We start from the raw sequence: 57671 nt of genomic DNA, 5'->3' as shown, positions 1-57671 counted from the left end.
AAGGCCAGCGCCGGGCCATAAAAGTGGAAACCGGCCAGCGCCAGCACACCGTGAGTTTGCGAGCCGTAGCCATCGCGCTTTTTGCGATCCTCGCCATTATTATTGTGACTCCCACGGTTTCGCGCTTCTCAGAACAGCAGCACGAATTGCGGGCGGTGCGTGCAGAGCTGGAAAACGTGCAGCAGCACACCCGGGAACTCGAAGTGGAAAAGGCCCTGTGGAACGACCCGGATTACGTGCGGGCCCAGGCTCGGGTGCGGCTCGGCTACGTTGTTCCCGGCCAGCGGCTCTTCGTGGGCGCGGACCCGAACGAGGGCACCGCCCAGGAGCAGCTGGAAGAACGGGTCGCCACCGTCAACCGCGAACGTCGCGCGAATACCCCGTGGTACATCACCGGCTGGGATTCCATCACCATCGCGGGTAATTCCGTGGACGGGCAGATCGATAACCCGGACGAAGCCCCGATGTACACGCCGCCCACGCCGCAACCGGATGGAGCCACGCAACCGGAAGTCGAAACCCCTGCGGACGGCTCGGATCCCGCGCCGGCAGAACAACCAGCAGAACCGCCCGCAGAACAACCAGCGCCGGAAGACGCCGCAAACCAGGCACCCGATACCGCGCCCGCCCAAGATACCGCGCCCGCCCCCGAAGGAGAATAAGCATGACCGATGTCCTCACCGAGCGCGATGTCACCCCCGAGCTTCTCACCCGTATCGCCGCGAATGCCACCCCGCTGCGCCCCACCGACCGCGCCGAGGTAGCCGCCCAACTCGGGCGCGTTCCGCGCGGCCTCGTCGGCATAGGGGCACGCTGCGCCTGCGGACGCCCCGCGGTCACCATCACCCTGCCGCGCCTCGGCCACGGCGAACCCTTCCCGACCCTCTTCTACCTGTGCCTTCCCTACCTGGTCAAAGAGATTTCTCGCCTGGAAGCGCGCGGGGAAATGGCCACCATGACCGCTGCTTTATCCGACGACGCCGCATTGCGCGCCGCCCACCAGGCAGCCCATGAATCGTATATAGCGCGCCGCTCCCTGCTCGGTGAGGTCCCGGAAATTGCCGGGGTATCCGCCGGGGGTATGCCCGAGCGGGTCAAATGCCTGCACGCGCTGGCCGGCTACGCGCTGAGCGCGGGGCGGGGAGTATGCCCGCTGGGAGATCGCGCCCTTGACCTCGTCGGTTGGGATGGCACTATCTGCCACTGCGAGGATGCACCCGCCGCGCCTACCGCGCCCGTCGCGCCCACCGAGCCCTCGCAACGGGTCGCCGGTATTGACTGCGGCACCAATTCCATCCGCCTGCTCATCGCTGATGTTCCCGGAACGGACGGCAGCGCCCTGAGTGACGTCACCCGCCAGATGGAAATTGTGTACCTGGGTCAGGGGGTGGATGCTACCGGGCACTTCGCCCCCGAAGCCCTCGAACGCACCCTCAACCAGATCGATATATACGCGCGCCTCTGCCGGGAAGCGGGGGTGACTTCCATTCGCTTCGCTGCCACCTCCGCTACGCGTGATGCCTCCAACCGGGCGGACTTCCTCGATGGGGTAGTGGCCCGGATCGGGGTGCGCCCCCAGGTGCTCACCGGCGCTCAAGAAGCCCAGACCTCTTTCTCCGGCGCAATTTCCGCGCTGAGTTCGCCCACCTCCCCGGTGCTCCTTATTGACCTGGGTGGTGGCTCCACCGAACTCGTGCTCGGGCGCGCGGACGGCAGCGTGATAGCCAGCCATTCCATGGATATTGGCTCGGTGCGGATGCGCGAACGCCACCTGCGTCACGATCCGCCCACCCCGAGCGAACTAGAAAACGCCCGCGCCGATATCCGCGCGGCCTTGGACGAAGCAGAGAAGCACGTTCCCCTCGGGAAGGCCGAACAGGTGGTCGGGGTGGCTGGTACCGTCACCTCGGTAACCGCCACCTGGCTGGGCCTGGACACCTACGATTCGGCGGCCGTGCACGGCACCGCGATGCGGCTGACCGATATTGAGAAGGTCACCGACTGGTTTATCCACGCGCCCCTAGAGGAGCGCGCCGCGCTCGGCTTTATGCACCCGGGGCGGGCCCCCGTGATCGGAGCCGGGGCGCTGGTCTGGCAAGAAGTGGTGCGCCGCATCGCCCAGCGCCGCGCCGCCGCGGGCCGCCCGCTCGCCACCATCACCACCTCGGAACACGACATCCTTGACGGCCTGGCCCTGTGGGCTGCCCGGGAACCCCAGCCTCCCGCCCGACCCGCCGCTTAGGAGGCAGAGTCCGGGCTGCTACTGGCGGCGTCGTCGTGCAAGGTACCGGCGGCGCGGTGATGCCGCACCCGCACCCGGGTAGCGAGTGCCCCGAGAACCACAGAGAGTAGTGTGCCGAGGAGTACGCCCACGCGCGCGTGAGCTTCGTGCGGGTCGGTGGGCGCGAAGGAGAGCTGCGCGATAAGTAGCGATACCGTGAAGCCGATGCCGGCCAAAATCGACATGGGGAAAATATCGCCCAGGTGCAGACCCTCGCCCAATTTAAGACGGAAAACTTTCACGAAAAGCCAGGTGCCGCAGAAAATGCCGAAGAATTTGCCCAGCGGGAGACCTAGGTAGATGCCGATGGCAACCGGGTCGGCGAGCAGCGCGGTGATCCCGCCGGCATCGGTAATATTCACACCCGCGGCGAAGAACGCGAAAATGGGTAGCGCAATCCCGGCCGACCAGAAAATAAGCCGTTCGCTATAGCGTTCCGTGAGCGGGGTATCATCCGCGTCGGTGGTGGACGTGGGGATCATGAAGCCGAGGACTACCGCGGAAATGGTGGCGTGTACTCCGGCGCGGAAGAAGCAGTACCAGCACACCAACGCGAGCGGCCACAGCAACCACCAGCGATTCCAACCTTTCCAGCACAGCAGCCCGAACACGGCCGCCACCAGCAAGCCGCCGCCCAGGAAGAGCACGTTGACCCCCTCCGAGAAGAAAATCGCGATGACGATAATTCCGCCCAGGTCGTCGGCCACCGCGAGCGTCATGAGGAAAATACCGGCGGCTTTCGGTAGCCCTTTACCCACCAGCGCCAGCACCCCGAGCGCGAAAGCGATATCGGTGGCAACAGGAATGGCCCACCCGTCATAAATATGGGCGCCGGAAATGGCCTGGGTGGCGCAATACACCGCGATCGGCCCGAGCATGCCGGTCACCGCAGCCAGCACCGGCAGGGCTGCTTTGCGCGGGTCGTTGAGGGAACCGATGGTGAATTCCTGCTTGAGTTCCATGCCCACCACGAAGAAGAAAAGTGCGAGCACGAAATCCGCTGCCCAGTGCGCCAGGTCCAGGTGGAGCCCTAAGCTTTCCGGACCGATTTTCGTGGCTGCCAGCGCGAAATAAGTATCGCGGCCCGGGGAATTGGCCCAGATGAGCGCCACGACCGCCGAAATGACCAAGACCAGCCCGGCAAAAGATTCATTACGCAGTGCCTCGCTGTAGCGTGTGACCGGCGCTGCGAGTTTCCCCACCCGGCGCAGGCCCGTGCGGAGCTTGCGCTGCCCGGTTTCCGCGGTGGATTCGGGTGTGGTGGCCGATTCGTGAGTGGTGTCGTGGTTCTCGCGCTGTGTCATTCCCTCTCGATTCTGTCTGCCCAGGTTTTGGTGGTACGACGGCGCAGCTAGCGGCCGGCGGCCCCTTCTCAGGTAAAAGCCGGTGAAGCGACGCGCTTAGGATCCCTCCTACTCTACAGGGTGGGGCAACAAGGTAGTATTCTAGGGATGTTCATACGGGCCGGCGTGCTCGCATGTTCAGCCCCCGTAGCCCAATTGGCAGAGGCACCCGACTTAAAATCGGTTCAGTGTCGGTTCGAGTCCGTCCGGGGGTACTGATTGGATATACCATGTTTCGGGAGCTGATGCTCGGGGGTAATCGCGGAGGTGGTTCCGGGTTTATTCCGGTTTATTCCCGGAAACAGTGATCTTAGGCTGATTGAGGAAAACCAAGAAGTCTTTCAGGAAAAATTCAGGCACGGGCTTGAGAATAACCCTGGAGACGATAGTGGACGAGTTATAACCAAGTTTCTACATAACCTGGATGCTAACCGGACGATGGTCGCGTCTGACAGTAGGCGGGCCGCCTATCCGGCGGTCCACCACAATACAGGAGGGTATTTTGTCGAATCCCGTGATGAGTAACAACCCGTATTTCCGCAAGGGTGCTGCCACACCGAACCAGCAGTTCCGCGGTGGCAATATTGCAACGGAACCGCGCCAGGGGTACCAGGCCGGCCCGGGTGTTTATGAACAGCCGAGCGGTTACGGTACGGAACAGCCCGGCTGGCACAACCAGTACAATTTTGCGCATCCGGACTACGGTCAGGCTTATCCGCAGCAGGACTATGACCAGTACGCGGGCGGCTACGGGCAGCCCGGTGCTTTCGGGGCTCCGGCTACCGCCACCATGACCTATGACGATGCCATGGTGAAAACCGCGATTCTGCTGGCGGTCTCCATCGTTGCCGGCGCGGCCACCATGCTTTTCGTGCCGCTGGACTACGCGATGATGCTCGCTATCCCGGCCTCCCTCATCGCTTTCGCGGTGGGCATGTTCGGGGCTTGGCGCCCGATGGTTGGCCCGGGTATCTCGATTGCCTACTCCCTTTTCCAGGGCGTGGCTCTCGGTGCGATCACCAATGCTTTTGACACTCTCTATCCGGGGGTCGCTTTCCAAGCGATTCTGGGTACCGCGATTGTGGTGGGTGTGGCGGTGTTCCTCCACATGTCCGGCAAGGTCCGCACCACGGCCAAGGGCCGGCGCGTGGTCCTTACCATCATGATCGCCTACATTATCTTCGGTTTCGTCAACCTCATTCTTATGCTGACCGGCGTGACCAACTCGCTGCGTAATATTACGGTGGGTGGCTTCCACCTCGGAATCATCCTCGGTCTGGTTATGATCGCGGTGGCAGGCTACGTGCTCATCTCAGATCTGGAAACCGCCAAGCTCGCGGTGGAACGCCACGCCCCGAAAGAATTCGCGTGGACGGCAGCTTTCGGCATCGTTATGACGGTCCTGTGGATCTACCTTGAAGTACTGCGCATCGTGGCCTACCTGGCCGCATCCTCGCGGAACTAAGGCTGATAGCTCAAACGAAGGCCGGGACGGAAAAACATCCGTCCCGGCCTTCGGTGGTTTCTGGTAATGGTCCGGGGCTAGCCGAGCGGGCCAGCACCCGGGAGCGGGCAGGCGATTCCAGTGCGCGCATGGCATTGGTAGCCGTGCGGAACCTTATGAAGATATCCCTGGTGCTCCTCTTCGGCCAGGTAGAAAGGCCCGGCAGCCAGGGCCGGTACCACTTCCGTCACTATAGCTCCCCGCCCGGCCGCCCGAAGAACATCCTCATAACCGGCAATCATGGCCCGAGCGGTGCGCTCCTGGATGTCCGTCGTCGTAAAAATAGCGCTGCGATACTGGGTGCCCACATCGTTTCCCTGCCGGTTAAGTGAGGTCGGATCATGGGACTCGAAGAAAAGCTGAAGTAACTTCTCCAGCGGAAGCACACGCGGATCAAAAACCACCCGCACCGTTTCCGCGTGCCCGGTGCGGCCCGTGCACACCTCCGCGTACGTGGGATTCGGCGTGGTGCCGCCCATATAGCCAACCGCGGTGCTCAGCGCTCCGGCCTCCCAAGCCAGCTTTTCCGCACCCCAAAAACACCCGGAGGCCAGGTAGATAAGCTCCTCACCCGGACCGGGTTCGGCAAGCACGGGCGTACCCAGAACCACGTGCGGCGCCGGATTCGGATTAATCGGATCGGGCCGGCCGGGCAGTGCGGGGGTAGCAGACAGATTCACGATCAGCTCCTTAGCTCTTACCTAAATGTTCGCCTTGCTTTCCGCTTTCCTTGGTGCCTTCGCGTGGCACCTTAGCCTTCTAGCTTCCTAGCCTTCGTAGGGCTTGATATCAAGGATTTCCACCTTGACGGGGCGGCCCAGGCGGTTCTTGAAGGTGGTTTTCTCCCCCTTCTTCAGGCCCAGGATTGCTTGCCCGAGCGGCGCGCTTTCCGGATACACTTCCATCCCCACAATATCCGCGGCCTCCCGCGAACCGAGGAGGAAGGTTTCTTCCATGCCGCCAATGGTGGCTGTCACAACCGTGCCGGAGGCCACCTCATCACCCGAGGGAGGCTCGGATACATGGGCGTTTTCCAGCAGAGCGGTCAGCTCTACGATCCGCCCCTCCAGTTTCGACTGCTCTTCGCGAGCCGCCTGATAGCCACCGTTCTCCCGCAGGTCACCTTCCGAGCGGGCCGCTTCGATCTTCTTGGCGATCTCCGCGCGCTGGACGGTAATCATGTCATTGAGTTCGGCCTTGAGGTGCTCATACGTTTCGGGGGAGAGCCACGCTCCCTTGGTGTTTTCAGACATCTCTTCTCTTTCTCGTCACGGGGTGGGTGCGAGATATGCACCTACCCGGTTGGTCATTCGGTTATGAGTCCGCGCTCGCGCGGCGCAGCTCGGCACGCCTTCGTGCGGCGATGCGGTTGCGGGGGCCCGAGCGCTGGGCGCGGGTGGGACGCCCCACTCGGATAAAAAAATTCATGCCCTGACAGGCATGTTTCTCCGGCTAAGCATACCAGCCTTCCGCGGCTTGCAACATTCCCGTGCGTATTCCAAGATTCCACCATGTCACGATCCCACGATTCCCTCCCGGCACCCAGCCGTGTTCCACTCCGTTATCGCCCCGCGGCAGTGCCCGGAGCATCTTGGTAGAGTAGCGCGGTGAATCGGCCCGGTGGCAGCCGCGCCCATGAGCGCACGTCCACAGGCCCGTATCACTAGCACAAAACCCGCGAGCTAAGCCCAAAAGCCAGCTGCGGAAGGAGAAGGATAATGGACGAACGCCGCCTCCTTAGCGTCCACGCCCACCCGGACGATGAATCATCAAAAGGCGCAGCTACGCTGGCTAAATACGCCCGCCTCGGCCGGGTCCGGGTGGTCACCTGCACGGGTGGAGAACGCGGAGATATCCTCAATCCTTTATTCGACGGCGCAGCTCTGGCCGGGCGCACCATGGCGCAGCTACGCCGGGAAGAAATGGCGGCAGCAGCCCGCATTCTCGGTATTGAGCACGTTTTCCTCGGCTTTGTGGATTCCGGACTCCCCGAGGGCTACCCGGATGTTAAGCTGCCCGCCGATAGTTTCGCTCGGGCCGCGGATACGGATGTACACCGCGCCCTCGTGGCCCAAATCCGCGAATTCCGGCCCCAGGTGGTGACCACCTATGACGAAAACGGCGGCTACCCGCATCCCGATCATGTGCGCACCCATACCGCGACCCTCGCGGCGGTGCGGCTGGCGGGAGAGCCGTGCTGGCCGGAGCTGGGTGAGCCCTGGAAGATCTCCAAACTTTATTACGACGCCAATCTTTCCTTCACCCGGCTGAGCGCTTTGCACGAAGCGATTCTCGCAGCCGGCCAGGTCAGCCCATTTACGGAGTGGCTCCAGGAGGCCGCGCAATTCCCGCGCCCGCGGCATGCCGCAAGCACCCGGGTCGGCGTCGTCGCATATTTCCCACTACGTGATGCGGCCATGCGTGCCCATGCTTCTCAAATCGACCCGAACGGGCTTTTCTTCGCTGCGCCGCGGGATCTGGAGGCGCAGGTGTGGCCGCACGAGGATTTCTACCTGGCGGCCTCCACCGTGGGTCCGGCCCCAACGGAGGGTGAAACGGACCTCTTCGCGCGGGTACCCGGACTGGAGAGCGAAGAACCGGCGGCAGCGCGTTACCGTTAGTTACTGCCCGTTCCCCACCCGTTCCCCGGCATCTTTGCGGGCGTCTTGCGTGATGAGCTTTTCCACGCCGTTGCGGTAATCCTCGGATTCAGCGGCGACATCCTCCGCCTCCGCACGGAGTTCTTCCACGGAGAGCTGCGCGGTGTGGCGGGGCATGGTGGCGAGCACCTGCGCGGCCTGGGTACGCGGATCCCAGCGGACCTCCGGCCAGCGCGGAGCCAGCCGGGCCAGCGCCTGGGCGAGGAGCTCGGTTACCGCGAGCCGCGCGAACCATTTACGATCTGCCGGCACCGCATACCACGGGGCATATTCCGTGGAGGTACGCTCGAACATCGCCTGGTAGGCATCCATATAGGCGGGCCACTGGGCGCGCGCGGCCACATCAGAAGGCGAATACTTCCAGTGTTTATCGCGGCGCGCCAGCCGGCGCAGCAGCCGGAAACCCTGTTCCTCATAGCCGATAAGCAGGGCCACCTTGACGAGCGTATATCCAGCATCCACGAGTTCACGTTCGAACTCATTGATTTTTTCGTACCGCTCCTCAATTTCCGCGGGAGTGGCCAGCTCATCTACCTTCCCGACCAGCACATCTTCATAATGCGAGCGATCAAAAACCCCGATCATCCCGGCCGGTGGTAGCGCACGCCGAATCCGCCACAGGAAATCGTGGGAGAGTTCCTCCGCGGTGGGTACCCCGAAAGACCGGAGATGCACGCCCTGCGGATCGACCATCCCGAGCACATGCCGGCAAATACCGCCCTTACCTGCGGTATCCATCCCCTGCACGATGAGCAGCACTCGCCGCTCGCCGCCCTGACGCGCTTCGGCATAGAGCCGTTCTTGCAGCTCCGCAAGGAGCTTCCCACGCTCCTTCATGGCGGCTTTCCCGGCCTTTTTATCCCCGTGCCAGCCAGGTGTGGATCCGGTAGCAACGGAGGCGATCTGAAAACCAGCCCGGATTTGCAGCGCAATACCGGGTGCCGTGGTCCAGCTACTTTCCCGGTCCCGCGCCTCCGCGTTTTTCTTTGTGCTCATTTTCGCTCCTGTGCCTGAGAAGTTTCGTGTGATGCTGCGCACCATTCTAGAGGAGGGGTACGACGTCGCCCGCGCCCTTGCGGGTCGCGGGGAGTAGGCGGGCGGCGGGCTGGCTAGCCGTTGGCGCTGAGGCGGCCGGCACCACTGCGCTGCCTGGGCTTATTAGGCGACAGAAAAGAGGGTAAGCCAGACCGCCACCGCGTGGCAGGCGTAACCCGCCACTGTTCCGGAATGGAAGAATTCGTGGAATCCCCAGGTGCGCGGCCAGGGATTGGGCCAGCGGAAAGCGTAGGCGAGCGCACCTACTGTGTAGCAGATCCCGCCGGCAATGATGAGCCAGACGATAGCCGGGCCACCGGCTTCCCACATATCGGGGAGGAACCAGATGGCCACCCATCCGAGCGCAATATAGAGGGGAACGTACAGCCAGCGCGGTGCCGCCGGCCAGAAATTGGAAAGCGCAATCCCGCCGAGCGCCCCGCTCCACACAATGGCCAGTACCAGCGCGGCGGTGCCGCCCGGTAGCAGGGCGAGGGAGAGCGGGGTGTAGGTTCCGGCGATGAGCAAGAAAATATTCGAGTGATCCAGGCGCCGTAAAATAGCGTGCACTTTCGGCCCCCACGAACCCAGGTGATATACCGCAGAGTGCCCGAATAGCACGACGGCGCTCAGCCCGAACACGATGACTCCGATGGTGAGGGCGGCAGTGGGCGCGAAAACTATTTGCACGATCATATTTGCCAGTGAGAGTGGGGCAATAATGGCGTGCTGCCAGCCGCGCAGAGCCGGTTTCGGGAGTAAGGATGCGGGTAGCGAAGGTAAATTGTGCGCTGCCCGGGGCCGCCCTGCTGCGGCACGAGAGTTCCGGTCTTTCTTTTCGCCATGTGGTGGCTGAGAGAGGGTATTCGCGTGGCGTTCGCTAGTGGCGTGACAAGGACGGGTCATGGTGCTCCCCACGTGGTCGGTGAATACCTCCGGGATGTCCGAAGATCAACAAACGCGGCGGTGGGCAAGGCGGGAGGTGTGGCTCCGGTTCGCCGCACCGCTTTGAGTCGCTGGCGCAAGTATACGCCGCTTCCCTGAATATTTTCCGGGTATCTTTTCCTGTTCCCCCAGGATGGGCGGGCTACAGTTAAACGGTTAGGCATCTGGTTGCGCGGCTCGGCTCCGGTTCTGACGGGGTGCGGCTCGGGTGCAGCCTTGCCGGGCGCGGCTCGTGCCACAGTGGCTAGAACGAGGGAGGGGAAGAGCGTGGGAATGTCATCATGGCTCTACGCAGCCTATGAGCGCCGCTTGGTGCGTGAGCTTTCCGGGAAGCGTATGCCGCAGCATGTGGCAATTATGCTGGACGGAAACCGCCGTTGGGCGCGGGAACTGGGTGAATCTGCTACCTTCGGTCACCGGGCGGGGGCTGAGCGTATCGCTGAAGTCCTCGGTTGGTGTGAAGACGCTGGAATTGAGGTGGTGACCCTGTGGTTGCTCTCCACGGATAATCTTTCCCGGGCAGCCGAAGAAGTGGGTCCGCTACTGAGCATCATCTGTGAAACTGTCGAAAATCTGGCGCGCTCTAGCCGTTTCCGCCTGGTGGCGGTGGGGAATCTCGATCTTCTTAGTGAGGAATATGCCCAGCGCCTGCGTGCCGCGGCCGCGAGTACCGAAGCCTGCACCGGTTTACATGTGAATATTGCGGTGGGCTACGGCGGGCGTCAAGAAATTACCGACGCGGTGCGTTCCTACCTGCGCGACCAAGCAGCAGCCGGGCGTAGCCTCGCGGAGGTTGCCGAAGATTTTTCCCTCGCGGATATTACCGATCATCTTTATACCCGTGGCCAACCGGATCCTGACCTGGTGATTCGCACGAGCGGGGAGCAGCGCATGAGCGGTTTTATGCTCTGGCAGTCCGTGCACACCGAACTCTATTTCTGTGAAACCTACTGGCCGGATTTCCGGCGCGTGGATTTCTTGCGGGCCCTGCGTGACTATACGCAGCGTGATCGACGCCGCGGGCGCTAGGCCGGGCGCTACAAAATCAAGCTCTTATAACACCGTGGCGCCTATGCCCGTTGAAGCGCGCTAAATTAGACCTTCGCGGCTCTGGTATTCGAAGAAGCCTTCGCTGAGTTCATTGCGGGTGAGCGGTTCCCAGCCGGCATGCGCGGTCATGAGGCTGCGCGCGGTGGTGGCGAAAGCGCCCACGGTGTACAGGTGGGACATGGACATGGTGGCGAGTCCGGGGCTGGCTTCCCGCCCGAGCAGACTCACCCGGTCCAGGGTATCGATGGTGGTGGCTATAAAAGCGCTGCGAGCTCCCGCAACATCCACAAAGGGGCGCGGGAGGGAAGCTACGTGGAGGCGGTCACCCGAGGCGGTAATCATGAGCGCGGCACCGTCCTCAAGAAGAATAGCTACGAGCCGAGGCCCGAAACTGAACCAGTGTTCGGCCACCGCGGCGAACTCATTTTCGGGGCCGCTGATACCGTAGAGAAGCCGGATGTCTTTTGAGGTTGCGACGACGACGTCACTCAGCTGCAAGAAACTTTCGGCTTGGATACGGACCCGATCCAGGTTGCGGGCCCGGGGGTGGCGCAGCGCCGGCGAGTAGATGATGGTGGAGGTGGATCGGCACACCCGCAGCCATTCGCGGACGGTGTGGGCTGCGGGCATGGCATGGCAGGCATCTCCACCGAAAATAGTGGCCGAGGGGCTGAAGAGATCAAAATCTAGTTTGCGGGCACCACGTTCCGGAGCCGGCAAAATATCCCAGCTTTCTTCCGGATCTCCGTGTCCCTCCCCGTAATGAGCTTCGGTGAAAGCAGCCGGGGGTGGGGTGGTCAAGCCGGAGGTGAGAGCGGCGCTGGCCGGAGGTGAAGCGGGGCGCAAGAGGAGCTCCACGCCGTGCTCGGCGGCGTAATCACGCACGACCTGCGGATCGGAGGCTTCGGAGATATCGGTGACCATCCGCACTTCGCGCGCCAGGTGGGCTAGATTAACCGCCACCTTAAACATGGTACCGGCACGAAAAGGGGTTTCCTGTTCGCGCTGGTTGGCGATGGCATCGCCAATGACAAGAACTGTCATGCGAAATCCTCGGGGTGGCGGGTGAGTGGGGTGGTATCAAGACCCGTTCCGTCCGCGAATTCTTCCGGGTCGAAATCGTCATCATCGCCCGCTGGTGGGTTCACAACGGAAGGCTGCTGGGGAGCGGTGGCGCCATCGGGCGCGCCGGCGGGAGCTGCCGCACCGCGTTGGGTAGCGGGCGCTGATGCGGCCTCGGGTACAGGTTGAGGAGCTGCCTGAATAGCCGGTACATCTTCGGCGCGTACTTCGCGCACCGCTTCCCGTAGGGCAGCCACCCGGTCTTCTTTAGATGCCTGCGGTGGGATAGCGGGCGCGGGTGCTTGATAGCCGCCTGCTTGTACCGCGGCCGACGGGGCTTGATGCGTGGGAGCGGTAGCCGGAGCAGGGGTTCCTGTGGTTCTTCCCGGCCCCGTGGCCTGGGCTGGAGCGGTAACCGAGCTAGTCGAGTCGGAGAGATCCGCGAGGCTTTCGCCGCGTTCGGCCGCATCAATACGGGCCGCAGCGCCATCAAGCCAGCTCTGGCAGTGGCGGGCCAGAGATTCGCCTACCTCCCACAGTCGCAGGGATTCTTCGAGAGGAATGGAGCCCTGCTCCAGGCGGGAAACAATATCGACAAGTCGGGCCCGGGCTTCTTCGTAGTTGAGGGTAGCCACGCGCGCTTCAATATCTTCGCGCGGGCGGGGTGCGGATGCGCCTGATGCGTGGGGTGAGTCTGGCGCTGGTGCCGGGGGTGCGAATCCCTCAGGAGTGGTTCCCTTAGCTACCATGCGCGCTCCCTTTCACTTCGAGATGGAGGGCCCCGGCGGCCAAAATGGCACGCAGGTGTTCTCCGATTCGGACGTCGTTTTCTTGTGAGACTACTCTGTTGTCCCCGCTTAGGATAACCGAATACCCGCGTTGCAGTGTTGCCTGGGGTGAGAGGGCCCGCAGCTGGGAAAGAAGTGAGGAGATATCTTGGGAGCTGGAAGCCATATCGCGCCGGATATGGGCCCGCAGCCAGGAGCGCAACGACTGGATATCCTGTTCGCGCACTTCCACCATAGTTCGGGGGCGGGCCAGGACGGGCCGGGCGCGTAATGCTTCGAGTTCTTTGGTGGCACGGTCGAGTCGATGGCGCATACCCTGGCGCAAGCGGCGCACGGCTGCCTGTACCCCTTCACGTTCAGCTTCCCGATCCGGAACGATGCGCTTGGCGGCATCCGTGGGCGTGGAAGCTCGTAGATCTGCCACGTAGTCACTGATGGGATTATCGCCTTCATGCCCGATAGCGGAGACCACCGGAGTGTTGGTAGCCGCAATAGCACGCACGAGGTGCTCATCGGAGAAGGGGAGGAGGTCTTCCACGGACCCGCCCCCGCGCGCCAGCACAATGACATCCACTCCCGGGTGGGCATCTAGCTCGCGCAGGGCCGGAATCATCTGGGCCACGGCATCCCGGCCCTGTACTGCTACTTCGCGCACCTCGAAACGTACCCCGGGCCAGCGCAGCGAGGCGTTAATAATGACATCCTCTTTCGCTTTAGTATTGCGCCCCACGATAAGACCCACCGTGCGGGGTAGGAAGGGGAGGGGCTTTTTACGTTCCGGTGCAAACAGTCCTTCGGAAGCGAGTTTGGCTTTCAGAGCCTCCAAACGCGCGAGAATATCACCCACGCCAACGGGGCGGATTTCCTGTGCCCACAGGGATAGCGAGCCATTACCGGTATAAAAATCGGGAACGGCCCACACCACCACCCGGCTTCCGGAAGTGACGGTTGCGGGAAGTAGGTGGCTGAGTATTTTAACCGTCATAGAGACGTTTTCTTCCAAATCCCGCAAGGTGAGGAACTGGACTTTTGCTCCGGGGCGGCGCTGGAGGGTAATGACTTCGCCTTCCACCCATAACCGCGACATTTTCGCCACATATTCCCGGATTTTTACCGAGAGCAGGCGTAGCGGCCACGGGTGATCCGGTGTTGTCTGCGCAGCCCGTTGCGGCAGGGTTGCGGGTACCGGAGTTGTTGAAGCCATATCAGTTATCGTGCCATGTTTTGCCTCGCACTGCTACGGGACAATCCGTGTTTCGTGATCATCTTCGCCGTCGAGCGCTTCGCGCAGCCCAGCATCGTGGAAGCGTTTGACCTGACCTTCTTCCGCAGCAATGGTTGGCGGGGTAGAAAAATCGGCATCTAGGCTTTCCAGGCGGCGCGCGGTGACCAGTACGCGCGAATCGAAAGAGGAGAGCGCGGAATTGTAGTTTTTGACCGCTGAGGTGAGAGAGTTCCCGAGCTTTTCCAAGTGGCCGGCCACCACCCGGAGCCGATCCGTCATTTCCCGCCCGAGCGTAATAATATGTCCGGCTTCTTCACTGATCTTGCTGGAGGCCCACAGTGTTGCCACGGTGCGCAGCAGCGCCAGGAGCGAGGCTGGGGAAGCGGGGACTACCCCGAGGGCCAAGGCATCTTCCAGGAGCGGGGGATCTTCCCGCAGCGCCTCCGCGAGCAGTGATTCTCCCGGAAGGAACATAATCGTGAGCCGGGGTGACCCTGGGAAAAGTGCGGGGTAATCCCTTTTAGCCAGCGCGTTTACGTGGGAACGCACCGCCTTGGCGTGCTGTTTGAGGAGATCGTGGCGCCGCGCGATTTCCTCCGCCGTGGTAGCCGGGGCGGCCTGTGCCTGGAGCATAGCGGTGAGGGGAACCTTGGCATCGAGAGGGAGATGTGCGCCGACGGGCAAGTGGATAACCATATCCGGGCGCGAAAGCCCGGTACCGCTACCGTGCCCGCTGCCTGCACGTGAAGCAACCTGCTCGGAAAAATCAACGTGGGGGAGCATCCCGGCGGCCTCCACCACCCGGCGTAATTCCACTTCACCCCACATTCCTCGCGCCGAGGTGGAGCTCAGCGCCCCGCGCAGCGCCTGGGTGGCCCGCGCGAGATCTTCCTGGGTGCGGGCCGCCGCGGTGAGCTGGGTGCGGATTTCGGTGCGCTGTTCCCCTTGGAGGACCTGCACATCACGGACCCGCTGCTCCATCACCGTGAGCTGTTGGGTAATAGGTGCCAGGGAACGCAAAATGTTGTTATCTGTTTTAGCCCTGGCGATGAGCCCGTTATTTTCCTCCTCTAAACGATCCGAGCGGGCCTGGGCGGCCGCCAAGTGCGCCCGCACCGCCCCGGCATCGCGCTGCGCCTCCTCTAGTTGGTGGCGCACCCGCGCTAGCTCCCGCGCCGAAACTGCGCCACCCAAGCGCACTCGCGCGCTCAAGAAACCCAAGGCGAAACACGCGCATCCCACCGCGATAAGAGCACCTATAACAATCGAGATATCCATAGCGGTATTCAAACACCCGCCTACGACAGAAAAATGGGAGGGAAGCGCGCTGGCGTCGTCGCCCCTTGTTCCACGTGACAGACTTTGATAGCTTTCAAGGTAGCGGAACACAGCACATCTCATCACAAAAAATTAGGGCTAACGTCACCGCTGGTGGTGCCGTGAAGAAGCGGCACCGGGAAGAAAGGAACACCATGTCTACTATCGTTGTGACCGGAATGGGCTCGGGTATCGGCGCTGCCTGCGGGAAGATCCTGGAAGAACGCGGGCATACGCCCGTCGGTGTTGATTTGCGCGGGGCGGAATTTGACGCGGATCTATCCAGCCCGGAGGGGATCGCGGATGCGGTCGCTCGGGTGGTGGAAAAGTACCCGCAGATTGACGGTGTGATCGCGAATGCGGGAACCCAGAGCAATTCACCTCTCGATCTCAAAGTGAATTTCTTCGGTGCGCGCGACACCGTCCGCGCTTTCCTTCCCTACCTGGAAAAAGCGGAAAACGGGCGCGCGGTAATTACTGCCTCCTGCGCCAGTTTGCAACCCAGCGATCCCAAGCTTGTACAGCTGCTTCTTGATGATCAGCGCGAAGAAGCTCTCGCTTACGGCAAGGAACTCGCCGCGCAGGGCCCGATGCAGGGCTACGCGAATTACGCGTGCTCCAAGCGCGCTATTGCCACGTGGGTGCGCCGCGCGGCCGTGAGCGAGGAATTCGCCGGGCGCGGCGTCGGGCTCAATGCGGTGGGCCCGGGGGTGGTTGCCACCCCCATGACGAAAGAACTCCTCTCTACCGAGGAAGGGCGCAAGCAGGCTTTCGGTGCGCTGCCCGCCCCGTACCACGGCGCTTCGGAAGCTCGCGATATTGCCGATGCGCTCGTCTTCTTCGTGACCGGACTCTCGCGGACCATCACGGGGCAGATCCTGTATATCGACGGCGGTGCGGACGCAATTTTGCGCGGCGAAGATATTTGGCACGCCCCGAAATCCATGGACGCGCCCGCGCAGTAGTGCAGCACCTCGGTAGCGCTCCGCGCCACTAGCGTACGTCCGGATAGCAGCCCGCCCTCCTTTCTCTTAGCTAGAATGGAGGGCGTGGCTTTAACAATTGGTATTGCAGGACTTCCCAACGTCGGAAAATCGACCCTTTTTAATGCGCTCACGCGCGCAACGGTGCTCGCGGCGAACTACCCCTTCGCGACGATTGAGCCGAATGTGGGTGTGGTGCCGCTCCCGGATGCGCGGCTGACTAAGCTCGCCGAAATTTTCGGATCTCAGAAAATCCTGCCGGCGACGGTCGATTTTGTGGACATCGCCGGAATCGTGCGCGGGGCATCCAAGGGGGAGGGCCTGGGCAACCAATTCCTCGCCAATATTCGCGAAGCGGATGCAATTTGCCTGGTCACCCGCGCTTTCGCCGACCCGGACGTCGTGCACGTGGAGGGCCGCGTGGACCCGAAAGATGATATCGAAACGGTCACCACCGAACTCATCCTCGCTGATATGCAAACTCTGGAGAAGGCTATCCCGCGCCTCGCCAAGGAAGTGACGGGGAAGAAAACCCCGAAGGAAACGCTCGATGCGGCGCAGCGGGCCTACGCGCTCCTTGAGGCGGGCGAAGTGCTCTCCAACCACGCCGCCGAATTTGACGCGGATATCCTGCGTTCCTTCCAACTCATGACCTCGAAGCCCTTCATCTACGTTTTTAATACCGACGACGACGGCCTCGCTGACACCGCCATGCAGCAGGAACTACGTGACTTTGTGAAACCTGCCCAAGCCATTTTCCTCGATGCCAAATTCGAAGCGGAACTGGTGGAACTCAGCGAAGAAGAAGCCCGGGAAATGCTGGAGGCCACCGGTCAAGAAGAATCCGGCCTGGACCAGCTGGCTCGGGTGGGCTTCGATACCCTCGGCCTGCAAACCTACCTCACGGCCGGCCCCAAAGAGGCCCGCGCCTGGACCATCCACAAGGGCGATACCGCCCCGCAGGCCGCCGGTGTCATCCATACCGATTTCCAGCGCGGCTTTATTAAAGCCGAGGTGGTGTCTTTCGATGACCTGGTGGAATACGGCTCTGTGGCCGCCGCTCGTGAACACGGGAAGCTGCGCCAAGAAGGCAAAGACTACGTGATGCAAGACGGCGACGTGGTCGAATTCCGTTTTAATGTATAGGTAGCTCTTGGTAACGAGCGTGGGAACGAAGGTTGATACTGTGCTGCGCGCGGTGCGTGAGGGCGACGCCGCAGCTATTGTGGCGGCCTTCGCCTCCCATCCCGATATGATCCGGCAGGGCAATATCACGGATATGGCCGGTGCTCGCCGCTATATCGCGCAGATCTTGGAAAATCCCGATTCGCAGCTGGCCTGGGTCATCGCCCGGGAAGATAGCGATGAACTCATCGGTATGGTTCGTATTCACGCGGATGGTGATGAGAAAAGCGGGTGGTTGTCCTACTGGTTGCACCGCGATTACTGGGGCCGTGGAATCATGTCTAGAGCGGCGGCAACCGTCGCGGATTGGGCGCTGTGCGAGCGCGGGCTGGAACGCTTGGAACTCGGACACCGGGTGAATAACCCGGCTTCGGGAGGGGTGGCCCGCGCGGCGGGATTCCTCAAGGAAGGAACCGAACGCGGGAAATTTCTGATTAATGGGTGGCGTATCGATGTTGATTTGTACGGAAGGTTGGCGAGCGATCCGCTGCCTCATTACCGCCCCGTTCCGTATCGTGGATAACCAGCTCAGAACCTCTTCCCCTAAAAGTGTTTTTCGTTACACTTAAAGAGTTATGGATACCACGACACCTGAAGAATTTTCGGTGACAACCACGCGGCTGCGATTGAGGCTGCACCGGCCCGATGATGCGCCGTGGCTGCATAGTATTTACAGCCGTGAAGATGTCACCAGATACCTCATGACCGATGCCTGGAATCCCGAACGGGCGGTCAACGAAGCTGCCCAGCGCGCCCAGGCGCGGGATTTGCGCGGCCCGCAGGCCGCGCTCGCCGTCGTCATCGAACTCGATGCGCAACCCATCGGGGACGTGCGCCTGTGGATGACCGATCCGCAGCACGGCGTCGCGGAGATTGCCACCGTGCTCCACCCGGATTTCCGCGGTCACGGCTACGCATCGGAGGCTATGCGGGCCATGATTCGCTACGCCTGCACCCGGTGCGGAGTGCATCGCGTTGCTGCACAAATGGATGCGCGGGATCGGGTCTGTGAGCTTATGCTCCAGCATGCGGGAATGCGTAAAGAAGCGCATATGCGCCAGGACTTCTGGCTCAAGGGGGAGTGGACCGACACCATCGTCTACGCGGTGCTCGCCAGTGATCTGCGTGAAGGTGGTGGCGATGCCGAAGCCGAAGCGGAGGGTGTTCGCACCGAGCTAAAAGGGGAGCACCCCACGTCCGATTGAATGGTAAATGAGAGATTGGTAATCTGGGTGTCGCTCACCTAAACGAAAGGACACGTTTATGAAGATCGCCATTATTTCCGGATCAATTCGCGAGGGCCAGGCCACCGAGGGTGTGGCCCGGTACGTCGCCCAGCTCGCAGCCCAGCGGGCGGGGGAGGTCGCTTACGAACTCGTCAATATCAAGGATTTCGATATTCCGCTCCTCACCAGCCCCGTGGTTCCGGCTGCGGCCAACGGTCGCTACGATAATCCGGCCATCCAGCGCTGGGCCGATAAAATCAGCGAATTCGACGCCTTTATTTTCGTGACCCCGGAATACAACCACGGGGTGCCCGGGGCCTTCAAGAACGCGGTGGACGCGCTGGGCGTTGAATGGATGAATAAGCCGGTTGCTTTCGTGGGGCACGGCTCCATCGGGGGCGTACGCGCTATCGAGCAATGGCGCCAGATTACGGCTAATTTCAATATGCCAGCTATCCGTTCCGAAGTGAATTTCATGATGTTTGAGGACTGGACGGACGGCGAATTCACTCCGCTGGAACGCCGTGCGAGTGAGGTGGAAGCCGTGCTGAGCGGCCTCGAACACCGCACCGCCCAGGTCGCGAAGTAAAGAAACCTCCCGTGACACGTGCCTGCGCCGCAGCGGTATGGCGGACGTGCGATTCCCCACTGGGGCAGTTCGCCGTTGCGGCGCAGGCGCATGCGGTGATCGCGGTGGTGCTTCCCGGGTGCCCGGGCCCGCAGGCGGTTATCGAGATTGAGAATGAGGCCGAGCGGCGCCGGGCGGAGGAGCTTGCCGCCCGGGCATGTGCCCAGCTCACCGAGTATTTCGCGGGCGAACGCACCCATTTCCGGCTCCCTACCGATCTGCTTCTCACCCGCGGCCCCTTCGCGGCCCGGGTGCAGCGTGCCCTCGAGGAAATTCCCTACGGGGAGACCCGCTCCTATGGCCAGCTTGCTGCAATGGTGGGCAACCCGCGGGCGGTTCGTGCGGTGGGATCGGCATGCGCGCGCAATCCGATACCCATTGTGCTGCCCTGTCACCGGGTTCTTGCCGCGCGTGGCGCCCCGGGCGGGTGCGCGGGTGGGCTTGATATGAAAAAAGCGTTGCTACGGCTAGAAAATTCTGTTGTGGCTGAAACTGGCCTTACGTCCTGACAAGTCTGGTTATGCCAGAAAAACTCCCGCGCCGGTACAAACTATCGGGTACAAACTATGCCGCTAGCTCATGAGCCGAGGAGCGGGAGAACCTCCGCAAGATCAGTGATGCGATAATCAGCATCCGCCTCCAGCTCAATACCGGGAGTTTCCAGGAGAGCACCGGCCACTCCAACTTTATGTGCGGTCGTGATATCAATCGGCCGATCCCCAATAGCGAGGGTGCGGGCCGGATCTAGGTGGTGCTTGCTGAGCATATGGGTGAACATCGCCGGGTCGGGTTTGCGTGGGAAACCGTCCTCGGGGCAAACCATATCGGTAACTTGGAGTCCCAAGCCCTCCAGGAGGGTGCGGGCGCTCGCGCGATCCCGGTGCGTGACCACCACATTGATCCCGGGAACCGCGGCAAGAACATCACGCACATGGGCCATCGCGGGCGGCGGTGTGATTTTCCACGAGTCTTTCAATTCCTGTTCGCGCGCCCGAAACTCGGCTTCCGGAATCCCGAAACGGCGTGAAAGCTCGGTGATGGCTAGGTTGGTGGAGTGCCGGGTCAGGCGGGCAACTTCCAGGAGGGAAACCTCCTGACCGGAATCAAGAACAACCGCCTGCAAGGTGGCATCCACATGCGGATAGGTATCCACCATGGTTCCGCCCATATCCCAAATGATGTTGTGGAACATAATCCTCCTCGCCCGGGCGCTGCCGCCGCGTGTACCGGCACCTTTTGGCTCCGCTTACCGGTACACCTCGCCTGCACACTCCCTCCAGCCTAGCCAGTCACCGCCCCGACCTGCCACGGACGTTCGGCGCGGCTGTCGATCCCGGCGCTAAAATAAACGAGGTGAGCGGACGCTTGCGCACTCTGCGCCACGGAGGCGCCCGCACCGCTAGCATCGGATGAGAGGGAACGCCGTGCAGTATCTTCCGGAGGAATTTCGCCTCAGCGCTTCGGACCGGGCCACCATGATCGGTGATTTCCAGTATTTCCACGCCAATCCCGAGCTCTCTTTCCAGGAAGTGGAGACCTCGCGGGCTCTCCGGGGACGCCTGGAAAACCTCGAACTTTCCGGTGCGATCACCCGTGAGATTATCCCCGTGACCGATACCGGTTTTGCCTGCGTGCTGCGCAACGGTTCCGGCCCGGTGGTGGGCTATCGCGCTGATATGGACGGCCTGCCCGTTGCCGAACGTACCGGCCTGAGCTATGCCTCGCGGGCCACCGGAATTGATGCGTCCAGGAAAAATGTTCCGGTTATGCACGCCTGCGGGCACGATTCCCACATGTCGATCGCGCTCGCCTTGGCCCGGGCCTTTGCGGCCCATGCGCAGCTGTGGCGCGGTACCATCGTTTTTGTTTTCCAGCCTTCGGAAGAAAACGGTCTGGGGGCACGCGCCCTGGTGGAGGCCGGTCTGTGGGAGAAAGCTCCGCGCCCGCAGGTCATGTACGGCGGGCACGTGGTGCCACGCCCGGCCGGCTGGGTCAATCTTCATCCGGGTGGAGTGCTGCCCGGCTCGGACGGTTTCGAAGTTATTGTGCACGGGGTGGGCGGGCACGGCTCGCAGCCCCATCGCGCCGTCGACCCTATTGTGATTGGTTCGGCCATTGTTACCCGCCTGCAAACAATCCGTTCCCGCATGACGGATCCGGACCGCAACGCGGTGGTGAGCGTCGGCGTTTTCCAGGCCGGCAGCCAGGACAATATCATTCCGGACACCGCGCGTCTGTGCATCAATACTCGGTTCCGGGATGAGGAAACCCGCGCAATAATCAATACCGGTATCGAGCGGATTATCCGGGCCGAAGCGCTCGCGGCCGGCGCCCCCGAACCTCTGATCCGCCAGATCCGCCAGGTAGATGCCACCGTGAACGACGACGCAGCTGTTGCGGCCTTGCGTGAGGTGATCGGTGCGGAACTGGGGGAGGAGAATGTGGCCAGCGAAACTTTCGGTTTCAGTGAGGATTTTGCGGTCCTCGGGCAGAGCGCCGGTGCGCCTTCGGTATTCTGGCTTTTCGGTGGTTTTTCGCCCGCGCAGCTCGACCCGGCGCACGGGGAGCCCGCCTCGAATCACTCCCCGGATTTCTACGCGGATCCGGAGCTTGCCCTGGAGCCTGCTTATCGGGTAGGTGCCTGCGCCCTCTATTCCCAGGTGCGTGTCGATTCCTGAACTGCCTCTACGGCAATATCCGGAGGTAGTTTCGGATGCGCGCTACTTCCAGCTGACCGCCTCGCCATCCCATTCCCCGAACTGTACCTCATCGGGGAAGCGGGTGCGCATCACCGCGATTGCTTCCGGATTGGCGTCAATGAGCAGGAACTGGCGGTCCAATTCATGCGCCGCGGCTCCGGTGGTACCTGATCCGGCAAAGAAATCAAGGACGCGGTCCCCCGGGCGAGAAGATGCGGTGATAATCCGGCGCAGAATCCCCAGTGGTTTTTGGGTGGGGTAGCCGGTTTTTTCTTTTCCGGTGGGGGAGACGATGGTATGCCACCACACGTCTGTAGGAAGTTTGCCGCGTGCTGCCTTTTCCTTGGTGACTAATCCGGGAGCCATATACGGTTCTCGATCTACATCTTCCGAATTGAAGTAGTAGCTGGCCGGGTTTTTCACGTACACCAAAATAGTGTCGTGTTTGGCGGGCCAGCGTTTTTTCGTGCGAGCGCCGTAATCGTAGGCCCAAATAATCTCGTTGAGGAAACATTCCCGCCCGAAAAGCGCATCGAGAAGCACTTTCGCGTAATGTGCCTCCCGGTAATCAAGATGGAGATAGAGCGTTCCCGAATCGGTGAGGAGCCGCCAGGCTTCTTCCAGGCGTGGTTCAAGAAAACCCCAATATTCGGCGAAGCTATCATCGTAGCCGAGTACCCGCTCCACGATCGTTTCGTAACGCTGGCCCTTGAAACCGATACGATTCCCGGTGCTGGAACGCCGGGTCACCACCGTGGAGCGGCGTTGGGTGCGGCCGGTATTAAAAGGCGGATCGAGGTAAATAAGCTGGAATGATTCAGCCGGTAAGCTCCGGAGAACCGGTAGGTTATCTCCGAACACCACAGCATCCGTATCCGCATTATTCCACATCTGCGTATCCTCACTTTCTTACCGCCGGCCGCCCGCGCGCGGGCCGGCCACTATTCCTGGAGCGCACGTCCCGCGCCCAGTTATCTGGAATTTCCGGACAACTGGGCACCGTGCGGGGTGTTCGGTTAGTGCAGCTCAGCACGCCCGGCTAACCCCGCCGCGGGGCGTTCCTGGCGCGCATAGTTAGCGCAGCCGCGTTCCATCCGCCAATTCAAAGAGCGTGCGCAGCACCGCCCCGTTACTGGAACGCAAACCGCTGTGCTCATGAGTGGAAGTTACGTACCGGTGGATCCCAGGAAGCAGTGCCCCCGTTTCCAACGAGAACTCCAGGGGCACATAGGCATCATTCACGTACACAGCAGCCGCACCGCGCGCGCCTGATTCCCGCAAAGCATCCGGGAAGTAGAGTTGAGGCCACTCCCAGGTGGCCAGCTTCTCAACTACATCCTTCCACGGTTGGAATGCCGGCACGGTATCCGCCCATTCCGCCCACACATGTTCACCGTAGAGAAGCGAAGTATCGGTGCGGAAATCCTCCGGTTGGGTACGCTCCGCGCTCCAATCGGTGACCACGCCGTCCGCGTAGGAGGATTCGTGCAGCACATAGTAGAGCGGGTTACGCCCATCAAACGGCATGGCCGCGGCCAGGTCATAACGGAAAGCGGTGGAAGCCGGATCCTTTTCCAGCAGGTAGTACAGTTCCCGCCACCCGTTATCCGAACCGAGAAGGTGCCCGAGGGAACGCAGCCGCGAAGGTGAGACAATTTCCCCGGTGGGTAATTCGATGGAGCCGCTACCGGCCAGATCCACCAGCTCCCGTACCCGATCCCGATGCGCGGGGAAGCGCCGGTAGTACTCTGCACTGTGCTCCCGCATCTTTTCCCACGTGAGGGAATAGACATCATCAGCGCTGTGGCGCACCGCGGTGAGCCCGCCGGTGAGGAAAGCCTGATCGATATGTTCGGGCGCGACCGAGAGGTAATGCACGGTAGTGAAACCACCGAAGGACTGCCCGAGCAGGTTGATTTTCTCCACGCCGAGCTCGCGGCGCAGCGCTTCGCAATCGCGCACAATGCCGTCAGCGCGCAGGTGGCTGAGATATTCGGCCACTTCCGCGGCGCTTCCCGTGCTCAGGATATCTTCCCCAACGGGTGTGGAGCGCCCTGTACCGCGTTCATCCACAAAAACAACCCGGTAGCGTTCCAGGGCCACATTTAGCCAGGAGGGTTCCAGCGGGGACAGGCTGGGCCGCCAGGCTTCATAACCGGGCCCGCCCTGCAGGTAGAAGAGATAAGGGAGGGATTCCCCGCCCGGGCGGGTGGCGATGCGAGCAAATATATCAATGGTGCGCGCATCTTCCCGATCCGCGGTGAGCGGCACCGTGAGGCTGAGTTCATCGAGGCGAAGCTGCTCGAGGTAGTGCGTTGTTGTCGTCATACTAGGAACGCTACCAGGCGCTTCGACATTAGTAGCTACACGATGACCTCGCGGGAAATCTCCACGGTGCGATCCGCCGGGAGACTCCTCACCCAGGCCGGCGATGCGGAATGGCGCGCGATCCGCGCAAAAAGCCAGGCTTGCCAGCGAGCCAATTGCGGAAAATCACCGGTGGCGGCAGAGCTCGTGGTGCCCGGAGCTGCGTCGTCGTTCTTCCCACGCGAGCGTACCCCCAGGTGGCTGAGCACCCACTGGGCCTCGCTCAGCTTCCAGGAACCCCACCCGTATTCGTGTTGCGCCCATTCCAGATCAGCCGGAATATTGCGGATATCCATGAAGCCGTAACGCATCGTGAGGTGTACAACGCCTTCCACGCGCGGGCTCACCTGCGTGCGGGTAATGCGTTCGGCGCGCTCGATATGGGCCTGCGGGGCCGTTTTAATGGAGAGAATAATAACGTGGTCGCGCAGACTGCGATGTAGCGCGGTGGTAGCCCGCAAAGCCGCCGGAACCGTGGTAGCGAGGGAATGCGGATAGATCACGGTACCCGGAACACGCCGCAGCGGATTTTTCTGCAGCTGCGCCGCGAACTCCGCGAGGGTACCTTCGGTTCGGGCCCGGGTAGCTGCTACCACTGCCTCCCCGCGCCGCCAGGTGAGCATAACGACCATAAGAACGAGGGCGATGAGCAGGGGGAGCCAGCCGCCGGTTACCAGCTTTGCGGCATTAGCGGCGAAAAGCGGAACTTCCACCACTCCGAGCACCACAGCCAGCGCAGCGCTTTGCCACCAGCGCCAGTGCCAGCCGATCACCGTGAGGGCTAAGAGCATGGCGGTGGTAAGAAGGAAATCGGTGGAGACCGCCAGCCCATAGGCGGATGAAAGCCGCTCCGAATCGCGGAAAATCACCACGACGGTCGCTACTGCGGCCACCAGCAGCCCGGTAATATCCGGCAGGTAAATCTGCCCCGCCCCACTCGCGGAGGTATAGCGAATCCGCAGGTGCGGCAGGTATCCCAACCGGGAAGCCTGGCGGGCAATGGAATAGGTCCCCGCGATCACCGATTGCGAGGCGATCACCGTGGCGCCGGTGGCCAGCAGCGTGAGTACCAGGGCCCACTGGGAAGAAACCAGATGGAAGAACGGATCGGCAATGGCCTCCGGATGCTCGAGCAGCAGTGCACCCTGCCCCAGGTAGTTACACACCAGTGCGGGCAGCACCACCGCGAACCACACCGCGGAAATGGGGCGCCGCCCGAAATGGGCGATATCGGCGTAGAGCGCTTCGGCACCCGTCACCGCAAGCACGACCGCGCCCATGGCGAAAAAACCGATGGCCGGGTGGCGAGCCACAAAAGTGAGGGCCTCATGCGGGGAAAGTGCCGCGAAAATTTCCGGATGCGCGGCAATATGCGGGAGGGCGATGAGAGCCAGGCCCGTGAACCACAGCAGCATGAAGGGCCCGAAAATAACGCCAACCCGCCCGGTACCGTAGCGCTGCATCCAACCCAGGGTGAGAAGAATCACCAGTGCGATGGGCACAATGAGGGTGGCGGGGAAGGTCGGGAGCGCCACCCGGATACCTTCGATAGCGGAAAGCACTGAAATGGCCGGGGTGATAACGGCGTCGCCGAAAAAGAGCGCCGCTCCGAACATGCCCGCTACCGTGAAGAGCGCGGCAGCCCGCGGCCGCCCACCGCTGAGAGTGCGCAGCAGGGTGGCGAGGGCAATAATGCCGCCTTCGCCGTCGTTATCCGCACGCAATACAAGAATGACGTACTTGAAGGACACGATAAGAAGGAGCATCCACACCACCAGGGAGATCACTCCGTAAATCGAGGCGTCCGTGAGCGGAACGGCGCCGCCATGCACGGTGAAAACCGCGCGCACAACGTAGAGCGGACTGGTCCCGATATCGCCGAAAACGACGCCGAGAGCGGCCAAACCAAGACCGGCCCGGGCCAGAGCCCCGCCACTGTCGGCACCGTGTTCTCCACCGTCACGCCGCAACGACGCAGCGCGAAAAATTTTTGTCATGAGCGGGAATCCTAGCTACCTTCGCTGACGAAAAAGCATGGAAAAGGTCCGGTGTGATGTTCTAGTCACCCGGTGTACCATCGTCCCAGGAAGCTAATCGTTGCGGTGAGGAGTTCAATAACAATGGAAACGGTGAACGGCGGCACCCAGCTCGCCACGAGCGGGGCGCAGGTCCTTGCCTGGGTGGTTATTAGCGTTTTGGTGCTGGCCCTGGGAATGCTTTTGCTTTTCTTGGCACGCCGCCACGCGGCGCGCGGCACCATGGAAGTCACGCCGGCAGAGGTTGCGGCCGGTGCCGTCGTGGAAAATGACGGTGCGGGGAACGACGGCGCAACTGAGGCCGCCGGCGGGCCTGGCACCACCGGAACCGATCCCGCGGGGGATTTCTGGGATTCCCCGGAGGGTAATTCGCGCCCCTAACCGCTGAAATAACGAGGCCGGGGTGCCCCGGCGGTCACTAGACTGGGAGGCCATGAGTATGTCTGAGTTTGCCGAGTCCACGCCTGATACCGCGCAGGCGGATACCGCGCCGGTGGATCCAATGCGGGTCCGGGAAGGTACCGCCGCTGATCACCACGCCCGCGGATACGCGCAGTTCATCGCGGAATCTCCGTCCTCCTACCACGCAGCTGCGCAGCTCGCGCGCATTCTGGAAGCACACGGTTTCACCGAGCAGCGCGAAACGGATGCCTGGGAGGCGCGCGGGGCGCGCTATGTGCGGCGCGGTGGGGCATTGATTGCCTGGGTGAGCCCGCGAGGTGCGGGTTCCGGTGAACTAGCGCCGTTCCGAATCCTGGGTGCACATACCGATTCACCCAGCCTCAAACTCAAGCCGGCCGGCATTTCTCGTCACGGGGGCTACACCCAGGTCGATATGGAAGTGTACGGCGGGCCACTACTCAATTCCTGGCTTAACCGTGACCTTGGCCTGGCCGGGCGTATCACGGATATGGACGGTCGGGAATACTTGGTTCGTACCCCCGCCTGCATGGTGATCCCGCAGCTCGCCCCGCACCTTATTTCGGGTAACCGCGATAGCCTCACCTTGGATCGCCAGCAGCATCTCCATCCGATTGTTACCGGGGCGTGCGGGGATGCCGGGGTGGAATCGGAGCTCGGCGCCGATACCGATAGCGATCTTTTTGAAACCCTGGCGCGCTATGCGGAGCCGGGCCCGGAGGGCCGGGAAACGCCCGGTGCCGAATGGATCGGCTGGCATGATATCTACGCATATGATGTTGAGCCGCCGCGGCGCAATGGGACGTACCTATCCGCCGGGCGTCAGGATAATTTATCCTCTGTATATGCCGGCCTTCGTGCGCTCCTCGATGGGGTGGCTGCGGGCGTGGGGAATGACGCGACTCTTCCCTACTTCCCAGTTTTCGCCGCTTTCGACCACGAAGAAGTCGGTTCGGGAACCACCAGCGGAGCCAGCGGGCCCTTCCTGGAAACCGTGCTGACCCGCATCGCGGAAAGCTTCGGGGTGCGCGGGGATAGCTGGTACCGGCTACTGGCGCGTTCGGCCTGCATGTCTGCCGATGCCGGGCACGCTCTCAACCCTAATTACGCGGAGTATTACGACCCGGATTCCGCCCCGCGCGCCGGTGCCGGCCCGCTTATCAAAATGAACGCCCAGCAGCGTTACGCCTCCGATGCCGAATCCGTCACGCTCGCTCTCCGGGCGGCTAGTGATGCCGGCGCTGCTTACCAGTTCTTCATTTCCCGGAATTCCATTCCCTGCGGCACCACCATCGGCCCGCTGACGGCTACTCGCCTGGGTATCACCACGGTGGATGTGGGCGTACCCCTCCTGTCCATGCACTCGGCGCGCGAGCTCTCCCACGTGGATGATCTCTACCAGCTGCGTCGCCTCATTCGCGGTTTCCTTTTCGGGGAGCACGCAGCTGATATGCCGGATGCGGATCTCGCGGATACCGGCGGGGGAGCGGGGTCGGGCTCAGAAAGTGAGAGCAATGAGTAGCGTCCCCGTCACGAACGTTGCCTATCTGCTTGATCGCACCGCTTTCGCCAACCCGGATCGCCCCTGTCTCTTCTATGACGCCACCGCCCTGACGGTCGGTGAGGCCCGCGATATCACCTCCCGCCTCGCCCAACTTTTCGTCCAGGCCGGTGTCTCACACGGGGACCGCGTTATGATCGTGGCCCATAATTCTCCCTATCACTATCTGGTTGCGGTGGCCTGCGCCCGCATCGGTGCGGTTTACGTTCCGGTGGACGCCCGCCTTCACCCGGTGGAGATTCAACGCCTCGTCGATTTTGCGGCCCCGCGCGTTCTTATCGCATGCGCGGAGATAGGCACCGCCGGCGCCTTCACCTCCACGGGAACTCTTATTCATTTTGTTATCGACGACGACGTCCTCGCCCCACCTTTCACTCCCGCCCTCACCAACGGCTATATTGCTCTGAGCGCGGCAACCGGGAGTTTCACCGCTGATTTCGTTGCCGATGGCACCGCCGGTCATCCCGCTTTTAATACCGAGGGATACCCGAGTGGGGTTGCCGTTATGATGTTCCGGCCCGCGCCCCCGGAAGCGCCCCGAGCCCTCGAACTTACCCATGACAATTTGTGGTGGGCGGATCGTATTTTCCATGATGCTCTGGGCTACGGGCGTGATGACATTTTCTTACACAGCGCTCGATGTTCCTCTATCGCCGGGTTCAACGGCGGCACGCTCTTCCACTTCGCGCGCGGGGGCCGCATTGTTATTGCGCGTACTCCCTCTCCGGCCGGCCTGCTGCACCTTATTGAAGAACGCCGGGTCACCACCATGTTCGGCACCCCCACCACCTATTCTTTTATGCTCGACGACGACACCTTCGTCGCCCGGGATCTTTCCAGTCTTCGCTACGCCTTCGTGGGCGGAGCAGCGGTACCGCCCGCTCTTATGGGGCGCCTGGATGCCGCGGGTCTACATCCGCTGAATATATGGGGGTCTGTGGAAACAGGCGGCGTCGGCCCGTATCTTCCCACCGCGCGCGTGGCACACAAGGCTGAAACGGTGGGGCGTGCCATGCCCCACGTGGAGATTCGCTTGGTGGAGCCGGGTACCGATACCCCGGTGGCACCCGGGGAAAGCGGAGAAATGCAATTACGCGGACCGAGCATTTCGGCCGGATACTGGCACGGGGAGAATTACCAGCGCTCCTCCTTCGCGGGGGAATGGTTCTGCTCTCAAGACCACGCGCGGGTAGATGCGGATGGATATATCACTCTGGTTGCCCGGGTCACCGATACCATCAAAACTGGGGGAGATACCGTTCACCCCGAAGAAATTGAGCGGGTACTCCACCAGTACCCGGGAGTGCGTTCCGCCCTGGTCACAGGTGTGCCAGATCCGGTGTGGGGCCAGGTGGTGGGCGCCGCCATTGTGATGGATTCCCACGAAGCCCGTCCCGAAGATTTCGCTACCCCGGATCCGGTAACCGGCGGTTTCGCGGTGGTGCCCCAGAGCCTACCCGTGCCCAGCCTTGATCAGCTCAGGGCTTTTGCTGCCCAGGCGCTCGCCTCCTTCAAACTCCCGCGCCTCCTGGTGGTGCTTGATGAGCTTCCGGTGGGCGATGACGGGAAGGTGTCCCGGGCGCGGCTGCGCGATCTCTTCGGGCACGGTACTGCCGCGCCCGCCCCCGCGGCGCCCTAAAACAGTGCTTATCTCATTGCTGGAATGATTTTGAGAAAAACTATCTCACCATATGAGATATACCTGGCGTGAGACGTGACTCCTTCCGGGGGTGGTTCTATCGGGATCCTCGCCCGTAAACGGCTCTATGCTGCGATTTTCTCCAATTTTTGCAAGCGTGAACATTTGCACATGAAAAAACACTGAGCCTAAACGTAAAGAAATCGTCAAGACTCGTGTAGGCTTTTTCCATGGTTAGAGCGGTGGCGCTGGCTATCCGCACAGGATGTCAATGCGTGTTCCATCCTGTGGAGATCGTCAACGCACCGGATTCCTGAGAATCCGGCACCGCTTTTGCATATTCCACGCGCTCACGGCGCGAACATGATCACTCCGTACCGGGGGACTGCCCCCGCGGCACGGAAACAGTCAATGAGGAGGTTCCTTCGTGAAGAAGACCGCTTATCCCTTGGTGGCCGGAGCAGCCGCGCTTGCTCTGGTCATGACTGGTTGTTCCTCCAACGGCAAGGGTGGCCCCACCCAGGTCGAAGGAAATGTCAACCGGACCGCTTCGGTTACCATCGGTGCCGATGAATTCCTGGGCTACAATGGCTTGACGCCCACTACCTACAGCTCGGCCAACTCGCTTGTTGTTGATCGCATGATGCCCGGATTCGGCTACTACTCCGCCAATGGCGAGTGGAAGCATGGCACCCCGCTCGGTGACTATGAAATGGTTTCCGAGAACCCGCTCACCGTGAAGTACACTTTCAACGATGATGCTAAGTACCAGGGCGGCGAACCCATCACCTGTGAAGATGCCTACATGGACTGGGTTAGCCAGAACCCGAAGTGGATTATGGATGGCCAGGCCGCTGCAGGCTCCGATGAACCGCTGTTCAACCACGTATCCAGCCCGGATACCTACGCGGACGGTGTTCCGGAAGGCCCCCAGTGCAATGCGGGTGACCGTTCCTTCACCATCACCTACGCCGCTCCGAATCCGGATTGGCAGCTGGTTGTTTCCGGTCCGCTTCCTTCGCACGTGGTAGCCAAGAAGATCGGTATCTCCAAGAAGGAGCTCTTCGAGGCCCTCAAGAACAAGGACTTTGCGACCGCCAAGAAGGCCGCTGAATTCTGGAATAACTGGAATTCGCCCACCCCGGGCCAGCTGCCCGCCGCGGAAGATGCGCCGTCCTTCGGCCCTTACACCCTCAAGGAAGGTGGTTGGGAAGCCGGTCAGTACATCACCATGGTTCCCAATCCGGATTGGTGGGGTGAGAAGCCCGGTCTTGATGAACTGGTAATCCGCTTCATCCCGCCGGAAGGCCAGGTTCAGGCCCTCGCCAACCAGAACGTCAATGTTATTGAACCGCAGGCCACCAAGGACACGCTCGATGCACTCAACGGCACCCAGGGCGTGACCGTCCTCGAAGGCAACACCATGATTTGGGAGCACTTCGACTTCAACTTCGGCCCCGGCTCCGTCTTCGCTAATGACAAGGGTGGCCTCGCGCTGCGCCAGGCCATGGCCTACTGCATCCCGCGTCAGCAGATTGTTGATTCGCTCATCAAGCCGCTCAACGCTAATGCTGAAGTCCTCAACTCGCGCGAATACTTCCCGGATAACCCCGAGTACAAGGAAGTTGTGGCGGCCTCCTACAACGGTGAATACGACACCGTGGATATCGAAAAGGCCAAGGCCAAGGTTGCTGAATCCGGTATCGCCAACCCGGTGGTCCGCATTGGATACAACCAGCCCAACCAGCGCCGTTCTGATGAGGTTGCCCTCGTGACCTCCTCCTGCGCCCAGGCCGGTATCACCGTCCAGGACGTCGGAGCCCAGGGCTTCATGGCCCCGGGTGGTGGCTATGAGAGCGGCGACTTCGACATGGTGCTCTTCGCCTGGTCCGGCTCCGGCCAGATTGTTTCCGGTGCGAATATCTACAAGTCCAACGGTGGCCAGAACAACACCTCGTATGCTAACGCCACTGTTGATACCGAATGGGACAAGGTTTCCTCCAGCCTGGATCCGAAGGTCCAGAAGGAAGCCAAGAAGGTGATTGAGAAGGAACTGTGGAACGACCTCTTCGGTATCCCGCTCTTCACCCACCCGGGTATTGCGGCCTACACCACGGGTATGGAGAACGTTGAGCGCAACGTCACCCAGTCCGGTATTGGTTGGAACGCCGAAAAGTGGGGCTGGGGCTCCGCTCCCGCCAAGGCTGAGTAATCAGCTCTATGCATAGGAAGTAATAGTTATTTTCTAGCTGCACCGGAGGGGCCGCGCTTGCGGCCCCTCCGGGCGTGCAGTCTCATGCGGCCTTCCTGTGTTACATCCCACGTCCCATTTCGTCTGGAAATGCTTATGTACTATAGTCACCGAGTAAAATTGTCCGAACCGGCGCCCATCGGCACACAGAACGGAAAGAAGTCTCGCGGTGTATAAATTCATCGCCAAACGAATTGGCATCTCAGTACTCATCCTCTGGGCCGCGTCGCTCCTTATTTTTGTTCTTACGATCAATTCTGGCGACCCCCTCGAGGACCTTCGCGAATCCAATAACCCGAATCGCGAAAACCTCATGCAGCAGCGCTCCTCCTTCATGGGCCTCGACCTGCCCTGGTATGAGCGCTATTGGGCTTGGCTGACCGGAGCTGCGAAATGCTTCATCGGTCAGTGCGACCTGGGGATTAACCGTTCCGGACAGTCTGTTAATGACATGCTCGGTCAGGCCGCTTCCGCCACCTTGCGCCTCGTGCTGGCGGCCACCTTCCTCGCGATTTTCTTCGGAATCTTCTTCGGTGTGATGAGCGCAATCCGCCGCTACACCGGTTTCGATTACATCGTGACCTTCCTCGCCTTCACCTTCTACTCACTGCCCGCCTTCGTCTTCGCGGTGCTCCTGAAGGAATACGGCGCTATTCGCTTTAACGACTGGCTGGCAGATCCAACAATCTCACTGGTCACTATCGTGATATTTGCCGGCATCTTCGCACTCTTTGTACAGGCCCTCGTGGCCGGCGGTCCGAAGCGGCGCGCCATGGCCGCGGGCATCAGCTTCGCCGTGGCTTTCGGTGTTATGGAATACATTTCCGTGACCCGTGCCTTCCTTGAACCTACTGGCGGGCTGTGGATTGAAGCTCTTATGGGCCTGGCCGGCACGGTGCTCTTCACCGGCCTCTTCCTCGGATTCTCCAATAAGCGCGGCTTTGCCGTGGTGGGAATCAATGCTGCAATTATGTTCGTCATCGTGGCGGCCTGCTCGAATATGCTCTGGGAGCCGACCTGGGGCTTCCTCATCTTGATTCTGGTTCTCGGGATGGCCGCTTCTGTGGGCGTGTCCTACTTCTTCGGTGGCTACGCGCGCCGCTCGGTGACCTGGGCATCGATCTGGGCCGTCTTCTCGGTGTGGATCGCGATTATTTTCGATTTCGCCGCCCGCTACTGGTCAACCTACCTGCCGCTCACCCAGAACCGCCCGATTTCTACTATCGGTTCGATGACCCCGAATTTCCAGGGTAGCCACGTATTCTGGCTGAGCTTCCTGGATTCCTTCACCCACCTCCTGCTGCCGACGATCTCGCTGACGCTTATGTCTATTGCGTCCTATACGCGCTATACGCGTTCGTCGATGCTGGAAGTGCTCGGTCAGGATTACATCCGTACCGCACGGGCCAAGGGCCTGCCCGAACACACGGTTATTACCCGGCACGCTTTCCGTAATGCCATGCTGCCGCTGCTGACCATTATCGCTTTCGATTTTGCGGGCCTGATCGGCGGCGCCGTTATTACCGAAACGGTCTTCGGCTGGAAGGGCATGGGTGAACTCTTCCGAACCGGGCTTGCCCAGGTGGATCCGGCCCCGGTTATGGCTTTCTTCCTGGTCACCGGCGGAGCCGCGGTGCTTATGAATATGGTCGCGGACATCATGTACGCCTACGTCGATCCTCGGATTAGGCGGTAACCATGAGCCTGACAACCCCCATGAATCGTCACGAAGCCCGAGGAGAATCCGATGAGTGAGAATCGTTCGAAAACAACCGTCGCGTCGCTCGACCCGGAACACGTTGTTGAGGTAGACGACGCTCAGCTCGCTTCCTCCAGCCCCTCCTATTCGCAGGGGCGCCTGGTGCTGCGCCGTTTCCTGCGGCATAAGCCCGCGATGGTGTCCGCCGTCGTTCTTATTCTTGTGACGCTGGTGGCTTTCCTGTCCATTGGCTGGAATATGAGCTTCTTCGGCTTGCACTGGCATTTCTCCGGCCTGTGGCGCCACAATTACATGGACGTTCTGGATGTCGTTAATAACGGCAAACCGACGATGACCTGGACCTCGCTGGGCGAACATCCCTTCGGGCAGGACAATATCGGTAAGGACTACTTTGCCCTGACCATGAAGGGCACCCAGATTTCGATTATTATCGCCTTCGTTGTCGGGCTGGTGTCCACCATTATCGGCACGATTATCGGCGCGGCCGCGGGTTACTTCCGCGGTTGGACCGAAGCGATACTTATGCGCATCACCGACCTCTTCATCGTGATCCCGCTCCTTATTCTCGCGGCGGTTATCGGCAAGATGGTGGGAAGTCAAGGTATCTTGTTCCTCGCGGTGATGCTGGGCGTGCTCTCCTGGACGGGCCTGGCCCGCCTGGTGCGCGGCGAAGTGCTCTCCTTGCGCGAACGTGAATTCGTAGCTTCGGCTCGCGCGCTGGGAGCTTCCCCGTGGCGTATTATTTTCCGTCACATCCTCCCGAACTGCTTGGGCACGATTATCGTTTCGGCAACCCTGTCGATTTCGTCGGCGATTCTGCTAGAAACGTCGCTGTCCTTCCTCGGCTTCGGGGTGCGCCCGCCGGCCACCTCGCTCGGTTTGCTTATTTCTACCTACCAGACCACGTTCTCAACGCGCCCCTGGCTCTTCTTCGCCCCGGCCGGCCTGATCCTCATCATCGCGCTCTCCATTAACTTCATCGGTGACGGTCTGCGTGATGCCTTCGATCCGCGCCAGCGTTCGGCGGTATCGCGCCGCAAGATGAAGGCCCTCGCCGAAGGACATATTGAGAACGACGTCGAAGCTGATCTCATGCCGGTGACCACTGCGGCCACCACCGCGACGGGTGGCGAGCACGCCGCTCCCGCATCCGACGCCACCGAAAGGAAGGGCGAATAAATGCGTCTCGGAAAACGCGCTGCAACAACGCAGGATAAAGCCGCCGCGACGGCGGCCACGGCCACGCTGAAGGCTGACCAGCCCGTCGTCACCCCGCATCCGAAAACCGATAAGCCGGTGCTCGGCTTCGGGGAATTGGATGTCAAGTTCGCCACCGAATTCGGTGCGGTTCACGCCGTGCGCGGCGTGAGTATTGATGTGCGCCCGGGCGAAGTGGTGGGTCTTGTTGGCGAGTCCGGTTCCGGTAAATCGGTGACTTCCACAACGGCCCTCGGCCTGCTCCCCTCCAATGCTGTTATTAGCGGAAGCGTGCAGGTAGCCGGGCGTGAAGTACGCGGAATGACCTCGCGGGGCATGCGTGCGCTGCGCGGTGCGGAAGTGGGCATGGTATTCCAGGAGCCCATGACCGCCCTCAACCCGGTGCTCACCATCGGCCGCCAGATGACGGAAGGTCTGGAAACCCACGGGCTTGCCTTCGGGGAAGATGCCCGCAATCGCGCGGTCGCCATGCTCAAGGCCGTCGGGCTGCCCGATGCCGAAGAACGCATGAACCAGTACCCGCACCAGCTTTCCGGCGGGCAGCGCCAGCGCGTGGTTATCGCGATTGCGCTTATCGCCAACCCCTCCGTCATTATTGCGGACGAACCGACCACCGCCCTGGATGTTACCGTCCAGGCGGATATCCTCGACCTGCTGCGCTCCCTCAAGGACCAGCTCAATACCGGTATTCTCCTCATCACCCACTCCATGGGCGTGATCGCGGATATGGCTGACCGGGTGCACGTGATGTTCAAGGGTGAGATTGTGGAATCGGGCGACGTCGTCCAGGTTCTCAATCACCCCAAGCATCCCTATACGCGCCGCCTGTTGGAAGCGGTGCCGCACCTGGGCCAGGGCCGCGAACAATTCGGTTTCTCCCTGGAAAAGGAAGCGTCCATCGACCTTGATAAAAAGGTGCTGGAAGCCAAAGATCTCGTTATCGAATACGAGATTCCGGGTAAGGAACCCTTCCGCGCTGTGGACCATGTGTCCCTGGATGTTGCGGAACGTGAAATCGTCGGGCTCGTGGGTGAATCCGGTTCGGGTAAATCCACGATCGGCAAGTGCGTGCTCGGGCTTATCCCGGCCGCGGCCGGTGAGGTAAAGATCTTCGGCGAAGATCTGGTGGGCGCTTCCCGTAAGCACGCCCAGGAACTGCGCCAGCACGTGGGTGTGGTCTTCCAGGATCCGGCCGCGTCCCTCGACCCGCGTTTCCCGGTGGGCGATTGCATTATGGAACCGCTTGACGTTCACAAGGTCGGCACCAAGGCGGAACGTCGCCAGCGTGTGTACGATCTGCTGGATGCGGTGCGGCTGCCGCGTTCCTCCTTCAACCGCTACCCGCATGAGCTTTCCGGCGGTCAGCGCCAGCGCGTGTGCATCGCTCGCGCTCTGGCCCTGCGCCCCAAGCTCCTCATCGCGGACGAACCGACCTCCGCGCTGGACGTTTCCGTCCAGGCCCAGGTTCTAACCATGCTCTCCGAACTTCAGGATGACATGGGCTTCGCTTGCCTCTTCATTTCGCACGATCTTGCGGTGGTCGATATGCTCTCGCATCGCGTGGTAGTGCTGCAAAACGGCAAGGTTGTAGAAGCGGGCCAGCGCGAGGACGTCCTCCACAACCCGCAAGAAGCCTACACGCAGCGGCTCCTGGCGGCCGCTCCGGTTCCCGAACCGATTGAGCAGCGCCGCCGCCGCGAAGAACGCCACGCGCTGCTGCGTAAGCAGGGCCGGGAAGTGTCGCGTTTGCGTTTGAGTGAGGACGACGCCGCCAACTAGGCGAGAGCTACTCCGGCGCTTAGGTGAACGCCAGGCCGCAGGCGGCGGCTAGGCAGGCCACCCACGCCGCGCACAGAACCGCTCGGCCCAGATCCACGGATCGGACCGGGCGGTTTGTGCTACCTACTGTGCTACGTGGTGTGCTCCCTGGACCTGACGCTGCATTTTCCTGCGCTGCCCGTAATTGTTCGGCAGCCCGGGCGAGCGTCACCCACCGGATAGCGGTGCCGCGCCCGGGACGTGCGGGAAGATCAACGTGGCGGGCCGCGGCCGGGTGACGCGCGGGAAGGAGGCGGCGCCCGGCCGCTAGCGCTCCGCCGGCCGGGAACGCCGCCGCATCCCAGTGTTCGCCACCCTGAGCATGGGTTGTGAGATAAAAGCGGGTGGTGAAGCGAGCTACCGCACCCCAAGGTAGCCGGATGGTACGCAGCGGGTTAATAATGCTCAGACCTTCCGCGTTATAGCGCAGCTCGGGGAGGAAAAAGAACGACCAAGCAGCTCCGGTTATCCCGGCGGCAAGGAAGAAGGCAACGGGGGCGGAGAAGGGCATAGCAACCCCGGCCGCAATAAAGATGAGAGGCGCGAGCCCGAGGGCGATGAGAAAGCCGCCCTTGACGATCTGGCCGCGCGAACGCAGGGTTACCTCGCCTCCTTGACGCTTGACACCGCCGGGCCCGGCCACCTCGCCGGACCGGGACGTTTCGGCCCCGCGGCCTGCCTCGCTCGCGCTCACAGTGCCACCGACCAGGCAATACCGCCGAACACCCCGAGCACCCCGGCCACCGCGAAGGCGAGCCGATCCCAGGCCCAGTGCCGTTCCACCCGGGGGTGCTCGCTGGGAGCACCGGTGGGAGCATAACGAGAGGCTACCGACTCAATGAACTTTCGCACCGGGAGTGTTGCCGTGGTGACCGTGTGGTCACCCGATTCGTGGACCGGAATGACGCGGCGGGTATCCGGGGTAGGGCGCCCGACGGTACCGAAAGCCCGGGCGTGGATGGCCGCTCCGTCCGTCGTCGTTATAACAAGACCGTACCCGGATTCGACCCCGCGCAGCCGCGGGAACGGAACCCGCAGATCGCGGAAAGTATTGCGTATCGTCACCCCGGAACCATCTACGTCCACGCTGGGCAAATAAAAGAGGGCGTAGCCGGCCAGGCACATGCCTGCCGCAAATACAGCCGCGGGAGGCAGATAGCCCCGCCCGCCCTGCCACACCTGCATGACCAGAGCAATGATTCCGATAGCGCCGCACAGCCCGGCGGTGGGGGCGGCCGAGGCGCCGCGAAGACGATAACGTGCAGACATAAGTATATTTTCCCACGTTCACGGCCTGATTGCCGAAAGCTGCGGGCGGCGGTGGTGATTCTTGACATGGTGGCATATACAGTGCGGGCCAGGCGAGTAACATTGCCAGGGGTTTGCGCTCGCGCATCCCTCATATCACAACGCCGGCGCGGGCCGGCAGGGAAGTAGGTTATGGATAGTCGCAACGATCTTCGCAACGTTGCCATTGTGGCGCACGTTGATCACGGGAAAACTACGCTCGTGGACGCGCTCATGTGGCAGGCCGGGGCTTTCGGAGAGCGCGCCACCGTGGAAAAAACCGGGGAGCGCGTTATGGATTCGGGAGAACTGGAACGCGAAAAAGGTATTACCATCCTCGCGAAGAACACCGCGATCCATTACCGCGGGCCGGCCGCGGCCACAGCCGGTGCGCCTGAAGGCATCACTATTAATGTGATCGATACCCCCGGCCACGCCGATTTCGGCGGGGAAGTTGAACGCGGACTGTCCATGGTGGACGGTGTTATTTTGCTTGTCGATGCTTCCGAAGGCCCGCTTCCGCAAACTCGTTTCGTGCTGCGTAAAGCCCTCGAGGCCTCGCTGCCTGTCATTATTGTTATTAATAAGGTGGATCGCCCGGATGCGCGCATCGCCGAGGTGGAATCCGAAACTCAGGATCTCCTCCTTTCCCTCGCCTCCGACCTGGATCATCCCGACCCGGATATGCTTGATTCCCTGCTGGAAACCCCGGTTATTTACGCCTCGGCGAAAGCCGGGCGCGCCAGCCTCACCCGTCCCGCGGATGGCCAGCTACCTGAAAGCAGCGATCTGGAGCCGCTATTCGAGGCGATCGTCAACTATATTCCCGCCCCGCATTTTGAGGCGGATGCGCCGCTGGCCGCCCAGGTTACCAACCTGGATGCCTCGCCTTTCCTCGGGCGTATCGCCCTGCTGCGGATTTATTCGGGCACTATTAAGAAGGGCGCGACGGTTGCGTGGGTACGCGCTGATGGTACGACGTCGTCGGCCCATATCTCCGAACTGCTTCTTACCGAAGGTCTGGAACGTAAACCGGCCACCTCTGCCCGGGCTGGCGATATTGTGGCCATCGCGGGTATTCCCGAAATTACCATTGGTGATTCCCTGGTGGATCCGGAGGATCCGCGCCCGCTGCCGCCTATCCACGTGGATGACCCGGCCATTTCCATGACCATCGGAATTAATACCTCGCCGCTGGCCGGCACCGAAGGCAAGGGCCATAAGCTCACCGCGCGGCAGGTCAAGGACCGCCTCGATCAGGAGCTCGTGGGCAATGTGTCCATCCGGGTGCTCCCCACCGGGCGTCCCGATGCCTGGGAAGTGCAGGATCGCGGGGAATTGGCTCTGGCCATTCTGGTGGAGCAGATGCGCCGTGAAGGTTTCGAGCTGACGGTGGGTAAACCCCAGGTGGTTACCCGCACCATTGACGGGACGGTATGCGAGCCGATGCAGCGCACCACCATTGATGTTCCGGAAGAATACCTCGGCGCGGTCACCCAGCTTATGGCTGCCCGCAAGGGTCTCATGGAAACGATGGCGAATCACGGTACCGGTTGGGTGCGCATGGAATTTGTGGTGCCGGCACGCGGCATGATTGGATTCCGCTCCGCGTTCCTCACTCAAACTCGCGGTACCGGTATTGCCGCCTCGATTTCGGAAGGTTACGCTCCCTGGATGGGGGAGATTTCCTCGCGGGCCACCGGCTCCCTGGTCTCCGACCGGGCCGGGCAGGTCACCGCCTACGCTCTCCAGCGTCTGGAAGATCGCGGAACGTTCTTCGTCACCCCGGGCCAGGAAGTATACGAGGGCCAGGTCGTGGGCGAAAACCCGCGCGATGAGGACATGGACGTCAATGTGGTGCGCGCCAAGGAAATGACAAATATGCGCTCGGCCACCGCCGACGTGTTTGAGACCCTGCAAGCGCCGCGACGCCTTACCCTAGAAGAAGCTATGGAATTCGCTGCTGATGACGAATGCCTGGAAGTGACCCCGGAATCCGTGCGGGTGCGCAAAGTTGTGCTGAGCGCGGTGGAACGCGGCAAGATCGCCGGGCGGAAGAAGCGCGCAAAGAAGTAGCGCCCGCCCAGACAAGGAGTGAGATGAGGAGGAACCGCACCCCGCGCCCAAGCGGGCGTCCGGTCGTGCCGAGGGTCGCGCTGCGGAGGGTCGCAAAGCTCGCCACCGGCCTGCTGCTCGGGGCTTTCGCCGGGGCACTGGCCGCGGTTACCCACGCGGGGATGGCGGGGATTCCCGGTCTGGCCACCGATATTGTGTGGGTCGGCCCGCTCCTCGCCACGCTGCTCGTTGCCAGTGGTGCATCTTTTGCTCGCGATTGGCTAGGATCATGGTGCTGGGCTGGATTCTGGCTGGGTGAAGTGGCCCTCACCTTCTGGGCTTTTGCCGCTCCCGGCTACGGGGACATCGTGGCTTTCCACGGGGTGGCCGCGAATCTCTGGCTTGTTCTCGCTCCGCTCGCCGGGGCATTCCCGCTTCTCGGCGCCCTGGCGCGCCGCCGGCATTCCGCGCCCCCGGGCCCACACCCGGAAACTGACCAGGATCAACCACAGGAGGATGCATGCGACCTGAGCACACGCCGCTAAGCTTCGATACCGGCGAATTCCGGCAGGTGGAAGCTACCCGCAAGCTGCGTTGGCCCTGGATTGTTTCCGCGGTTATCGCGATCCTTCTTCTCGCCTACGTGGGTTATGCCTGGTACAGCGCCGACCGCGTGGCGCGGGGCACCACGGTGGCCGGCATTGAGATCGGCGGGATGAATACCGCCACCGCTACCGAACACCTCGGTGGTGAGGTTGCCGCGCGGGTGGCTCGCCCGGTTGAGGTGGTTGTGGAGGGCGCCAGTGTGACCGTGAACCCGGGCGATTACTCCCTGGGCGTGGACGCGGCGGCCACGGTGGAGAGCCTGACCGGTTTCACCCTCAACCCCGTGGAGATTTTCCATCGCCTCACCGGCAAGGGCGAGGTCGCCCCGAAGGTCACCGTAGACGACGCCGCACTATCCGCCCAGGTGGATACGATTCGTAACGCCACCGGCGCGGAAGCGCGTAACGCTACCCTCGTGATGGAAGGTACGACGGCGCAGCTCAGCCCGGCGCAAGCCGGGCGCGCCGTCGATGCGGAGGCCACCCGCGCAGCTCTGATTGAACAGCCGTTGCGCGGCCAGGAACGTATCGAACTGGAAGCGGTGCCTTCCGAACCCGCCATTAGCACCGAAGCCGCCGAAAAGGCACGCACGGAACTGGCCGGCCCGCTGGTGTCCGGCGACCTCACCGCGAAGGTGGGGGACCGGGTCGTGAACCTCAGTCCGCAAACTCTGGCGCAGGCGGCATCTTTCGTGCCCGAAGGCGCGGCGCTCCAGCTCAAGCTGGAGGGTAAGGTGCTGGGCGATGCGGTGCGGGCCGCCGCCCCGGATCTGCTCAAACCGGGGGTGGATGCTCGTATTGAGATCGTGGACCACACCACGCCCACGATTATCCCCTCCCAGGACGGCGTGGGTATTGACGACGCCGCGCTCGCCACCGGCGCTCAGGTTGCCGCGCTGCGTACCGCTGCCGCTGAGCGTCTCGTGGAACTGAGCCCGGCACCAATTCCGGCCGCTTTCAGCACCGCGGACGCGGAAAAGCTCGGGGTCAAGGAAGTGGTTTCCGAAATTTCCACCCCGCTTACCAGCGATTCGGTGCGTACCACCAATTTGCGGGTGGGAACCCGGAAAGTCACCGATACCCTGGTCAAACCGAATGAGACGTTCTCCCTGGAAGCGGCGCTCGGTCCTATTGAGTACTCGGAAGGCTTTGTTTCTTCCGGGGTGGTCATGAACGGTTTCAATAATGAGGCCCTGGGTGGGGGGCTCTCCCAGCTGGCGACGAATGTTTTTAATATCGGCTACCTGGCCGGCTACGAAGATGTGGAGCACCGCCCCCACACCAAGCATTTTTCCCGCTATCCCATGGGCCGCGAATCCACCCTGTGGTCTGGCTCCATTGACGTGAAGTGGAAGAACACCACCCCCTACGGTGCGGTCATCGACACCTACCTGGAGGGTGGCTACGTGGTCACGAAGCTCTGGTCCACGAAGTATTACGATGTCGAAACCTGGACCTCGGAACCGCGCAATTACCGCCAGCCTGTTATGACGGAAGGTAAAGGGCCGGATTGTGAACCCCAGGGCTTGGGAGATCCCGGATTTACCGTGACCGTATCTCGCACCGTGAAATTGGGAGATAAGGTCGTTGAGGATTCCTCCTACGACTGGACCTACCAGCCCGATCATGGCCGCACCTGCCCGAAGCCGGAGCCGGCCACCCCGCCCGCACCCGCTCCGCAGCCCGAAGGCGCTCCCGCACCAGCTCCAGCCCCCGCACCCGGTCACTAGATTTGGTGCTGGGCGTGAGCTCGGATTACGGTAGAGGAGGAGGTGACACCGGTGGCTTATGTCATTACTTTGCCGTGCGTCGATACGAAAGATCGGGCGTGCGTGGACGAATGCCCGGTGGATTGCATTTACGAAGGGGACCGTACCCTCTACATTCACCCGGACGAATGTGTGGATTGCGGGGCCTGTGAACCGGCCTGCCCGGTGGAAGCCATCTATTACGAGGATGATGTTCCCGAAGAATGGTCAGTGTTCACCGCCGTCAATGCGGAATTCTTCTCTGAATTGGGTTCCCCGGGCGGGGCGCAAAGCCTGGGGCCCACCGGCACCGACCACCCCTATGTGGCCGGCCTGCCGGCGAACGTCAATGATGAGTCCTAGCGCGCGCCGTCGTTCCGCTCTAGGTGCCCCCATCTAATTGGAAGCGCCGTCGCTCCAATCAAGGGTGGTGCGGGCCAGCTCGCGCACCTGCGGCCAGGTGGCCGCGAAGGAAGGAAGCAGCGGGTAGGAGGCAACATCCTCCACGTTCACCCAGCGCAACTCCATGGATTCGCCGTCGGCCACCGCCTCGATACCGTCGCGGCAGCGCGCCACGAAACTGGTATAGGACCAATCCACGTGCATGGTGACGAGCTCCCCGCCGCGGCGTAGATCCGTGGGCGCCAGCGCGGTCTCCTCGGTGAATTCTCGCAGTGCACCCTCCCAGGGTTCCTCGTCCCATTCGCGTGCGCCACCCGGGAAAGCCCAGGTGGCACCGCCGTGGCTCCAGGGGGAGCGATGTTGGAGCAGGATCTGGATATGCCCGGCGTGGCGCCGGAAAGCCGCGATCCCGGCCGCCCCGTTCATCCCCCAATGGCGTTTGCCGCAACCGCACAGGAGGAAACCATCCGCACCGTGATGGACCGTGCCGTGGTGGCTATCGGCCAAGAAACGCTGCGCGGCTTCCGGAAGCACCCCGAGGGCAGGGCGGGCAGGTTTCGCCCAGAATTGGGTGAAGGACAGGCCCAGGTGCTCCACCAGGGAACGCAGCAGCGGCAGGGAAATCCCCACCACCCCGTGGTAATCACCCTCGAGGCGGTCAATAAAGGGGCCACCCAGGCCGTCCGCGGTAAAGGAACCGGCCACTTCCAGGGGCTCCCCGGTGGCGATATACGCCTCGATCTCCGCCGCGCTCAGGTGCGCGAAAGTGACCGTGGCCCGGGAAATCCCGGCCAGGGAACGCCCGGAAGGTGCGTGAACCAGGCAATGCCCGGTGTGGAGAATTCCGGAATTGCCGGACATGCGGGCCAGGCGTTCGCGGGCCACTTCCGGAGAATGCGGCTTCCCGTAAACCTCGCCCTCGAATTCGAACATGGAATCGCAGCCCACCACAAAATCGGCCCCCTGAGCCGGCCCGGGAGTGGCGGCCACATCGCGGGCTTTGGCCGCGGCCAGCGCGAGCACCCCCTGGGAGGGACCCCCGTGCACCCGCGCGAGCAGCGCATCTTCATCCACGTGCGAGACCTGCACCAGCGGATCCACGCCCGCGGCCCGCAAGGTGGCCAGGCGGGCCGGAGACTGGCTGGCAAGAGCCAAGGTCAGGGAGGGCAGCGCGGGCGTATGCGTTGCAGGTGTGTGCCCGGCGGAGGTGTGCCCCGCGGGCGTGCGCCCAGCCGCGGGCGTATGCGCCGCGCCGCCCCCATCATGAGTCATCGGCATAGGAAGGACCGGCCTAGCGCGAAAGCTCGCTGCGCAGCACGTCCAGGCCCACCCCGCCCAGGCGCAGGGCCTTCATATGCCAGGCCTTGAGGTCGAAGCCGGCACCCGCGCGGGACCGGGCTTCTTCACGCAGTTCCTTCCAGATCCGCGCACCCACCTTATAGGCGCTGGCCTGCCCGGGCCAGCCGAGGTAGCGGTCCAGCTCGTAGGAAAGGAAGGACTGTTCCATGGCCACATTTGCGCGCAGGAAACGCCAGGCGGCATCGTGATCCCAGGCGCCGGTGCCGAACTGCCCGCCGGCCACCTTCCCGGCATCCTTACCCAGATGCACGCCCATATCCACCACGATGCGGGCCGCGCGCAGCCGCTCGGAATCGAGCACGCCCATGCGGTCACCCGGATCCTCGTGGAAACCGAGCTCGGCCATGAGGGCTTCGGCGTAGAGCGCCCAGCCTTCCCCGTGCCCGGAAACCCAATAAGCCTGGCGGCGCCACGCATTGAGCTGATCCTTGAGGTAGACGGCCAAGCCCAGCTGGAGATGATGACCCGGCACCCCTTCGTGGTAGACCGTGGTCTTTTCCTGCCAGGTGTGGAATTCCGTGACGCCTTCCGGCACGGACCACCACATGCGGCCCGGCCGGGAAAAATCATCGGACGGGCCGGTGTAGTAGATACCGCCCGAATTCGAGGGCGCGATCATGCATTCGATGGTGCGCATCGCCTCGGGAATATCGAAATACTGCGTAGCAGCGGCCATGGCATCATCGGCGGTGTGCTGCATCCAGGAGCGCAATTCCTCCACGCCGTGCAGGGTGTAGCGTTCTTCCTGATCGAGGCGGGTGAGGGCCTCGTTCACGCTCACGCCCTCCCCGTACAGCTCGCGTGCAATGGCTTGCTGTTCCGCGTCGATTCGCTCCAGTTCGTGGATACCCCACTCGTATGTTTCATCCAGATCGACGACGGCGCCCAGGAATTCGCGCGAATGCAGCGCGTAACGATCCCGGCCCACCGCATCATTTTCGGTAGCCCCCGGGAGGAGACCCCGCAGTGTTTCGGCCAGCTCCCCGTAGGCCGCGCGGGCCCGGGCAGCGCCCTTCTCCAAAGCATCGGCAAGTTCCGGGGCTGTGGCCGCCCCGCGCTGGGCCAGCCCGGCGAAACTACCAGAATCAGAGGCGGCACCGAGGGCCTGCTCCAGGCAGCGCTCCACCTGCCGGGCCGCGAAAACGGGGCCGGACGCGGCCCGCTGCGCCAGGGATTCCCGATAGCCGGCCAGGGCCCGCGGCACATCGTTCAGGCGCGCCGCGATGGTTTCCCAATCGGAAGTGCTGTCCTGGGGCATCACGTCAAAAACATCGCGAATCCCCTGGAGCGGGGATTCAATAACATTGAGCTTGCCGACTTCTTCGCCGGCTTCATACAGCTCAATTTCCAGGCCGAGGCGATCGCGCAGGCCGGCGGCGGTCACCCGATCCGTGGCGTCCTGCTCTTCAAGGTGATCCAGGGCGGCCAAGGTTTCCCGCACGTTATCGATATGCGCGGCAATCCCGGCGGGGGAGTAATCATCAAGCTTGGTTTCTGGGGCACCGGGCAGGCCGGTGAACGTCACCGTTTCGGGTGAGGTGTCGAGGACGCGCTGGAAATAGCGGTCCGCGAGGGCATCAATATCTGTGTGTTCTCGTTTATTCTCCACTGCTCCAGAATAGCCCGCGGCTACCCTCCACTCCACTCCCAGCAAAATCCCTGGATGAAAACATGGACGTGAGTGTCAAGGATGACTAGTATACTGTGATGGAAGGCACTTTATTTATGGCCGGCGGTTGGCGCTCCCTGTTCTCCTCACCTGAGGCGGCGCCGCGCCGGTGGTGAACAGCTAAGGGAAGGGGCTAGTGTGGCTGAGCAATTCGCTAGCGCGCCGCGCCCCTCACCCTATCCCGAAAAATTGCGCGAAGTGGGCGATGGTGGTGCGCGTAAACATTCCGGTATCGGCCCGGCCATGAGCCCGGATCTCATCGCTTACCTCCTCGGGGGTGGCGTCCAGCCCGCTGAAAGCGCGGAGCTCAGCGCGGATGATATGGCCCAGTTGCGGCGTAACACCGCTGCGGATTTGCCTCTTGGCCCGGAATCCGGAGTGCCCCGGCCCGGGCATGCCGCACGTATGGAAGCCCCGGTAGATCGTAATTTCGTGCCTAGCCGGGAAACAGCGGCCCGCACCTCGCAGCGCTCGCGGGCCTGCAGCCCCGCGCCTGATAGCCGGCGGCCGGGCAGCGCTCAGGCGCCAGAATCTGCCGCGCCAGCGGTACCGGCGTCGTACCACTACGCACCCCCGCGTCAGCCGCAGGCTTCGGCGGATACAGAACCTACCACTTTCTCTGCCTATATGGAGCATCTTGAAGGCGGGCTACCGCGCTATACCTTGCGCCAGGCCGCGGAGCTTACCAATATGGACACGGAAGGCGTGCGGCGTTTTTGGCTGGCGCTCGGTTTCCCCACCATCGTGGATGAAGATAATGAACGCGTTTTTACGGACGGGGATATTACCGCGATGCGGGCGATGGCGGAATCGCTCGGGGAATCCCCGCTGACGGAATCGGCCCTTACATCGCTGCTGCGCGCCAGTGCCCACAATGTGGATCGCATGCTGCAATGGCATGTGGAAACCTTGCTTGAACTGGCCGAAACTACGGGTGGGCTCGGGCCGGTGGATGCGCGGCGCTGGGTGCTTGATCATTTCGCGGATATCGAAGAGTTTTTGCGGCGTACCGCAGCGTATACCTGGTCGCGGCAGGCCGCCGCGCTGCTGCGCCATACCGAGGCGGAAATCGCCCATATTAATGAGGATGACGCCATCCCGCAGATTCCGCGCGCGGTGGGTTTTATCGATATTGTGTCCTTCACGAACCGGACCGAGCGGATGACCTCGCGTCAGTTCATGGAATTTATTGAGCGTTTTGATTACACCTGTCGCGCCGTTATTACCGGTGGGGGTGGGCGCGTGGTTAAATCCATGGGCGATGCTTTCCTCTTTATTGCGGACGATATCGTTACGGGTGCGGATATTGTGTGCGATGTGACCCAAGCCCTGCGCGATACCCCGGAGATTCCGGCGGTGCGGGCCTCCCTCACCTGGGGGCCGGTACTGGGGCGTTTCGGTGATGTTTTCGGGCCATCGGTGAATATGGCCTCCCGGCTGGCAGATGTGGCCTCCCCGGGTACGGTTCTTACCTCGCGTCCGGTGGCGACCGCGCTCAAAGCGGTAGGGGAGAATCGCTTCACCACGATCTCAGTGGGAACCCCTACCCTCCAGGGACTAGGTGCCACCGAGGTGCTGGAGCTGCGTCGCATCCGTGCGCATTAAGAACGGGTGCTTTCGCGTGTATCGAGAAAGCCGCTCCGGGGCTGGCCTACGCCCGTTTCACGCCCCGGGGCACAGGCCCTGAGTGAAAAAAGAAAATAGCTTAGACTTTCAGTGTGACTACTTTGCTTCTTGTTGAGGATGATGCCGCTATTTCCGGACCGCTGGCCCGCGCGCTCGGGCGGGAAGGGTACACCGTGAACCTGGTTGCTACCGGGCGGGATGCGCTGGACCAGCTCACCAACGGGGTCGATATTATGGTCCTGGACCTCGGTCTGCCGGATATGGATGGCCTCGAGGTAGCGCGGCAGGCTCGCGGGGAGGGCTATACTTTCCCCATTCTCATTCTTACCGCACGCACCGAAGAAGTGGATATGGTGGTGGGCTTGGATAGCGGGGCGGATGATTACGTCACGAAGCCTTTCCGGCTCGCGGAGCTGCTGGCTCGGGTGCGGGCGTTGCTGCGGCGTACCGAGCAGGGCAATGACCATCTCAATGCCCAAGATATTTCGGTGGATACCGGGGCGCGCCGGGCGCTACGCGAGGGAGTGGAGCTGCCACTCACCGCTAAAGAATTTGATTTGCTTACCGCGCTGATTCGCAGGGCGGGGGATGCCGTGTCACGTGAGCTGCTGCTCAGTGAAGTGTGGGGGGATGAAAACGGTTCCTCCTCGAAGAAACTTGATATGCATATTTCGTGGTTGCGCCGTAAATTGGGCGACGACGTTGACAGTCCTCGCTATATCTCCACGGTGCGGGGACTGGGCTTCCGTTTCGAGACTCACTAAGAAGAACCGATGCGCGCACGTTCTTTGCGGATGACGATCCGCACCGCGCTGGCGGCTATTTTACTGGTCGGGATTCCCGCGCTGGTGATGGGCGGGGTGACGATCCCGCGCAATGCCCTTGATGAGGGGCGGGCCCGGCGGGATATGGTGCTCTTCTTAGGGGCGGAAATCCTGGCGATTATCGTAGCTATTTTGGTGGCGGTGGGGATCGCCATGCGGGTCTCGCGCCGCATTTCCGCGCCGCTTATCTACCTGGCTGCCGCTGCCGAACAGCTGGGAGCGGGAACCACCCGCCCGCAAATGGCGCCCTCGGGAATTGAAGAAATTGACCTGGTTTTTGAGGAGATCGCGCGCGCCGCGGATCGCATGGCCGGCAGGCTTTCCGCTGAACGACAATTCGCGGCCGATGCCTCCCACCAGCTACGCACTCCGCTCACCTCGCTATCCATGCGTCTGGAGGAAATCCAGTACCTCAGCAAGGATCCGGACGTTAAAGAAGAAGCTACGCGTTGCCTGGAACAGGTGGAACGCCTGACCGGGGTGGTGACCGATCTGCTTCACGCCTCGCGTGCTCAGGAAAGTGCCACGGAGGCGGTGGCGTTGCAACCCATTTTTGCCCAGCAGGGTGTGGAGTGGGAGCGGGCTTTCGCGGCGGCAGGCCGGAAAGTGGTCTTCACGGTGGGCGAGCACGGCCCGGTGCTCTCTGATCCCGGGGCGCTCTCCCAAATCATTGCCACGTGCGTGGAAAACTCGCTGAAATACGGGGCAGGGACGACGGCGGTTACCTCGCGCCCAGCCGGCCGGGGCGTCATTATCGATATTAGTGACGAGGGAGAGGGAGTCGCTCCCGAATTCGTGGAAGCTATTTTCACCCAGGGATTTTCCCTGGGCGGGTCCACCGGATTCGGCCTGCCGCTCGCCCGCCAACTAGCCGAACGCAATGGCGGGCGGCTGGAATTATCCCAGGCGCGGCCTCCTGTTTTTTCGGTGGTCCTTGCCGCGCTCCCGGCTGCTCTTGACCCGGCGAAGGTTTTCCCCGCGGGTGGCGAAATTTCGGTGGGTGCCCGCAGACGGCGCTTCTAACAAAGGCGTGCTGCGGAGGAAAACGCCACCGGGCTCCTCGGCCGCCGGATAACGGCGCTATTCGCGCACCCGGAACACCACGTAGCGGTAGAGCACGTAGCGGCAGGCGGTGCCCAAAATCAACCCCACCACATTGGAAGAAATATTATCGGCCAGCTGGGAACGCATATCCAGCACGTAGCGGGAGAACCACAAGCAGCCCAGCTCAATCGCCATGCCACACAGATTCACCGCCACGAATTGCAGAAACTCTCGCATTTTCTCCGCGGAGCGTTGGCTGCGGAACGTCCACAAGCGGTTAGCCACCCAGGAGAAAATCACGGACAGCGTGACGGATATGACTTTCGCCGTCATGGATTGGTCCCCCGGCAGCCGCACCAGTCCGGTGTGAGCCAGCAGATTAAAAATACCCACATTGACGATATAGGCACCCAGCCCCACCGTGCAGAACTGCAGGAATTCCACGAGCCACTGCCGGAAGCTCTGCCCTTTGAGTAAACGGCGCAGCAATTTCTCCACCCGGGCGCGGCTGGAGGAACGAGGTTCTGGTGTTGGTTCTGGTACTGGGGCAGTCATCGCGCTGAGACTATCACGCTTTAGAAACTGGGAAGCATATCAGCCGGAGTCAGGTTCCCCTCGCGCATTTTCCGGAAGAATTCCGGGGTACGCTGCGGATCGAGGAGCACATTAGACTGCCCATTGGCACGGTAATCAAGATCGGCGATGGGGGGAACTCCGGCCAGACCTCCTTCGCCCAGCACGCTCCCGAGCGCCAGCCCGGCCCGTCCCACGTTGTACAGCGACGTATCGCGATCTACCGTGAGGATGGAGCCGGCGGTGCCGACCATGCGCCGCTGCAGCGGGAAATCCACCAGCGTTGCCGGGGTCTTGAGCTTGCCGATCAGGGACGACACCACCTGGCGCTGCCGGTTGGTACGCCCGAGATCACCCAGCGGATCAGATTTGCGCATTCGCGCGAAAGCGAGGGCCTGAGCGCCATTCGTTTCGTGGCAGCCAGCTTCCCAGACCATGCCCGAGTCCGCGTCGTCTACGTCGTCGTCGTAACACAGGCGCACCCCGCCGGCCGCGTCCACAATCTGCTGCACCCCGGCCATGGAAATCTGGATATAGTGATCCACGGTCATCCCGGAAAGTTCCTCCACCGTTTCTACCAGGAGCCGCGGCCCGCCCAAAGCGAAGGAAGAATTGAGCTTCTGTTCGCCCTCCCCTGGAACATTCACGTAGGAATCACGCGGGAGGGAGACCAGCGCGGGTGCCCCGGATTCGGGAACGTGGAGCAACATAATGGTATCCGCGCGCTCACCCTCGGTCGGGTCATCAATCCCGTCCGCTTCGCGCACATCCGAACCCACAATCAGGTACGTGGTGCCGCTTGTTGCCGCGGCCCCGCTCAGCGCATCCATTCGGGTCAGCTTGGAATTGCCGTAAAAGAACAGATAGGTGGGCCAGGCCACCGCAAGAATAAGAAGAAGAACGACGACGCCAGCAACCCAGCGCCACGGATGGCGGCGCCGGGTGCGCCCGGCAGGTGCACCCATCCCGGGCATATCCGGTACCGGATGACGATCAGCCCCGCTATGCGGGTAGGGGGCAGCCGGCGCGGCCTGCGCGGCGGGGCGGACGGCCGGGTAGGACGCTGCGGGCGGGTAGGAAGGTGCCTGCTCGAAGGATTTTGCCGGAGGAGCGGATGCCACCTGGCGTTGCGGAGCAAAGCTCGGGGGCTGCACGGGTGCGGGCCGGCGCGGAGCCCCGGCGGCGCGGGTAGAGCCGGGAATATCAGCGAATTGTTCGCGCGCTTCGGGTGGCGTAGCGCGGCCCCGTCCCACCGGCTGCGCGCCCTGCGAGGAGGGGCGCGGAAGCCTGCGCTTGGGTGGGAACGACGGTGGTGGGGTAGCCCCATGGAAACGGTTCATACTCAGGGAATCGCATTCTCTCGGGTGCATACGGGCGCTGATTCGGCGGTTCGGGCGGTTGTGGGAGCCTGAGAGGCCGGCGTGTCGCTATCCGGCTCCGGTGCTGCGGGTGTGCTTTCGGATGAGGTGGCGGCTTCGGTATCACCAGTGGTGGTGGATTCCGCGGCGCTCGAAGCTCCCTCAGCGTCACTGCCGGTGCTGGGTATGCCGCTAGCGGCGGTACTGGGAAGAGCATCCGGGCTGCCTTCCGGTGGCAAGCCAACGAAAACGCCGTCGGCATTCTTCTCCGCACGTACTGGAACGTCGCGGCGTAGTGCCTCCCACACGTAATCGGCGGAATCGGTGGCGACCACGCGGTTACCAGCCCAGGCGAAAGGCATGGTCCAGAAGCGGATATTGGCCGGATCGAGGGAGCGCAGCGAATTTGCCAGGCCCACAATATTGCTGATGGAGCCGATCTCCTGGGAGGTTTGCAGGGACTGGGTCGCGGCGTCGAGCAGGCGCATGAGGCGGCCGAAATCGGTGAGGAGATTGGAGCGCAGGGCCTCGGCTGCCACCGCGCTCACCAATTCGTGCTGGCGGCCGATACGGGAAATATCCGAGCCGTCTCCCACGCTGTAGCGGGCCCGAGCCAGGGCCAGGGCCTGCGTGCCGTTGAGGAGGCGGCAGCCGGAAGTAATATCGAGGCCGGCGCGCTCGTCGTACAGATCATCCGCGAAGTACATGGGAACCCCGCCCAGGGCATCCACGGTGGAAATAAAGGAAGCAAAATCCACCACGATATAACCGTTGAAAGTAATGCCGGTCATCTTGTGGAGAGTGGTCATGGTGCAGGCCGCCGCGCTGGCCACGTCCCCGTACTGGCCGCCAATGGCGAAAGCGGAGTTGAACATGGTTTCGGGAGCGGGGCGGGTGGTAACCGTTTCCGAACCACCGGAAGAAGTGCGGATCGTGCAGGAAGGAATATCCACGAGGGTGTCGCGGGGCACGGACACAATATCCACGCGGCTGCGATCCGCGCTGATATGCATGATCATGGTGGTATCCGCGCGCATCCCCCCGACTTCGCCAGACTCTCCGGCGTTATCAATATCGGAATCCCCGCTGCGTACATCCGAACCAAGAATGAGGATATTGAGCGGGCGGCCCGCGGAAGGATCCACCGGCTCCGCCGCGGCGGCGGAGGGAACCAGATCATCAATATCGGCCCGGGTGATATTCCCCTGGTAGCGCGCCCACGCGGACCACAGTGCCGTCCCGAGAGTCAGGAGGAGCGCGAGCAGCACAAGCAGCACGACCCGCCACCACGAAGAGGTGCGGCGGCCCCCGATCAGATGCGCCGCGGCGCGTGAGTTTTTTGCCACTACCTCATCATAGGGGTTCGGGTGCGTCGCCCGCTGGAAGAAGCGCCGCACTGCGGTGTTAAGCACGGTGGCGCGGGCGGGAGGCGCGTGGCTCGGCTAGGCTAGGACCATGCGCATTCGTGTCATCACCGTGGCTTTCAATCCCGGGGCGGAACTGGAAGCTTTTCTCGCCTCCCTCCCGGCGGCCCTGCATGAGGCCTACGAATGCGTCATTGTGGATAACGGTTCGGAGCACGCCGAAGTGGATCGGGTGGCCCGCGCCCACGGGGCCCGGGTGGTGCGCACCGGGGAAAATATCGGTTACGGGCGGGCCGCCAACCGCGGAGCCCAGGGTTTCACCGGCGAATGGCTGGCGGTGGCCAATCCCGATGTGGTCTTCACCCCCGGCTCCCTCGATGCGCTGGTGCGCGGGGCGGAAAGCTTCCCGCGGGCCGGCGCGCTCGGCCCGCTTATCCGTACTCCCGAAGGGGAGATTTACCCCTCGGCCCGTCAATTTCCGCGGATCGTTTCCGGGGTGGGGCACGCGCTACTCGGGAATATGTGGCCGAATAATCCCTTCTCCCGTTCCTACCGCTCCAATGCGGACGTCACCCGGGCTCACCCGGTGGACTGGCTTTCCGGCGCCTGCCTGCTGCTGCGGCGGGAGGCCTTCGAAGCCGTGGGTGGTTTCGATGATTCCTATTTCATGTTCTTCGAGGATGTGGCCCTGGGGGAGGCCCTGGCCCGGGCGAGCTGGCAATCGATTTTCCTGCCCGAAGCGGAAGTTATCCACTCCCAGGGGGCCTCCTGGAAAGACCAGCCGGCCGCCATGCTGCGCGAACATCACCGCAGCGCAGCGCACTATATTGATAGCGTCTACGCGCGCCCCTGGCAGGCGCCGCTGCGCTGGGCAATCCGGGGTGGGCTCGCGCTGCGGGCGCAGCTGCACGTGCGGGCAGCGCGCGCGGCGCGTCGTCGCTCTCACTAACTAAAACGTATTAAAATCAAGCCGGAGCTACGAGTGTCCGCGAGGCGGCTCCGCACCGTGCCCGGTGGCCTCAAGTGAATTACACCGATGTATTTTTATGAGGTTAAAGTAAATCGGAGTTAAGGGTGTGAAAGTTGGGACTTTTGCCGTAAGGTAAGTCTGGAAGCTGCCCGTATGAGTCCCCATCGTGGCGGACAGCGTGAACCGGAGGGAAAAATGACCAAACGTCGCGGTCTTGTTCTAGGAACCGTGCTGGCGCTCGCGAGTGCGGGCCTTGCCGTCCCGATTGTGGGCTACGCTTTCGCTGAGAACGATGATGCACAGGGTAGTATTGTTATTCCGCTCACCACGGAAGCGGGAGCCTTGACCACTACCGCCACCGCGCAGCTGGAGGAAACCGTGGAGAGCGCACTCGGTTCTGGCAAGGAAGCCGAGCCGCGCGAAGCGGCGCAACCCACCGAGGAAGCCGAAGCTACCCCGGAAGCGAGTGCCGCGCGCGCGGGCGGCGTCGTATCGCATGCGGTACGCACCAACGTGCTGCGCGCAGAAAATAGAGATGCAGAAAACGCGGACGCAGAAAAGGGAGCCACGGCGGGCACGGAGGCGGGAAACACCGTAACCGGTGGTGAACTGGCCGATAACTACGCCGTCTTCACCAGCCCGGTGCGGGTGGACGAACCCTTCGCGGTAGCGGGGCTGACCTGGAACCGCGGGGAGAGCCTCCCCGAGGGTGCCTCCATCGAAATGCGCACCCTGGACGGAGAACAGTGGTCAGACTGGTACGAAGTGGGTGAGGAATCCCAAACCGAGCGCGAACGGCCCGGAACGGAATACAACGTTTCAGGGGAGTCCACCGGGATTCAGGTGCGTATCACCCAGGGCGAGGGCCCGCTGCCGGCCGGCCTGCGCATCGATATTGCCTATACCGCTGAGGGTGACACCGTGGAGGTGGAGGAGGCCGAAACCGCGCCGATTCTACCTGAACGCGGCACCGAGACCGATCCGGTGGTCAATCCCGAAGAGGGCGAAGAAGAAATTCCAGCCCTGGGCGCCTCACTTTCCGCCGCGCGCGGCGGGGGCACCCTCGAGCAGGGCAGCGTGGTTGCGAGCGGCCTGCTGCCCACCGCCCGCGATTGGACCAACCGCATCGGTACCCGCGGGATCCATACCCGGGCCGATTGGGGCGCGGACCGTTCCCTCATGACATGGCCGGTCGAATATGCCACCTTCCAGGGTATGGTCATCCATCACACCGCCGGCTCGAATAATTACACTCAGGCCGGGGTACCGCGGGTTATCCGCGGAATTTACGCTTTCCACGCTGTCACCCGCGATTGGGGCGATATTGGCTACAACGTGATTGTCGATAAGTACGGCGGGAAATGGGAAGGGCGCTACGGCACCCTGCAATCCCAGGACGGAACCATGGCCATCGGCGCGCATGCCGCCGGGCGCAATACTGGCACCATGGGCGTGTCCGTGCTTGGCACCTTCACCGCGGATCACCGCCCCTCCCAAACCATTCTTAACACCCTCGCGGATGTGGCCGGCTGGAAATTCGCGCTAGCGGGCCTGGATCCGCGTGGCACCACCTCGCTGACCATTCCGCAGCGCAATAATTCGGCGCGCTACCGTTCCGGCGAGGCGATGCCGCGTATCGTGGGGCATCGCGATGTGGGCAATACTTCGTGCCCGGGCACGATCTACGATTCCATCGGCTCCATTCGCGAGAACGCGTACCGTATCTATACGCAATTGCGTTCCGGTGGTGGTACGACGCCGCAACCCGCGCCGCGCCCCACCCAACCACCGGCACCGCGCCCGCCCGCTCCGCCAGCTCCCGCGCCGAGCAATCCGCGCCCGTCCTCCACCGTGGCGCCTTTCCCGCCGCGTTTCTTCCTCGCTAACGGCTGGGGGCGCACCGCCGATATTGTGATGGATTACGGGCTGCGCGGGGATGAAATCCTCACCGGTGATTGGAACGGCGATGGGCGGGATACCCTAGCGATTCGCCGCTCCAATATTTTCCACGTGCGCGATAACCTCACCTCCGGGGTTGCCACCCGGGTCTTCAGCTTCGGGCGCGCCGGTGACGAAGTGTTCGTAGGCGACTGGGATGGCGACGGTGTGGATACCTTCGCGGTGCGGCGTGGGAACCTGCTCCTCGTGCGTAATTCCCTTACGTCCGGTCCGGCCGATGCGGTTTATTGCTTCGGTAACCCGGGGGATACCTGGCTGGTAGGTGACTGGAATGGGGACGGCGTGGATACCCTGGCGGTGCGGCGTGGAAACGTCTTTATCTTCACCGATAACCTGGCCACCAGCGCGGTTTCCGCAGAAATGGCATATGGAAACCCGGGTGACGAGGTGCTCGCCGCGAAAATTGAACCCCAGCGTTCCACCCTCGTGGTGCGCCGCGGGAATGTGTACGTGGTGCGCGGTCCGCTTAGCGGCCCGGAAGTAGTAGAAGATGTGACGTACGGGCGCCACAGCGATATGGTCATCTTCGGTGATTGGGATGGCCAGGGTGGCCAGACGCTCGGGGTGGTGCGCTCGCGCTAAAGCGAGAGCGTCATGCCCTATTCAAGATACGGGCCGGGGAAGCTTCGGTGTGAAGCAAATATCCCCGGCCCGTACGTATATTACGTAGATACCGTGCGCGCCATGATGCCCGTGCGCGCTAGTCCCGCCCAAAAATATCGCGGGTGAGCACCGGCGTGGACGTTTCCGGCATGGTGCCATCCAGACGGTTCGTGATAATCACATCCGCGCGATCCTGGAATTCCTCCCAGGAGTCCAGCACCGAGATATCCCCGAGGGCGCCCGGCTTCAACGCCGGATCGTAAACGAGCACCTCCACACCTCGCGCGTGTAACTGCGCCGCGAGGCTGAGGGCGGCCGAAGCCCGGTGATTATCCGAGCCCGATTTCATGGCTACCTTGTAGATCCCCACCGTGGCGTAGCCAGCCCCGGCTAGGCGGTTAGCCAGGAATCCAATCCGGGTTTCATTGGATTCCACAATCGCGGACATGAGATTTTCGGGCACGCCTTCGAAATCCGCGCGTAATTCTTTGGTGTCCTTGGGCAGGCAGTAGCCACCGTAGCCGAAAGAAGGATTATTGTAATGATCCCCGATGCGGGGATCGAGGCCCACCCCGCGAATAATCTCCGCGGCGTTGAGGGAGCGCGCCATCGCGAAAGAGTCCAGCTCGTTGAAATAAGCGACACGCATAGCCAGATAGGTATTGGAGAAGAGCTTAATCGCTTCGGCTTCCCGGGTTCCCACCTGGATAATCGGGACGTCGCGGGCTTCAGCACCCTCACTCAGCAACTGGGCGAAGTGGGCGGCTGCGGCGTCGTCGCCCGAAACAACAATGCGTGAAGGGTTGAGATTATCTTGCAGTGCCTTGCCCTCGCGCAAAAACTCCGGGGAAAAGACGATGCGCAGCTGCGGGAACGTTTCTTGCATCCGCGCGGTAAAACCGATGGGGATCGTGGATTTAATGACGACGACGGCACCGGGATTCGCCTCAGCTACCTGCGCAATTGCACTTTCAACAGAGGCCGTATCGAAGGCATTGGTCTCCGTATCGTAATCGGTGGGCGTGGCAATGACGGCGTAGTCAGCACCCGCGAGGGCCTCAATATTCGAGGTGGTAGCACGCAGCGAAAGAGGCTTGGTGGCGAGGAACTCTTCGATTTTCGCATCCTGGATCGGGGAGGTGCACGCGTTAATCGCATCCACTTTCGCGGGATTAACATCCGATCCGACAACATCGTGGTGTTGGGCAAGAAGGACGGCGTTGGCCAAGCCCACGTAGCCCAGCCCGATCACAGCAATCTGCAT

The 57671-nt window shown here is 62.2% G+C and carries 49 protein-coding genes and 1 tRNA gene; 29 read left to right on the top strand and 21 right to left on the bottom strand.

Annotation, left to right across the window (positions count from 1 at the left end; all coding sequences use genetic code 11):
* The first annotated feature begins 23 nt into the window (after positions 1–23).
* Together ACTFPK_RS07185 and ACTFPK_RS07180 are read left to right on the top strand one after the other, a co-directional pair.
* Entirely contained in the window at positions 24–662 is a 639-nt protein-coding gene (locus ACTFPK_RS07185; RefSeq protein ID WP_439911377.1) for a septum formation initiator family protein, read from the top strand.
* Positions 663–664: 2 nt separating this feature from the next.
* A complete protein-coding gene (locus tag ACTFPK_RS07180) occupies positions 665–2242 on the top strand; it encodes a DUF501 domain-containing protein (protein WP_439099553.1) in 1578 nt (525 codons plus the stop codon).
* Here ACTFPK_RS07180 and nhaA read toward each other — a convergent pair.
* The gene (nhaA, locus tag ACTFPK_RS07175) at positions 2239–3585 is read right to left on the bottom strand and encodes a Na+/H+ antiporter NhaA (protein WP_274734769.1); all 1347 of its coding nucleotides are present in this window, start codon (positions 3583–3585) and stop codon (positions 2239–2241) included. The two genes, ACTFPK_RS07180 and nhaA, sit on opposite strands and share 4 nt — an antisense overlap.
* Positions 3586–3765: 180 nt before the next feature.
* Here nhaA and ACTFPK_RS07170 point away from each other — a divergent pair.
* Positions 3766–3839: transfer RNA gene (locus ACTFPK_RS07170), tRNA-Leu, on the top strand.
* Positions 3840–4141: 302 nt separating this feature from the next.
* Positions 4142–5089 (top strand): Bax inhibitor-1/YccA family protein, encoded by a 948-nt coding sequence (locus ACTFPK_RS07165; RefSeq protein WP_274734770.1) that lies wholly within the window; start codon positions 4142–4144, stop codon positions 5087–5089.
* A 77-nt stretch (positions 5090–5166) separates the two neighbouring features.
* Here the strand turns inward: ACTFPK_RS07165 and msrA are convergent, their stop codons facing one another.
* Complete coding sequence (gene msrA / locus ACTFPK_RS07160; RefSeq protein ID WP_274734771.1) at positions 5167–5808, bottom strand: peptide-methionine (S)-S-oxide reductase MsrA; 642 nt, start codon at positions 5806–5808, stop codon at positions 5167–5169.
* A gap of 87 nt (positions 5809–5895) precedes the next feature.
* Complete coding sequence (locus ACTFPK_RS07155) at positions 5896–6381, bottom strand: GreA/GreB family elongation factor (RefSeq protein WP_016443212.1); 486 nt, start codon at positions 6379–6381, stop codon at positions 5896–5898.
* Positions 6382–6846: 465 nt separating this feature from the next.
* On the opposite strand from ACTFPK_RS07155, the gene mca reads away from it, so the two are divergent.
* On the top strand, positions 6847–7749 hold the full coding sequence (gene mca, locus ACTFPK_RS07150) for a mycothiol conjugate amidase Mca (RefSeq protein ID WP_274734774.1): 903 nt from the start codon (positions 6847–6849) through the stop codon (positions 7747–7749).
* Here mca and ACTFPK_RS07145 read toward each other — a convergent pair whose 3' ends face one another.
* On the bottom strand, positions 7750–8784 hold the full coding sequence (locus ACTFPK_RS07145; protein ID WP_274734775.1) for a PPK2 family polyphosphate kinase: 1035 nt from the start codon (positions 8782–8784) through the stop codon (positions 7750–7752).
* Between the two features lie 162 nt (positions 8785–8946).
* Positions 8947–9567: a PAQR family membrane homeostasis protein TrhA gene (gene trhA, locus ACTFPK_RS07140; RefSeq protein WP_439911399.1), complete on the bottom strand. Its 621-nt coding sequence runs from the start codon at positions 9565–9567 to the stop codon at positions 8947–8949.
* Between the two features lie 474 nt (positions 9568–10041).
* Here trhA and ACTFPK_RS07135 point away from each other — a divergent pair, with 474 nt between their 5' ends.
* Complete coding sequence (locus ACTFPK_RS07135; protein WP_274734778.1) at positions 10042–10797, top strand: isoprenyl transferase; 756 nt, start codon at positions 10042–10044, stop codon at positions 10795–10797.
* A 60-nt stretch (positions 10798–10857) separates the two neighbouring features.
* Here the strand turns inward: ACTFPK_RS07135 and ACTFPK_RS07130 are convergent, their stop codons facing one another.
* Genes ACTFPK_RS07130 through rmuC form a run of 4 tightly spaced genes read right to left on the bottom strand, consistent with a single transcriptional unit; the run spans position 10858 to position 15171 of the window.
* Positions 10858–11862, bottom strand: a complete 1005-nt coding sequence (locus ACTFPK_RS07130; protein ID WP_439911375.1) for a hypothetical protein — start codon at positions 11860–11862, stop codon at positions 10858–10860.
* A complete protein-coding gene (locus ACTFPK_RS07125; RefSeq protein WP_439911374.1) occupies positions 11859–12629 on the bottom strand; it encodes an exodeoxyribonuclease VII small subunit in 771 nt (256 codons plus the stop codon). The genes ACTFPK_RS07130 and ACTFPK_RS07125 overlap by 4 nt, the downstream gene beginning before the upstream one ends.
* Positions 12619–13872 carry an exodeoxyribonuclease VII large subunit gene (gene xseA, locus ACTFPK_RS07120; RefSeq protein ID WP_439911372.1) on the bottom strand — a complete coding sequence of 418 codons (1254 nt, stop codon included), beginning with the start codon at positions 13870–13872 and terminating at the stop codon, positions 12619–12621. The genes ACTFPK_RS07125 and xseA overlap by 11 nt, the downstream gene beginning before the upstream one ends.
* A 33-nt stretch (positions 13873–13905) precedes the next feature.
* Positions 13906–15171, bottom strand: coding sequence for a DNA recombination protein RmuC (gene rmuC, locus ACTFPK_RS07115; protein WP_439911371.1), 1266 nt, complete (start codon positions 15169–15171; stop codon positions 13906–13908).
* Between the two features lie 194 nt (positions 15172–15365).
* Between rmuC and ACTFPK_RS07110 the strand changes: the two genes are divergently transcribed.
* From ACTFPK_RS07110 to ACTFPK_RS07085, 6 genes are all read left to right on the top strand, one after another.
* Positions 15366–16175, top strand: coding sequence for an SDR family oxidoreductase (locus ACTFPK_RS07110; protein ID WP_284891042.1), 810 nt, complete (start codon positions 15366–15368; stop codon positions 16173–16175).
* 84 nt (positions 16176–16259) lie between these two features.
* A complete protein-coding gene (ychF, locus tag ACTFPK_RS07105) occupies positions 16260–17339 on the top strand; it encodes a redox-regulated ATPase YchF (protein ID WP_284891041.1) in 1080 nt (359 codons plus the stop codon).
* A 19-nt stretch (positions 17340–17358) separates the two neighbouring features.
* Positions 17359–17901 carry a GNAT family N-acetyltransferase gene (locus ACTFPK_RS07100; RefSeq protein WP_087070465.1) on the top strand — a complete coding sequence of 181 codons (543 nt, stop codon included), beginning with the start codon at positions 17359–17361 and terminating at the stop codon, positions 17899–17901.
* 52 nt (positions 17902–17953) lie between these two features.
* A complete protein-coding gene (locus ACTFPK_RS07095) occupies positions 17954–18583 on the top strand; it encodes a GNAT family N-acetyltransferase (protein ID WP_284891040.1) in 630 nt (209 codons plus the stop codon).
* 58 nt (positions 18584–18641) lie between these two features.
* Positions 18642–19193, top strand: coding sequence for an NADPH-dependent FMN reductase (locus ACTFPK_RS07090; RefSeq protein WP_087070467.1), 552 nt, complete (start codon positions 18642–18644; stop codon positions 19191–19193).
* Positions 19194–19204: 11 nt separating this feature from the next.
* Positions 19205–19741, top strand: coding sequence for a methylated-DNA--[protein]-cysteine S-methyltransferase (locus tag ACTFPK_RS07085; protein WP_200807173.1), 537 nt, complete (start codon positions 19205–19207; stop codon positions 19739–19741).
* A 68-nt stretch (positions 19742–19809) separates the two neighbouring features.
* Here ACTFPK_RS07085 and ACTFPK_RS07080 read toward each other — a convergent pair whose 3' ends face one another.
* Complete coding sequence (locus tag ACTFPK_RS07080; protein WP_087070468.1) at positions 19810–20424, bottom strand: HAD-IA family hydrolase; 615 nt, start codon at positions 20422–20424, stop codon at positions 19810–19812.
* A 217-nt stretch (positions 20425–20641) separates the two neighbouring features.
* Between ACTFPK_RS07080 and ACTFPK_RS07075 the strand changes: the two genes are divergently transcribed.
* Positions 20642–21910, top strand: a complete 1269-nt coding sequence (locus tag ACTFPK_RS07075) for an amidohydrolase (protein WP_439911369.1) — start codon at positions 20642–20644, stop codon at positions 21908–21910.
* A gap of 42 nt (positions 21911–21952) precedes the next feature.
* On the opposite strand, the gene ACTFPK_RS07070 is transcribed toward ACTFPK_RS07075, so the two are convergent.
* From ACTFPK_RS07070 to ACTFPK_RS07060, 3 genes are all read right to left on the bottom strand, one after another.
* Positions 21953–22822, bottom strand: a complete 870-nt coding sequence (locus tag ACTFPK_RS07070) for a DNA-methyltransferase (protein ID WP_087070470.1) — start codon at positions 22820–22822, stop codon at positions 21953–21955.
* Between the two features lie 183 nt (positions 22823–23005).
* A complete protein-coding gene (locus tag ACTFPK_RS07065) occupies positions 23006–24259 on the bottom strand; it encodes an alpha/beta fold hydrolase (RefSeq protein WP_087070471.1) in 1254 nt (417 codons plus the stop codon).
* Positions 24260–24294: 35 nt separating this feature from the next.
* Complete coding sequence (locus ACTFPK_RS07060; RefSeq protein WP_087070472.1) at positions 24295–26295, bottom strand: potassium transporter Kup; 2001 nt, start codon at positions 26293–26295, stop codon at positions 24295–24297.
* 123 nt (positions 26296–26418) lie between these two features.
* Here ACTFPK_RS07060 and ACTFPK_RS07055 point away from each other — a divergent pair, with 123 nt between their 5' ends.
* From ACTFPK_RS07055 to ACTFPK_RS07025, 7 genes are all read left to right on the top strand, one after another.
* The gene (locus ACTFPK_RS07055) at positions 26419–26715 is read left to right on the top strand and encodes a hypothetical protein (RefSeq protein WP_087070473.1); all 297 of its coding nucleotides are present in this window, start codon (positions 26419–26421) and stop codon (positions 26713–26715) included.
* Positions 26716–26767: 52 nt separating this feature from the next.
* A complete protein-coding gene (locus ACTFPK_RS07050) occupies positions 26768–28276 on the top strand; it encodes a M18 family aminopeptidase (protein ID WP_234984469.1) in 1509 nt (502 codons plus the stop codon).
* Positions 28269–29954: a class I adenylate-forming enzyme family protein gene (locus tag ACTFPK_RS07045; RefSeq protein WP_087070475.1), complete on the top strand. Its 1686-nt coding sequence runs from the start codon at positions 28269–28271 to the stop codon at positions 29952–29954. Before ACTFPK_RS07050 ends, ACTFPK_RS07045 begins: the two co-directional genes overlap by 8 nt.
* Positions 29955–30381: 427 nt before the next feature.
* The gene (locus ACTFPK_RS07040; protein ID WP_284891039.1) at positions 30382–32166 is read left to right on the top strand and encodes an ABC transporter substrate-binding protein; all 1785 of its coding nucleotides are present in this window, start codon (positions 30382–30384) and stop codon (positions 32164–32166) included.
* A gap of 208 nt (positions 32167–32374) precedes the next feature.
* A complete protein-coding gene (locus ACTFPK_RS07035) occupies positions 32375–33901 on the top strand; it encodes an ABC transporter permease (RefSeq protein ID WP_284891038.1) in 1527 nt (508 codons plus the stop codon).
* A 51-nt stretch (positions 33902–33952) separates the two neighbouring features.
* Entirely contained in the window at positions 33953–35104 is a 1152-nt protein-coding gene (locus ACTFPK_RS07030) for an ABC transporter permease (protein WP_016443185.1), read from the top strand.
* The gene (locus ACTFPK_RS07025) at positions 35105–36922 is read left to right on the top strand and encodes an ABC transporter ATP-binding protein (RefSeq protein ID WP_016443184.1); all 1818 of its coding nucleotides are present in this window, start codon (positions 35105–35107) and stop codon (positions 36920–36922) included. It abuts the gene before it with no gap.
* Between the two features lie 19 nt (positions 36923–36941).
* Here ACTFPK_RS07025 and ACTFPK_RS07020 read toward each other — a convergent pair whose 3' ends face one another.
* Both ACTFPK_RS07020 and ACTFPK_RS07015 read right to left on the bottom strand, forming a co-directional pair.
* Entirely contained in the window at positions 36942–37655 is a 714-nt protein-coding gene (locus ACTFPK_RS07020; protein WP_439911367.1) for a hypothetical protein, read from the bottom strand.
* Positions 37652–38230 (bottom strand): PH domain-containing protein, encoded by a 579-nt coding sequence (locus tag ACTFPK_RS07015; protein ID WP_439911365.1) that lies wholly within the window; start codon positions 38228–38230, stop codon positions 37652–37654. The genes ACTFPK_RS07020 and ACTFPK_RS07015 overlap by 4 nt, the downstream gene beginning before the upstream one ends.
* A 171-nt stretch (positions 38231–38401) precedes the next feature.
* On the opposite strand from ACTFPK_RS07015, the gene typA reads away from it, so the two are divergent.
* The 4 genes from typA to fdxA are packed head-to-tail and all read left to right on the top strand — an operon-like array spanning position 38402 to position 43019.
* Positions 38402–40324, top strand: coding sequence for a translational GTPase TypA (typA, locus tag ACTFPK_RS07010; RefSeq protein WP_284891033.1), 1923 nt, complete (start codon positions 38402–38404; stop codon positions 40322–40324).
* 23 nt (positions 40325–40347) lie between these two features.
* Positions 40348–40848, top strand: a complete 501-nt coding sequence (locus ACTFPK_RS07005; RefSeq protein ID WP_284891032.1) for a hypothetical protein — start codon at positions 40348–40350, stop codon at positions 40846–40848.
* A complete protein-coding gene (locus tag ACTFPK_RS07000; protein WP_284891031.1) occupies positions 40824–42638 on the top strand; it encodes a VanW family protein in 1815 nt (604 codons plus the stop codon). The genes ACTFPK_RS07005 and ACTFPK_RS07000 overlap by 25 nt, the downstream gene beginning before the upstream one ends.
* 51 nt (positions 42639–42689) lie before the next feature.
* Positions 42690–43019, top strand: coding sequence for a ferredoxin (gene fdxA, locus ACTFPK_RS06995; protein ID WP_016443178.1), 330 nt, complete (start codon positions 42690–42692; stop codon positions 43017–43019).
* A 33-nt stretch (positions 43020–43052) separates the two neighbouring features.
* Here the strand turns inward: fdxA and ACTFPK_RS06990 are convergent, their stop codons facing one another.
* The gene (locus tag ACTFPK_RS06990; RefSeq protein WP_284891030.1) at positions 43053–44330 is read right to left on the bottom strand and encodes a Maf family nucleotide pyrophosphatase; all 1278 of its coding nucleotides are present in this window, start codon (positions 44328–44330) and stop codon (positions 43053–43055) included.
* Positions 44331–44349: 19 nt separating this feature from the next.
* Entirely contained in the window at positions 44350–46026 is a 1677-nt protein-coding gene (locus tag ACTFPK_RS06985) for a DUF885 domain-containing protein (RefSeq protein WP_284891029.1), read from the bottom strand.
* Between the two features lie 198 nt (positions 46027–46224).
* On the opposite strand from ACTFPK_RS06985, the gene ACTFPK_RS06980 reads away from it, so the two are divergent.
* The 3 genes from ACTFPK_RS06980 to ACTFPK_RS06970 all read left to right on the top strand — a co-directional run bounded on the left by ACTFPK_RS06980 (position 46225) and on the right by ACTFPK_RS06970 (position 49559).
* The gene (locus ACTFPK_RS06980; RefSeq protein ID WP_284891028.1) at positions 46225–47691 is read left to right on the top strand and encodes a hypothetical protein; all 1467 of its coding nucleotides are present in this window, start codon (positions 46225–46227) and stop codon (positions 47689–47691) included.
* Between the two features lie 113 nt (positions 47692–47804).
* Entirely contained in the window at positions 47805–48476 is a 672-nt protein-coding gene (locus ACTFPK_RS06975) for a response regulator transcription factor (RefSeq protein ID WP_284891027.1), read from the top strand.
* A 9-nt stretch (positions 48477–48485) separates the two neighbouring features.
* Complete coding sequence (locus tag ACTFPK_RS06970) at positions 48486–49559, top strand: sensor histidine kinase (protein WP_016443173.1); 1074 nt, start codon at positions 48486–48488, stop codon at positions 49557–49559.
* 57 nt (positions 49560–49616) lie between these two features.
* Here the strand turns inward: ACTFPK_RS06970 and ACTFPK_RS06965 are convergent, their stop codons facing one another.
* Genes ACTFPK_RS06965 through ACTFPK_RS06955 form a run of 3 tightly spaced genes read right to left on the bottom strand, consistent with a single transcriptional unit; the run spans position 49617 to position 52857 of the window.
* Complete coding sequence (locus ACTFPK_RS06965; protein ID WP_016443172.1) at positions 49617–50135, bottom strand: GtrA family protein; 519 nt, start codon at positions 50133–50135, stop codon at positions 49617–49619.
* A gap of 20 nt (positions 50136–50155) precedes the next feature.
* Positions 50156–51493 (bottom strand): LCP family protein, encoded by a 1338-nt coding sequence (locus ACTFPK_RS06960; RefSeq protein WP_284891026.1) that lies wholly within the window; start codon positions 51491–51493, stop codon positions 50156–50158.
* A 2-nt stretch (positions 51494–51495) separates the two neighbouring features.
* Positions 51496–52857 (bottom strand): LCP family glycopolymer transferase, encoded by a 1362-nt coding sequence (locus ACTFPK_RS06955; RefSeq protein ID WP_439911363.1) that lies wholly within the window; start codon positions 52855–52857, stop codon positions 51496–51498.
* 109 nt (positions 52858–52966) lie between these two features.
* On the opposite strand from ACTFPK_RS06955, the gene ACTFPK_RS06950 reads away from it, so the two are divergent.
* Positions 52967–53824, top strand: coding sequence for a glycosyltransferase family 2 protein (locus ACTFPK_RS06950; protein WP_284891024.1), 858 nt, complete (start codon positions 52967–52969; stop codon positions 53822–53824).
* Positions 53825–54040: 216 nt separating this feature from the next.
* Entirely contained in the window at positions 54041–56386 is a 2346-nt protein-coding gene (locus ACTFPK_RS06945; RefSeq protein ID WP_435730791.1) for an N-acetylmuramoyl-L-alanine amidase, read from the top strand.
* Positions 56387–56504: 118 nt separating this feature from the next.
* On the opposite strand, the gene ACTFPK_RS06940 is transcribed toward ACTFPK_RS06945, so the two are convergent.
* Positions 56505–57671, bottom strand: a 1167-nt coding sequence (locus ACTFPK_RS06940; protein WP_320757768.1) for a nucleotide sugar dehydrogenase, incomplete at its 5' end; no start/stop codon positions are given.

Origin of the sequence: Actinotignum sp. UMB0459, from assembly GCF_051905915.1 — a bacterium.
Classification (GTDB): domain Bacteria; phylum Actinomycetota; class Actinomycetes; order Actinomycetales; family Actinomycetaceae; genus Actinotignum; species Actinotignum sanguinis.
This window is presented reverse-complemented; position numbering and strand designations above follow the sequence as displayed.

What these genes read in the sequence shown, in the direction of transcription:
- ACTFPK_RS07180 (WP_439099553.1), top strand. Translation starts at nt 665, where the DNA reads ATGACCGATGTCCTCACCGAGCGCGATGTCACCCCCGAGCTTCTCACC.
- nhaA (WP_274734769.1), bottom strand. Translation starts at nt 3,585, where the DNA reads ATGACACAGCGCGAGAACCACGACACCACTCACGAATCGGCCACCACA.
- ACTFPK_RS07165 (WP_274734770.1), top strand. Translation starts at nt 4,142, where the DNA reads ATGAGTAACAACCCGTATTTCCGCAAGGGTGCTGCCACACCGAACCAG.
- ACTFPK_RS07155 (WP_016443212.1), bottom strand. Translation starts at nt 6,381, where the DNA reads ATGTCTGAAAACACCAAGGGAGCGTGGCTCTCCCCCGAAACGTATGAG.
- mca (WP_274734774.1), top strand. Translation starts at nt 6,847, where the DNA reads ATGGACGAACGCCGCCTCCTTAGCGTCCACGCCCACCCGGACGATGAA.
- ACTFPK_RS07145 (WP_274734775.1), bottom strand. Translation starts at nt 8,784, where the DNA reads ATGAGCACAAAGAAAAACGCGGAGGCGCGGGACCGGGAAAGTAGCTGG.
- ACTFPK_RS07135 (WP_274734778.1), top strand. Translation starts at nt 10,042, where the DNA reads ATGTCATCATGGCTCTACGCAGCCTATGAGCGCCGCTTGGTGCGTGAG.
- ACTFPK_RS07130 (WP_439911375.1), bottom strand. Translation starts at nt 11,862, where the DNA reads ATGACAGTTCTTGTCATTGGCGATGCCATCGCCAACCAGCGCGAACAG.
- ACTFPK_RS07125 (WP_439911374.1), bottom strand. Translation starts at nt 12,629, where the DNA reads ATGGTAGCTAAGGGAACCACTCCTGAGGGATTCGCACCCCCGGCACCA.
- xseA (WP_439911372.1), bottom strand. Translation starts at nt 13,872, where the DNA reads ATGGCTTCAACAACTCCGGTACCCGCAACCCTGCCGCAACGGGCTGCG.
- rmuC (WP_439911371.1), bottom strand. Translation starts at nt 15,171, where the DNA reads ATGGATATCTCGATTGTTATAGGTGCTCTTATCGCGGTGGGATGCGCG.
- ACTFPK_RS07110 (WP_284891042.1), top strand. Translation starts at nt 15,366, where the DNA reads ATGTCTACTATCGTTGTGACCGGAATGGGCTCGGGTATCGGCGCTGCC.
- ACTFPK_RS07095 (WP_284891040.1), top strand. Translation starts at nt 17,954, where the DNA reads ATGGATACCACGACACCTGAAGAATTTTCGGTGACAACCACGCGGCTG.
- ACTFPK_RS07090 (WP_087070467.1), top strand. Translation starts at nt 18,642, where the DNA reads ATGAAGATCGCCATTATTTCCGGATCAATTCGCGAGGGCCAGGCCACC.
- ACTFPK_RS07080 (WP_087070468.1), bottom strand. Translation starts at nt 20,424, where the DNA reads ATGTTCCACAACATCATTTGGGATATGGGCGGAACCATGGTGGATACC.
- ACTFPK_RS07075 (WP_439911369.1), top strand. Translation starts at nt 20,642, where the DNA reads ATGAGAGGGAACGCCGTGCAGTATCTTCCGGAGGAATTTCGCCTCAGC.
- ACTFPK_RS07070 (WP_087070470.1), bottom strand. Translation starts at nt 22,822, where the DNA reads ATGTGGAATAATGCGGATACGGATGCTGTGGTGTTCGGAGATAACCTA.
- ACTFPK_RS07065 (WP_087070471.1), bottom strand. Translation starts at nt 24,259, where the DNA reads ATGACGACAACAACGCACTACCTCGAGCAGCTTCGCCTCGATGAACTC.
- ACTFPK_RS07060 (WP_087070472.1), bottom strand. Translation starts at nt 26,295, where the DNA reads ATGACAAAAATTTTTCGCGCTGCGTCGTTGCGGCGTGACGGTGGAGAA.
- ACTFPK_RS07055 (WP_087070473.1), top strand. Translation starts at nt 26,419, where the DNA reads ATGGAAACGGTGAACGGCGGCACCCAGCTCGCCACGAGCGGGGCGCAG.
- ACTFPK_RS07050 (WP_234984469.1), top strand. Translation starts at nt 26,768, where the DNA reads ATGAGTATGTCTGAGTTTGCCGAGTCCACGCCTGATACCGCGCAGGCG.
- ACTFPK_RS07045 (WP_087070475.1), top strand. Translation starts at nt 28,269, where the DNA reads ATGAGTAGCGTCCCCGTCACGAACGTTGCCTATCTGCTTGATCGCACC.
- ACTFPK_RS07030 (WP_016443185.1), top strand. Translation starts at nt 33,953, where the DNA reads ATGAGTGAGAATCGTTCGAAAACAACCGTCGCGTCGCTCGACCCGGAA.
- ACTFPK_RS07025 (WP_016443184.1), top strand. Translation starts at nt 35,105, where the DNA reads ATGCGTCTCGGAAAACGCGCTGCAACAACGCAGGATAAAGCCGCCGCG.
- ACTFPK_RS07015 (WP_439911365.1), bottom strand. Translation starts at nt 38,230, where the DNA reads ATGTCTGCACGTTATCGTCTTCGCGGCGCCTCGGCCGCCCCCACCGCC.
- typA (WP_284891033.1), top strand. Translation starts at nt 38,402, where the DNA reads ATGGATAGTCGCAACGATCTTCGCAACGTTGCCATTGTGGCGCACGTT.
- ACTFPK_RS07005 (WP_284891032.1), top strand. Translation starts at nt 40,348, where the DNA reads ATGAGGAGGAACCGCACCCCGCGCCCAAGCGGGCGTCCGGTCGTGCCG.
- ACTFPK_RS07000 (WP_284891031.1), top strand. Translation starts at nt 40,824, where the DNA reads ATGCGACCTGAGCACACGCCGCTAAGCTTCGATACCGGCGAATTCCGG.
- ACTFPK_RS06990 (WP_284891030.1), bottom strand. Translation starts at nt 44,330, where the DNA reads ATGACTCATGATGGGGGCGGCGCGGCGCATACGCCCGCGGCTGGGCGC.
- ACTFPK_RS06970 (WP_016443173.1), top strand. Translation starts at nt 48,486, where the DNA reads ATGCGCGCACGTTCTTTGCGGATGACGATCCGCACCGCGCTGGCGGCT.
- ACTFPK_RS06965 (WP_016443172.1), bottom strand. Translation starts at nt 50,135, where the DNA reads ATGACTGCCCCAGTACCAGAACCAACACCAGAACCTCGTTCCTCCAGC.
- ACTFPK_RS06960 (WP_284891026.1), bottom strand. Translation starts at nt 51,493, where the DNA reads ATGAACCGTTTCCATGGGGCTACCCCACCACCGTCGTTCCCACCCAAG.
- ACTFPK_RS06950 (WP_284891024.1), top strand. Translation starts at nt 52,967, where the DNA reads ATGCGCATTCGTGTCATCACCGTGGCTTTCAATCCCGGGGCGGAACTG.
- ACTFPK_RS06945 (WP_435730791.1), top strand. Translation starts at nt 54,041, where the DNA reads ATGACCAAACGTCGCGGTCTTGTTCTAGGAACCGTGCTGGCGCTCGCG.